Below are 55,683 nucleotides of genomic sequence, written 5' to 3'. Positions count from 1 at the left end.
GGTCTTCGCCGAGAAGATCCGCGCGAGCAGGCTGCGGCCGGACTTGCGCGGGCCGACGAGCAGCCCGGCCATCACCGGCCAGGTCGCCCAGCGTTCGAGATGCTGGACCGCGCGGACATTCGAGTCGCTGACGAGAAACTCCGTCTCGCTCGTCTCGGGAACAACGAGCGGCAGGGGAAGCTGGATCATCCGCCGCCGTTGCCGCCGCCCGCAGGCGCGGGCGATTGTCCGCCGCCGCCGTTCCCGCCGCCGGGCCGCCGGATGCGGAGCACGCCGGCGCCTTCCTGAACGCTCCAGCCGCGCGCCTCAAGCGCCGAGCGGAGCGAGCCGATCGGCCCGTCGTAGCTCACGCGCATCACCGAGATGCCGCCAAGCGCGACGCTGGTCGTGGCCGAGGAACGCACGCCGGGGATGCCGCGCAGCGCGGCTTCGGACGCATCGAACGCGGCGTTGTTCGGGGTCTCGACCTGCACGGTGTAGGTCGCCGTCGCGGCGCTGCTCGCGCTGGCTTCGGGCGTGGGGGTCGCTTCGCCCTGCTCGTCGGTCGGGGTCTCTTCGGTCGCGACCGTCGACGCGCGATAGGCGAGCAGCGGGTCGGGCTTGAGCACGCCCTGGCTCAGTGCGGCCTCGAACAGCGAATTGATCCGCTTGACCCCGGTATCGAGCAGCGAATCGAGCCCGTCGGCGCTGTCGACGCGGAGCGAGAACTGGCCGATCCTCTGCTTGTCCGGGCCATGGCTGGCGATGAACGTGCCGACGATCGGGCCGCCGGGATAGTCGCGGCGCAGCTGCACCTCGGCCATCAGCACGTCGCTCGCGCCATATTGGTGGAGGATCGCGCGCCACCAGCCCCGTCCGCGCCGCGTGCTCTGCGCGGCGTTGAGCAGCAGCGCATCGGGGCCGGTGCCGCCGAGGCGGACATAGTCGATCGTGCTGCTGCCGAGGCGGAATCGCTTCCAGGCTTCGCGCCAGGCCGTGTTGTGCTCGAACGCTGTGCCGGTGCCGCCCGACCACAGGATCGGCAGGATCAGCATCGAGGGCGAGCGCACCACCTGTCCCGAGACGCCGAGGATCGGCGCGGCGCGGCCTCGGTCGAACAGCACGCCGAGGCGGGCGATGTAGCGCGTCGGGCCGAGCTGCTCCTGCTCGACGACGATGCCCGAGACGAGCGAATCGAGCGTCGAATCGGAGATCTGCGCGACATGGCCGGTGAGCTGGCGCGACAGCTTCTCCCAGCCCTTGCGCTGCGCGAGCCGCCAGCCGCCCTGGCGCGCGGCGTCGGCATTGTTGCCGCGCACGTCGACTTCGACGCCCGAGACTTCGAAGCTGTTGCCGTCGATCGCGGGGCCGTTGCTCGCGGCGGGCGCGCCGCCCTTGCCGCCCTGCGCGAGCAGCGACGCTCCGCTGCCGGCGAGTGCGAGCGCGGCCGCCAGGCCGATGATGAGCGATTTGCGCGCCAACCCCATGGCCGCGCTTTTGGCGTGGGGAGATGCCCCTGTAAACACCGCGTTGACAGCGCCGGGGTGACGAGCCCGCCGCTTGCCGCTAAGCGCGCGCCATGAGCGACCCAGAAACTCCCGAAAGCTACACCTACGCCCGGGCCGGCGTCTCGATCGCCGCGGGCAATGCGCTGGTCCGCGCGATCGGCCCGCTCGCGCGCTCGACGCGGCGCAAGGGCGCCGACGCCGACCTCGGCGGCTTCGGCGGCGTGTTCGACCTCAAGGCGTGCGGCTACAGCGATCCGCTGCTGATCGCTGCCAACGACGGCGTCGGCACCAAGCTCAAGCTCGCGATCGAGAGCGGCCGCCACGACGGCGTCGGCATCGACCTCGTCGCGATGTGCGCCAACGACCTCATCGTCCAGGGCGCCGAGCCGCTGTTCTTCCTCGACTATTACGCCACCGCCAGGCTCGACAACGCCGTCGCCGAGCGCGTGATCGCCGGGATCGCCGAGGGCTGCCGCCAGGCCGGCTGCGCGCTGATCGGCGGCGAGACCGCGGAGATGCCGGGGATGTACGCCGAGGGCGACTATGACCTCGCCGGCTTCTGCGTCGGCGCGGTCGAGCGCGAGCGGCTGCTCGACGGCAGCCAGGTCGCGCCGGGCGACGTGATCCTCGGCCTCGCCTCGTCGGGGGTGCATTCGAACGGCTTCTCGCTCGTTCGCCGCCTCGCCTCGGACAAGGGCTGGAAGCTCGACCGCCCCGCCCTGTTCGACGCCGAGGTGCTGCTGATCGACGCGCTGATGGCGCCGACGCGCATCTATGTGAAGCCGTTGCTGCCGCTGGTGCAGGCTGGCGCCATCCACGGACTTGCCCACATCACCGGCGGCGGGCTGCTCGAGAATATCCCGCGCGTGCTGGGGCCGAATTGCCACGCCTTCGTCGACGCCGATGCCTGGGAACAGCCGCGGCTGATGGCGTTCCTCCAGGCGCAGGGCAATATCGAGCCCGAGGAGATGGCGCGGACCTTCAACTGCGGGATCGGCATGGCGGCGATCGTCGCGCCCGAAAAGGTGACTGCAGTCACCGCGGCGCTCGAGGCCGCCGGCGAGACCGTCCATCGCATCGGCGAGGTCCGTGAGGGCAAGCGCGGCTGCACCGTCTCGGGCGGGGACGAAACGTGGAGCGCGCGTGCGAGCTGGTCGGCGACGCATGACGCGTAGCAAGCTCGGAATCCTGATCTCGGGCCGCGGCTCGAACATGATGTCGCTGGTCGAGGCGTCGCGCGCGGCGGACGCTGGCTATGACGTGGTGCTCGTCGCGACCGACAAGCCGGAAGCGCCGGGACTCGCCTGGGCGAAGGAGCAAGGCGTCGCCACCTTCGCGCAATCGCCCAAGGGCATGCCCAAGGCGGAGTATGAGGCAAGGATCGACGCGGCGCTGCGCGAGGCAGAGGCCGAGGCGATCGCGCTCGCGGGGTACATGCGGCTGCTCTCGGACGAGTTCGTCGCGCGCTGGCGGGGCAAGGTGGTCAACATCCACCCCTCGCTGCTCCCCAAGTACAAGGGGCTCGATACCCATGCCCGCGCGATCGACGCGGGCGATGCCGTCGCGGGCTGCTCGGTGCATGTCGTCACCGAAGAGCTCGACGGGGGCGAGGTGCTGGGCCAGGCCGAAGTGCCGATCCTCGCGGGCGATACGCCCGAATCGCTTGCCGAACGCGTGCTGGAGGCCGAGCATCGCCTCTATCCGCAGGTCCTCTCGGAGTGGCTATGCCGATGAGCCCCGACTCCGCCGCGTTCCTCGCGAAGATCCGTGAGATCGCGCTCGCGCTTCCCGAGACCGAGGAGCGCCCGAGCCACGGCCAGGCGACCTTCTTCGCCGGCGGCAAGATGTTCGCCCAGTTCCGCGACGACCATCACGGCGACGACCGCACCGTGATCGTCGTGAAGGTCGGCGACGCCGAAACGCGGACGATGCTGATCGAGGCCGATCCCCAGCTCTACAGCCGCCCCGCCTATTTCCGCGCCGACTGGGTGTCGATCAATCTCGCCCCCCGTGCGCCCGATTGGGAGCATGTCGCCGGGCGGCTCAGGCAAAGCTGGTTGCTCGCGGCGCCGCCGAAGCTGCGCGCAACGCAGGCGTTCTGATGGGATATTCCGTGCCCTCCGCGCGTTCGGCCGGAAATCATGGAACAACAACCTCACCCGATCGAACCGTCCGAAACTGCCGGTACCGCCAGCGCCGAAGAGGGAGTCGTGATGCTCGACGGCCCCAACGGCGTCGCCGTCGCGATGACGCCCGAATGCGCAACGCAGACCGCCGAAAGCCTGCTCGCGGCCGCCGAGACGGCGCGCCGCCAGCCGCATTAGGGCGCGCGATCCCTTGACCGCCGCGCCGCGACCCCGGCATGGCTGAGGTGCGATGATCAAGGTCGCCAGCTACAACATGCGCAAGTCGATCGGCACCGACCGGCGCCGCAGCCCCGAGCGCACGCTCCAGGTGCTGAACGAGATCGGCGCCGACGTGATCGCGCTGCAGGAGGCCGACCGGCGCTTCGGCGCGCGCAGCGCGGTGCTGACCCAGCACCTCCTCGCCGAGCACAGTCCGTGGAAGCCCGTCCCCGTCGCGCTGCGGGCGGCGAGCATGGGCTGGCACGGCAATGCGCTGCTCGTGCGCAAGGACGCGCAGATCCTCGACTGCGAGGCGATCCACCTGCCCGCGCTCGAGCCGCGCGGCGCGGTGATGGCGGATCTTCGCATCGGTGGGCAGACGCTCCGCGTCGTCGGCATGCACCTCGATCTCTCGGGGTTGTGGCGGCGGCGCCAGGCGCATGCGATCATCGCGCACCTCCACGCGAGCACGCGCCAGCACCCGACCGTGCTGATGGGCGACCTCAACGACTGGAGCAACCAGTCGGGCTGCCTCAGGGATTTCGGCAATCACTTCGTCTTCGCCGCCACCGGCCGCAGCTTCCATGCCCGCCGGCCGGTGGCACGGCTCGACCGGATCATGGCGAGCCGCGACCTGCGCATCGCAGATTGCGGCGTGCATGAGTCGCCCGCCTCGCGTACGGCATCGGATCACTTGCCCGTCTGGGCCAAGATAGAACGTGCCTGAGAGGAAGAATGCCGCCCATTAGGGAGAAGGAGCTGCGGCTCGCGCTGGTCTGCTATGGGGGGATCAGCCTCGCCGTCTACATGCACGGCATCACCAAGGAGATCTGGCGGCTGGCCTGCGCGAGCCGCGCCTTCCGCGAGCATATGGCGGTGCCGAGCGGCAGCGAAGGCGTCTATCGCGCGCTGCTCGACGAGATCGAGGAGAAGACCGGCGTGCGGCTGCGCGTGCTCGTCGACATCCTCGCGGGCGCGAGCGCGGGCGGGATCAACGCGGTGTTCCTCGCCCAGGCGATCGCCACCGGCCAGTCGCTCGATCCGCTGACCAGGCTCTGGCTCGACCATGCCGATGTCGAGGCGCTGCTTGCCCCCAGCCAGGCGCCGTCGCACCGCTTTGCCAAGATCTGGGCGACGCCGATCGCCTGGATGGTCGCGCAGCGCAGCAAGACGATCGAGGAGACGGTGGAGGCAGCAGCGCGCGACGAGGTGCGCCGCAAGCTCGAGAAGTTCGTCCGCTCGCGCTGGTTCGAGCCGCCGTTCGGGGGCAAGCAGCTCACCCACACGCTGCTCGACGCGCTCGAGGCGATGGCAGCGGCGCCTGCCGGCCCGCGGCTGCTGCCCGAGGGCCAGCCGCTCGACCTGTTCGTCACCGTCACCGATTTCCGCGGCCATCCCGAGACGCTGCGGCTCAACACACCGCCGCAAGTCGTCGAGCAGGAGCATCGCCTGGTCTTCGCGTTCAACGAGAACGGCACGGGGCCGCTCGGCCACCCGGTCGAGCTCGCCTTCGCCGCGCGCTCGACCTCGAGCTTTCCCGGCGCGTTCCCGCCCGCGACGCTCGCCGAGTTCGACGAGGCGGTCACCGAGCGCAAGATGCACTGGCCGGGGCGCGATGCCTTCCTCGAGCATGTCCTCCCCCAGCAATGGGCGGACAACCGCGCCGACAAGGCGGTGCTGATCGACGGCTCGGTGCTCGCCAATGCCCCCTTCGGCCCGGCGATCGACGCGCTCAGGGAACGCCCGGCGCGCCGCCAGGTCGACCGGCGCTTCGTGTTCATCGATCCGGTGCCCAACCACCGCTTCGACTTCTACGGGCCGCAGAACGAGAAGCCGGGCTTCTTCCAGACCATCATCGGCGCGCTCTCCGAGCTGCCGCGCCAGCAGCCGATCCGCGACAATCTCGACGCGATCGCCAAGCGCTCGGACCGGATCGAGCGGATGCTGGGCATCATCGCCGAGATCCGCGCCGATGTGGAGACGCAGGTCGAATCGCTGTTCGGCTACACGCTGTTCCTCGACTATCCGACGCCGAAGCGCCTCTCCGCCTGGCGCCGCCGCGCGCAGGTCGCCGCCGCGGCCAAGGCGGGCTATGGCCACACCGCCTATGGCCTGCTCAAGGTCGGCGGCGCGATCGACCGGATCAGCGCGCTGCTCTACACGATCGGCGACCATTACAGCCCCGAGCGGCTGCGCCAGATCCGCGCGACGGTCGAGAAGACGGTGCATGCGCGCGGCTGCGACGAGTTCGGCGCGACTCAGTCGAACGGCGCGAGCCCGGCGACGCTCGAGTTCCTCCGCGCGCACGACCTGGGGTTCCGCATCCGCCGCCTCAGGATGATCGCACGGCGGCTGAGCGAGCTCGAGCAGGAGAGCGGCGCGGGCGGGCTGATGGCGATGCGCGAGGCAGTGTACGAATCGCTCGCCGCCTATCTCGAATGCAAGCGCACCGGCCCGTTCCAGGACCTGCGCGCCCGCGTTCGCGCGATGACCGACGATGCCGGCCCGCTGCTCGACGAACTGGCCCAGCGCATGGCGCTGAAGGCGCTCGACGCGCGCACCGACACGCGGCTCTCCGAGGGATTCAGCACCTTGTCCAAGGAGCATCGCCGCCCGATGCTGCTCGCGCATCTGGGCTTCCCGTTCTTCGACATCGCCACCTTGCCGATCCTCCAGGGCGAGGGCGTCGACGAGTTTGACCCGATCCGCGTCGATCGCATCGCCCCCGACGACGCCGCCTCGATCCGCGCGGGCGGACCCGAACGGACGCTGAAGGGGATCCAGTTCAACAATTTCGGCGCCTTCTTCAGCCGCGCCTATCGCGAGAACGACTATCTCTGGGGACGCCTGCACGGCGCGGAGCGGGTGATCGATATCGTGTTGTCGACGCTGGAGGAGGGTTTCCCGCCGGCGCGGGTGGCCGAGCTGAAGCGCGCGGCGTTCCGGGCAATCCTCGACGAGGAAGAGGCGCGGCTGACGGCGATCCCGGGACTGTTCGCAGAGCTGCGAGCGGAGATCGGGTGACCGGCCCTGCTCACGTGAATCGTCACCCGGGCGAAAGCCGGAACCCAGGGCCACGAGGGATTCCTGTTGCAACCCTGGGTCCCGGCGTTCGCCGGGATGACCGTTTAGGGATAGCCGGATTGAGCTTCGCCCCACATCGCCCTACAACCCCGTCCATGCGACCGCGAGCGATCCCCCCATGCGTTTCCTGAAGGTGCTGTTCTGGCTGCTGCTGGGCGGTCTCGTCGCGGCATTCGTCATTTACAATGGCGACCAGCGTGTCGCCATCCGGCTGTGGGGCGGGCTCGTCGCCGACTTCAGCCTGCCCTTCCTGCTGATCCTCGTGTTCCTCGCCGGCTTCGTGCCGATGCTGCTCGCCTATCACGCGCTGCGCTGGCGGACGCGCGAGCGTTTCTCGGGGCTCGAACGCGCGCTCGCCGACCTGCGCGCCGTCTCGCCGGTGCCCGAGCCCTCGCCCGACGCCGCGCCGATCGAGCCCTACCGCCCCTCGCCCGCTCCGCCGCTGCTGGCGGAGGGCGCATGAGCTCGCGGATCTTCGTCGCGCTCGACACGCCCGACATCGAGCGCGCCAAGGCCATCGCCACCCGGGTCCGCGCCCATGTCGGCGGGATCAAGCTGGGCCTCGAATTCTTCATGGCCAACGGCCGCCACGGCGTTCACGAGATGGCCGACATCGGCCTGCCGATCTTCCTCGACCTCAAGTTTCACGACATCCCCAACACCGTCGCCAAGGCGGTGCAGGCGCTGCGCCCGCTCGAGCCGGCGATCATCACCGTCCACGCCGCCGGCGGGCGCGCGATGCTCGAGGACGCCAAGGCCGCCGCGCCGATGGGCACCAAGGTCGTGGCAGTGACGATGCTCACCAGCCTCGACGGCGACGACATGGTTTCGATCGGCCTCGAGCCCGATCCGCACGAACAGGTGATGCGTCTGGCCGAGCTTGCCAAGTCGGCGGGCGTCGACGGCATCGTCTGCTCGGGCGAGGAAGTGAAGGCGGCGCATTCGGTGTGGAAGGAAGGCTTCTTCGTCGTCCCCGGCGTCCGTCCCGCCGACGGCCATATCGGCGACCAGAAGCGCGTCGTCACCCCGCGCGCGGCGCTCGACGCCGGCGCCTCGATCCTCGTCGTCGGCCGCCCGATCACCCAGGCGCAGGACCCCGACATGGCCGCGCGCGAGATCGAAGCGACGCTGTAAGGCCCTTCGGCATGACCCTTGCCATCCGCCCCGCCACACCCGCAGACCTGCCCGCGCTCCATCCCGTGATCGAGCGCGCCTATCGCGGCGAGAGCGCGCGGCTCGGCTGGACGCACGAGGCCGACCTGATCATCGAAGGCGAGCGCACCGACCTGGCGACGCTCCAGGGCATCGTCGCCGATCCGCAGTCGCGCCTGCTCGTCGCGCTCTACGGCGGGGCGGTGATTGGTTGCGTCCATGTCCAGGCCAAGGGCGACGGACTCGCCTATCTCGGGCTGCTCTGCATCGAGCCGACGCTCCAGGCCAATGGGCTTGGCCGCCAGCTGGTCGACGCCGCCGAGACGACCGCGCGCGACATCCTCGGCTGCGCGGAAATCGAGATGACCGTGATCGACCGCCGCAGCGAGCTGCTCGCCTGGTACGAGCGCCGCGGCTATGCCCGCACCGGCGAGCAGCGCGACTTCCCGATCGAGCTCGATCCGCCGCTGTTCATGGCGGTGCTGGCCAAGCCGCTGGTCTAGCGCCTAAGGGGCGCTCACCATGCGAGTCTCGGCCAAGATCTGCGGCATCACCACGCCCGAAGCGCTCGACGCGGCGCTGAAGGGCGGCGCGAGCCATGTCGGCTTCGTCTTCTTCCCGCCCTCGCCGCGGCATCTTTCCTTCGATCGCGCGCGGGCGCTGGCGGCGCGCGTGCCCGATCATGTCGGCAAGGTCGGCGTGTTCGTCGATCCCGACAACGCGCTGGTCGAAGCTGCCAGGGAAGCCGCGGGGCTGCGCCATCTCCAGCTCCACGGCACCGAGTTCACCCGCATCGCCGAGCTCAATGCCCGGCCGGGGAACAGCATCTGGGCCGCGGTGCCGGTGCGCCGCGCCTCGGACCTCGACGAAGGCGCGCGCTACGCCGCCATCCCGGTCGACCGCATCCTCTACGACGCCAAGACCCCCGACGGCGCGCTGCTCCCCGGCGGCATGGGGCTGCGCTTCGACTGGGAGATGCTGCGCGGCTATCGCCACCCGTGCGACTGGGCGCTCGCCGGCGGGCTCACGCCCGAGAATGTCGCGCCCGCGATCCAGGTCACCGGCGCGCGGATGGTCGACGTCTCCTCGGGCGTCGAAAGCGCGCCGGGCGTCAAGGATGTGGACAAGATCGCCGCATTCCTTAAAGCGGTCGCTCTCTCATGAACGCGCCCAATTCCTATCGCGCCCAGCCTGACGAGCGTGGGCATTTCGGCCAGTTCGGCGGCCGTTTCGTCGCCGAGACGCTGATGCCGCTGATCCTCGACCTCGAGCGCCATTACCGCGCCGCCAAGGCCGATCCGGCGTTCCAGGCCGAGTTCGACGGGCTGATGAAACACTATGTCGGCCGCCCGAGCCCGCTCTATTTCGCCGAGCGGCTGACCGAGCATTACCGACAGGGCGCCGCCTCCGGCATGGGCGCGAAGATCTATTTCAAGCGCGAGGAACTGAACCACACCGGCGCGCACAAGATCAACAATTGCATCGGCCAGATCCTGCTCGCGCGGCGCATGGGCAAGACACGGATCATCGCCGAGACCGGCGCGGGCCAGCATGGCGTCGCCACTGCCACCGTCGCGGCGCGCTTCGGCCTGCCCTGCACGATCTTCATGGGCGCGCGCGACATCGAGCGGCAGCAGCCCAACGTGTTCCGGATGAAGCTGCTCGGCGCCGAGGTCCGCCCGGTCACCTCGGGCGCGCAGACGCTCAAGGACGCAATGAACGAAGCGCTTCGCGACTGGGTCGCGACCGTTCACGACACCTTCTACATCATCGGCACCGCCGCCGGCCCGCATCCCTATCCCGAGCTGGTCCGCGACTTCCAGTCGGTGATCGGCAGCGAAGCCAAGGCGCAGCTCCACGAAGCCGAGGGGCGCCTCCCCGACCTGCTGATCGCCGCGGTCGGCGGCGGGTCGAACGCGATCGGGCTGTTCCATCCCTTCCTCGACGATCCGGGCGTGGCGATGCTCGGCATCGAAGCGGCGGGGCACGGCATCGAGACCGGCGAGCATGCCGCGAGCCTCACCGGCGGCGCGCCGGGCATCCTCCACGGCAACCGCACTTACCTGCTCCAGGACGAGGACGGCCAGATCACCGAGGCGCATTCGATCTCGGCGGGGCTCGACTATCCCGGCATCGGCCCCGAGCATAGCTGGCTGCACGAGAGCGGCCGCGTCGACTATGCGCCGGTGACCGATCGGCAGGCGCTCGATGCCTTCCAGCTCTGCTGCCGGCTCGAGGGCATCATCCCCGCGCTCGAAAGCTCGCACGCGCTCGCAGCTTTGGAGTATAAGGCCCGGGAAATGCACGCAGGCAAGATCATCATCGTCAACGTCTCGGGCCGCGGCGACAAGGACATCTATACCGTCGCCGAAGCGCTGGGAGCGACGATATGAAGCGCGACTGGTGGTGGTTCTGGGGGGCGCTGATCCCCGCCGCGATTCTCGCCATCGGTCTGGCGGCTGCCTTCCAGTCGCTCGAACTGGGCGAGACGGCGACGATGTGGGCCTTCATGCTGACGTTCGCCGTCGTTCCGTTCGCCGTCCTCTGCCTGCGCAACCGGGCGAGCGTCCGGAAGATCCGCAACGCAGGCGGCAATATCGAGATGCTGATTCGCCCCTGGGATGCGCTCAAGCGGGCGGCGGTCATGTTCCCGATGATGATTGGCCTGCATCTGCTGTTCTGGCTGGTCTTCCCGATCGCGCCGAGCGACTGGGGAAGAGTCGTGGTGCAGAGCGCCGTCATGTCGTTCGCCATCGCCATCGGCCTCACCGAATATCGGAGGACCGCATGAGCCGCCGCCCCAACGGCAACGGCTTCGACGACCCGCGGGTCGTCCCCTTTCGCCGTCCGGCGCCGAAGAAGCCCAAGCGACCGCTGGGCAGCGGGTGGCAGCGCGTCGTCGGGCTGTTCCTTGGCTCGCTCGCGCTGGCGTTCGTGCTCGGCCTGCTGCTCAACTGGAGCGACTTCTCGCTCGCCGGCCTGATCGTCCCCCTCGCCTTCGCGGTGGTGATCACGGTTACCGACATGATCCAGCGGAGGCGCGGATGAGCGACCGCCTCGCCAAGGGCTTCCCCGCCGATCGGGCGGCATTGGTCGCCTTCGTCACCGCGGGCGACGGCGACACCGCCTCGGTGCTCGACGCGCTGGTCGAGGGTGGCGCCGATGTGATCGAGCTCGGCATGCCCTTCACCGATCCGATGGCCGACGGCCCGGCGATCCAGGCCGCCAACCTGCGCAGCCTCGCCGCGGGCACGCGCACGAGGGATGTGCTCGCGATTGCCGCCGGCTTTCGCGCGCGCCACCCGCAAGTGCCGCTCGTGCTGATGGGCTATGCCAACACGATGACGCGCCCCACGCCCGAAGCCTTCGCCCGGGCGGCGGCGGAAGCCGGCGTCGACGGCGCGATCATCGTCGACATTCCGCCCGAGGAAGCCGACGAGCTCATCCCCTTCGGCAGCCACGGCATCGCCGTGATCCGCCTCGCCACCCCCACCACCGACGCGGCGCGGCTGCCCGCGGTGCTCGAGGGCGCGTCGGGGTTCCTCTATTACGTCTCGGTCGCCGGGATCACCGGCCTCCAGCAAGCCGCGCAGGGCTCGATCGAGGACGCCGTCGCGCGGCTCAAGACCGCGACCGACCTGCCCGTCGCGGTCGGCTTCGGCATCCGCACGCCCGAGCAGGCCGCCGCGGTCGCGCGCGTCGCCGACGGCGTGGTGGTCGGCTCGGCGATCGTCGACCTGGTCGGCAAGCACGGCGGGGATGCGGCGGCGCCGGTCCGCGCCTATATCGCATCGCTCAAGTCGGCCATCGCCGCCGCACGCAAGGAAGTCGTATGACCTGGCTCAGCCGCGTCCGCAACGCGCTCTCGTTCGTCACCACCAAGCCGACCGAGTCGCCCGACAATCTCTGGCACAAGTGCAAGGGCTGCGGGCAGATGGTGTTCACCAAGGAACTGCTCGAGAACCAGAGCGTCTGCCCGCATTGCGACTTCCACGAGCGGATCGGCGCCAAGGCGCGGTTCGACGCGCTGTTCGACGACGGTACCTATACGATCCTCCCCAACCCCAAGGTGACCGAGGATCCGCTCAAGTTCCGCGATTCCAAGCCCTATGCCGCGCGGATCAAGGCCGCGCGCACCGAGACCGGACAGCAGGACGCGTTCCTCAACGCCTCGGGCACGATCCTTGGCCGCAGGGCCGTGATCGGCGTGCAGGACTTCGCCTTCATGGGCGGATCGATGGGCCAGGCGGTGGGCGAGGCATTCATCGCCGGCGTCGAGGCGGCGATCGGCGCGCGGGCGCCCTACATCGTCTTCACGGCTTCGGGCGGCGCGCGGATGCAGGAGGGCGTGCTGAGCCTGATGCAGATGCCGCGCACCACCGTGGCGATCGAGATGCTCCACGATGCCGGCCTGCCCTATATCGTCGTGCTCACCGACCCCACCTCGGGCGGCGTGATGGCGGCCTATGCGATGCTGGGCGACGTCCAGATCGCCGAGCCGCGCGCGACGCTGGCCTTCACCGGCCGCCGCGTGATCGAGAACACGATCCGCGAGAAGCTGCCCGACGATTTCCAGACCAGCGAATATTATCGCGAGCATGGCCTCGTCGACATGATCACGCACCGCAAGGCGCTGCGCGAGACGCTCGGCCAGCTGATCGGGCTGCTCTGCGAAGGCAAGAAAGCCGCCTGACCGGCGCGCCCTTGCTCCACCGATGGCCGATTTCGCCCGCTCCGCCGATCCCGCGGTCCAGCGCCAGCTCGACCGGCTCGCCGCGCTCGGCCCGGGCGCGGACATCCTCGGGCTCGAGCGGATCACGCGGCTGCTCGAGCGGATCGGCAACCCGCACCTGAGCCTGCCGCCGGTGCTCCATGTCGCGGGCACCAACGGCAAGGGTTCCACCTGCGCCTTCCTGCGCGCCGCGATCGAGAGCGCGGGGATGCAGGTCCATGTCTATTCGAGCCCGCACCTCGTGCGCTTCAACGAGCGCATCCGCCTCGCCGGCAAGCTGATCGAGGACGCCCAGCTCGCGCCGCTGCTCGAGGAAGTGCTCGACGCGGGTGGCGACATCGGGGCCAGCTTCTTCGAAGTCACCACCGCCGCGGCCTTCCTCGCCTTCGCGCGGACGCCGGCGCATGCCTGCATCGTCGAGGTCGGCCTGGGCGGGCGGCTCGACGCGACCAACGTCATTCCCAGTCCCGTGGCGACCGGCATCGCCCAGCTTGGCATCGACCACCAGGCGTTCCTCGGCGATACGATCGAAGCGATCGCCGCCGAGAAGGCCGGCATCGCCAAGCGCGGCGTCTATCTGATGACGATGCGCTACCCCGAGAGCGTCGCCGCGCGCGTCGCCGAAGCGGCTGCCCAGGCCGGCGCGCCGCTGATGGCCGAAGGCAGCGCCTGGCGCTGGCTCGTCCGCGACGGCCAGCTCCGCTACACCGATGCGCGCGGCACGATCACCACGCCGCTGCCCGCGCTCGCCGGGCCGCACCAGCCGGCGAACCTCGCGCTGGCCATCGCGATGCTGCGCTTCAACCCGGTGATCCGCCTGGCGAACGAAGCGTTCACTGCCGCCGCGCTCGGCGCGCGTTGGCCCGCGCGGATGCAGCGGCTCTCACCGGGGCCGCTCACCGCCTATCTGCCCGGCGACGTCGAGCTCTGGCTCGACGGCGGCCATAATGCCGCTGCCGGGGAAGCGGTGGCGCGCGCCTTGGCGGAAATCCGCGACGGTCGCGACTGTCACCTCGTGCTGGGGATGCTCGCGAACAAGGACCCGGAGGGGCTGCTGGCGCCGCTCGCCGGGCAGCTGGCTTCGGTCACCACAGTGCCGATTCCCGATCACGAGCACCACGCGCCCGCCGATCTCGCCGCGCGCGCCTCGGCCCTGGGCGTGCCGGTCACGGGAACGGAGGTCGATGTCGAATCGGCACTGCTCGACATCGGTAATCGCGTCGCCGGCGACGGCCGCCCGCCGATCGTGCTGATCCTGGGCTCGCTCTATCTCGCCGGCGAAGTCCTCCAGGCGAACGACGAACTACCGGGCTGAGCTCCCCTCTCCCCAACGCTACGATCGTCATCCCGGCGAAAGCCGGGGACCCACGGTTATAGAGGACATCGCTCGCGGCCCTGGGTCCCGGCTTTCGCCGGGATGACGGTTGTTTGTGGGCGGCGAGGTCCTCGAAATCCCGAATCGCACTTATTGCGATTGACTATCAATAGCGAACCCACGAGGATGGTCGGACTGCGTACCAGCGGAGTCGTTCATGCCCCCCTCGCTCACTCATGCCCTGCCCGCGATCCAGCCCGAGGACGCCGGCGCGCGGCTGTTCCTGTTCGGCGTCCGTCAGATGGGCGCGCACGGCCTACAGGACGCCGCGGCGGCGCACGCCTTCATCACCGCCTTCGGCAAGTCCTTCCGCCGCCCGCTGGTGCTGATGCGGCTGCTCGTGCAGGAACTCTCCACCGCCTCCGCCCAGCCGATCCAGATCGCGCCCTGGTGCTGCCGGCGGATGACCGGCCCCGAGGCGGCGCTGCTGGGTGCCGTGGGCCATGCGCGCCACAATCGGCGCGCGGCCGCCTATCTCCTCGCGGACATGCTCGGCGTCGGCGATGCGGGCATCGCGGTCGGCCCCCTCGCCGCGGCGACGGCAGTGGCGCAAGCCTTCGCGGACTATGGGCTGCCACTGGAGGGAGCGATGTCCGGCGCGTCTGACGAGATATGGCCGGGCAACGTCAGCCCCGAGAGCTTCCAGCCCAACCCGTAGCGCCGGAAGGTCAGCGCCGCGCCGCCCGGTGCAGGATCGACGAGGCGGAACTGGTTCGGCCCCTCGTAGCGCATCCGCATCCGATCGGCCTGGATCGCCGGGCCCTTGAGCCCGATCGCCGAAGTGACCGGCGATGAGACGAACATCAGCCGCACGCCCTCGGGCCGCGCGAACACTTCGACCGCCCCGCGCGCCAGCGCACCGCGCACGATCCGCCCGACTGCGCTCGCCGGCGTGCTCCCGCGCAGCCGGATCGCGTACTGATGGCGCAGGTCATGCCGCAGCGCTGGATAGTCGACATAGGCCGAGAGCGCCTTGACGTCGGACGCCTCGGCGGCGGTCTTCATTTGCCACAGGGTCCACCAGGGCGACCCGAAATACCAGCCCGCTCCCGCCACCGCCGCGACCAGCAGGAGCGCGGCAATCATACGCTTCACGACCAATTCCTTCGTTCAGCCCGCGGGCTTCGCTTCCGCGGGTTCCTCGGTCCCCGCCGTGCCGATCGAGCGATCGACCAGGCCCGTACGCATCATCCACCAGAACAGGAATACGCCGGGCAGCGCGATCACGGTGGTGAAGAGGTAGAAGTTCACGAAGCCGAACGCTTCGACCATCGCGCCCGCGGTCGTCCCGGTGATCAGCCGCCCGACGATGCTCGCCGCCGCCGAGATCAGCGCATATTGCGCCGCGGTATAGCGCAAATTGGTGAGCGCCGAGAAATAGGCGATCACGGTCACGCCGCCGATGCCGCTCGCGAAATTCTCGAAGCCCTGCGCGCCGGCCATCGCCAGATTGTCGTGACCGATCGCCGCCAGCCCCGCGAAGCTCGCATTCGAGACCGCCATCAGCACGAGGCTGAGCAGCACCGATCGCTTCATCCCGATCCGCGCATAGAGCGCGCCGCCCGCGAAGATGCCGAGCAGATAGGCCCAGAAGCCCACGCCGATGTCGTAGAGCGCGATCTCGTCGTTCGAATAGCCGAGGTCGTTGTAGAGAAGCCGCACGGTCAACTGGCCCAGGGTGTCGCCGATCTTGTGGATCAGGATGAACAGCAGCACGAGCCAGGCGCCCTGCCGCCGGAAGAATTCGACGAAGGGCCCGACGATCGATTGGACGACTTCGCCCGCGCCGCGCCGCTCCTTGGGCTCCTGGTGCCGCTCGGGCTCGCCGAGGACCAGACCGGTGAGCATCGCCGGCAGCGCGAAGACCGCGCAGAGCGCATAGCCGACGGTCCAGCCCAGCCGCGCCGAGATCACCAGCGCGAGCGCGCCTGCCATCACCGAGCCGATGCGCCAGCCGTATTGCGTCATCCCCGAGCCGACGCCGAGCTGATAGGGCTTGAGCGTCTCGATGCGATAGGCATCGATGACGATGTCGTAGGTCGCGCCGGCGATGCCGACGAGGATCGCCGCGGTCACCGTCGCACTGAGGCTCGCCGCCGGGTCGACCAGCGCGAGGTTGAGCACAGCCGCCATCACCAGCACGCCCGCGAACAGCAGCCAGGAAACGCGCTGGCCGAGGCTGCCGATCAGCGGCAGCCGGACGCCCTCGACGATCCACGCCCAGAAGGGCTTGAGGTTGTACACGAGGAAGGCGAGCGTGAAGGCCGTGATCGTCTTCTTGTCGATCCCGCTCTGGGCGAGGCGGGTGGTGAGAGTCGCGCCGATCATGGCGTAGGGGAAGCCGGAGGAAACGCCGAGCATGAAGGCGGCGATCGTCTCCTTTTCGGTGTAGGGACGAACCGGTTCGAGCGCGCGTCGGAAGACGGGCAGCCGCGCGAGGAGCCCCAGGGCAACCACCACGGCGACGAATGCGCCGACCCACCATTCACTCATTCCGCTTGCCCCTCCTCGAAATCGCGCCGAAACTAGCGCGAAATACCAGGAAGGCCAGAGGAGAGGCATGAACGCGCGCACGCCCACCGAGGGCCAGCTCGCCCTGGCGCAGGTTCTGGCGCGGGGCGGCTCGCGGCCGGGTACGGCGATCAGCTATGTCGCGGCCAGCGCCTATACCGATCCCGAACGCTTCGCCGCCGAGCGGGACCGGATCTTCGCGCGCCGACCGCTGGTGATCGCCCCCTCCGCGCTGCTCCCCCAGCCCAACATGGCGGTGCCGCACGACGGCTTCGGCAAGCCGCTGCTCATCACGCGCGACAAGCATGGCGAAGCGCATGTCTTCCTCAACGTCTGCCGGCATCGCGGCACGCGGCTGGTGGAAGGCTGCGAGGCAGTGAAGGCGCCGCGGCTCGTCTGCCCCTATCACGCCTGGGCCTATGGCCTCGACGGGGCGCTGGCGGGCATCCCCCGCGCCGAAACCTTCCCCGGGCTCGACAAGGCAGCCTATGGCCTCAAGCGCCTCCCCACCCGCGAGGCGGGCGGGCTGATCTGGTTCGCCTTCGACGAGAGCGCGGACTTCGCCGAAGCCGAGACGCTCGCGCACGACTTCGAAGCGTTCGACCTCGGCGGCCAGCACCTCTTCCGCCGCCGCACCCACGACGTCGCGGCGAACTGGAAGCTGATCATGGACGCCTTCCTCGAGAGCTACCATGTCGCGCGGCTCCATTCGGCGACGATCGGGCCCTTCTTCAAGGACGGCGTGACCAGCGCCGACGCGATCGGCCCGCACCAGCGCTCGGCGGTGGGCCGCGCGGCTGACGATGCGACGCTCTCGTCACAGGACTGGGCGGTGCTGCGCGGGGCGATCACCTACACCTACCAGATGTTCCCGGCGACGGTGCTGATCGTCAGCCCCGACTATATCAACCTGATGGTGCTGATGCCCAAGGCGGCCGACCGCGTGCTCGTCGAGGACTTCATGCTGATCCCGGAGCCGCCCGCCACCGACAAGGCGCGCGACCATTGGGAGCGGAGCTGGACTCTGCTCGACGGCGGTGTCTTCGCGAGCGAGGACTTCCGCGCGGCGGAGCTGGGCCAGCAGGGCCTGGCGTCGGGCGCCGTGGCGCGGATCACGCTGGGGACACTCGAACAGGGCGTTCGGCATTTCCACGACGCGGTGGAGCGGGCGCTGGCTTAGCCGCACCAACCGCCGTCATCCCGGCGAAAGCCGGGACCCAGAGCCAAGCAGGACGTCGCTCGCGACCCTGGGTCCCGGCTTTCGCCGGGAGGACGACTTGTAGGTTGAAGTTGAATCAAGCCGCCTTGCGGAACAGGCTGAACCCCTGCGGCAGCTTCTTGGGCACCACCCCGTCGAGCACCGATTCGATCGCGTCGATCGCCGCGAGCAGGTCGCGCTGCGGATAGGGCTTGGCGAGGCAGCCGGCCGCCAGCGCCTGCGCTTCGCCCGGGCAGCTGCCGGTTACGAACAGCACGTGCATCTCCGCCGCATGCGCCGCGCGCGCCACGTCGATGCCGCTGCCGTCGGCCAGATGGAGGTCGAGCAGCACCAGGTCGATCCCCGGCTCGCGTGCGATGATCGCCAGGGCATCTGCGACGCGATCGAGCGTCGCGACGATGTCGAACCCCGCGTCGCGCAGGAAATGCTCGGTGTCGAACGCGACCAGCGCTTCGTCCTCGACGACCAGGACCCGCTCGATCCGCCGCTTCTTCCGCCGGAAAATCATCGCTTCGACGCTCACCCCAGGGCACGCAAACCGGGCTTTGCATCCGGCTCCAGGCCATTGTAACGCGCGGACCCTTTCTCGGGCGCAATTATTTTTTGGTGCGTCCCACACAATCGATATAGGACCGCCACGTGGCCCCGCCAGAACCCAAATCAAGCCCGGCTCCATCCGGCCAGGCGACCCAGCGCATCGCCAAGCTGCTCGCGCGCGCCGGCATCGCCTCGCGCCGCGAGATCGAGCGGATGATCGCCGAGGGCCGCGTCGCGATCGACGGCAAGGCGATCGATACCCCCGCCACCCTCCTGACCTCGCTCCGCGGCGTGACCGTCGACGGCAAGCCCGTCCAGGCGGCGGCGCCCGCGCGTCTGTTCCTCTACCACAAGCCCACCGGCCTGCTCGTCACCGAGCGCGACCCCAAGGGCCGCCCGACGATCTACGACAAGCTGCCGCGCGGCCTCCCCCGACTCGTCCCCGTCGGCCGGCTCGACCTGAACACCGAGGGGCTGTTGCTCCTCACCACCGACGGCGAGCTGAAGCGCCTGCTCGAGCTCCCCGCGACGGGTGTCGAGCGCAGCTACCGCGCGCGCACCTTCGGCAACGTCAGCCAGGAGCAGCTCGAGGCGCTGATCGAAGGCGTCGAGATCGAAGGCATCCGCTACGGCGCGATCGACGCCAATCTCGAGCGGCGCACGGGCGCTAACGCCTGGATCGAACTGACCCTCAAGGAAGGCAAGAACCGCGAAGTCCGCCGCGTGCTCGAGCATCTGGGGCTCCAGGTGAGCCGCTTGATCCGAACGCGCTACGGCCCCTTCGTGCTCGCCGACCTGCCGCCCGGGGCGATCGGTGAGGTCCGCCAGGCCGACGTCATCAACTTCCGCAAGGCACCGACGCGCGCCGACCGGCTGCTCGGGGTCGAACCGATTGGCGCGGAGAAGCCCAGGCCCGCGCCGGCTCCCGCTCCGACGGGCCGTCCCGCACGTCCGGCGGGGCCGGGCAAGGCCCGTCCTCCCCGCGCCGGCGTCGCCAAGCCGGCGCGTGCCGCGCGCGCCAAGGCATTCCGCGAACGGCAGGGCGAGGAAGCGGCGCCGGCGCAGCCCAAGCGCCCCGCGCGTCCCGCCGGCAAGCCCGCTCCGCGCGCGCGCTCGGCCGAGGACACGCCGCGCACCGACGCGCCTCGCCCGCGCAAGCCTGCGGGTCCGCGCTCGGGTCCCCGCCCCGGCTCGCGTCCGCCGCGCAAGGGCCCGCGTTCGTGAGGATCATCGCCGGCGACTGGCGCGGCCGCCCGCTCGCCGCGCCCAAGGGCGATGCCACTCGCCCCACTGCCGACCGCACCCGCGAGGCGCTGTTCTCGATGCTCGCCAGCCGGATCGGCAGCTTCGAGGGGCTGGCGGTCGCCGATCTCTTCGCCGGTTCGGGCGCGCTGGGGCTCGAGGCGCTGTCGCGCGGCGCGGCCTCGTGCCTGTTCGTCGAGCAGGACCGCGCGGCACTCGATGCGCTCAAGGCGAACATCGCCAAGCTGGGGGCCAAGGGGGCGGAGGTCCGCGCCGGCTCGGTGCTCGCACTCGGGCCCGCGGCCAAGCCGCTCGACCTGATCCTGATGGACCCGCCCTATGGCACCGGCGCCGGCTCGGTTGCGCTCGACAAGCTCGGGCGGCTCGGCTGGGCCGGCCCGGCGACCTGGGTCAGCGTCGAGACCGCCAAGGGCGAGGCCGTCGAGGTGCAGGGCTTCGAGGCCGAGGCGGTGCGCGTCCACGGCAAGGCGCAGCTCACGCTGCTGCGCGCTTCGCCTTCGCCAGCGTGAGCCCCAGCGCGCTGAGCACGCCCGCGGCGACGAGGTAATAGCCGACCGCGCTGATCCCGCCCTCGCGCACCAGGATCTCGGCGATGTAGGGCGTCAGCCCGCCGCCGATGATCCCGGCGACGTTGAACGTCACCGATACGCCGGTGTAGCGCACCCGCGCCGGAAACAGGCTCGGCAGCCAGCCGCCGATCGGGCCGTAGACGAAGCCCATCACGAACAGCCCCATCGCCAGCCAGGCGAAGAGCAGCGCAAGCGAGCCCGAATCGACGAAGGCGGGCATCGCGAGGCCGGTCGCGATCAGCGCCGCGAAGCCCCAGCCCAGCATCGTCCCGCCGCTCGTCCGGTCGGCGAGCTTGCCCGCGACGAGGATCCCCGCCGCCATGAACAGGATCGCGCCGAGCTCGACCGCGAGCAGCGTCTCGCGGTCGTATTTCAGCACCTTGGCGCCATAACCCATCATCCACACGGTGGTGATGTAGAAGAGCGCGAAGCACGCGACCGCGCCGGCGATGCCCGCAAGCGTGGGCTTGAGGTGGCCGCTGAGCAGCTCGCCCATCGGCACCTTGGGCGGCGGCTCCTTGGCAAGCGCTTCCTTGAATTCTGGCGTCTCGGTGATGCTCAGCCGCACCCACAGGCCGAAGCCGACCAGCACCGCGCTCAGCAGGAAGGGGATGCGCCAGCCCCAGTCGTGGAAGGCCTGGTCGCTCATCGAGGCGCCGAGGATCAGGAACAGGCCGTTCGCTGCGATGAACCCCACCGGCGCGCCGAGCGGCGGGAAGCTGCCGTACCAATAGGCCTTGCCCGGCGGCGCGTTCTCGACCGCGAGCAGGCTCGCCCCGCCCCATTCGCCGCCGAGGCCGAAGCCCTGGCCGAAGCGCAGCAGGCTCAGCAGCAGCGGCGCCATGACCCCCGCCATCGCATAGCCGGGGAGCAGGCCGATCAGCACGGTCGAGATGCCCATCAGCATCAGCGAGGCGACGAGTGTGGACTTGCGCCCCAGCCGGTCGCCGAAATGGCCGAAGGCGAGCCCGCCCAGCGGCCGCGCGAAGAAGGCGATGCTGAAGCTGCCATAGGAGGCCAGCAGCCGCAGCGCCGGGTCGGCCGCGGGGAAGAAGAGGTCGGGGAAGACCAGCGCCGCGGCGGTGCCGTAGATGTAGAAATCGTAGAATTCGACCGAGGTGCCCGTGAGGCTCGCGAAGAGGATGCGGCGGTGGCTCGCCGGATTCGTGCCAGTCATCATCCTGTCCCCTCGACCCGTCCCATTTTCATTTCGGCTACGCCGCCGTTCATCCGCGCGCAAGCTCGGCGCGATTAACGGCAGTTCATCCAGGGCCGCAACAAAGGGAGGCGGTGATGCAACGGGATTCGCGCGAGCGCATCGGCATCGCGGTGATGCTCGCGCTGGCGATCGGCCTGGCGATCGCCTGGTCCAATCCGGTCGCGCGCTTCAAGGCCGACTTGCGCGCCGACGCCAAGGGCTTCGCGTTCAGCCTCGAATATGCCGCGCGCCAGCTGGAGAATGTCCGGCACTGAGCGCCGGCGCTTACCCGATCGCGACCGGTAGAATGGGAACGAGAGAGGGGCGCGTCCGAACCTGACCGACGCGCCCTTCCCTGACCCTCTACCTTACCAGATGCGGACGCGCTTCTCGGGCGTCAGGAACAGCTTGGTGGCGGGATCCGGCGCATAGGCCGAATACCAGGGGTCGAGGTTGCGCACGACCCACGTGCGCTGCTCCGACGGGCTGTGCGGATCCGTGAGCAGACGCTGGCGCAGGTTCGCCTCGCGATAGTTGCGCCGCCACACCTGCGCCCAGCCGAGGTAGAAGCGCTGGTCGCCCGAATAGCCGTCGATCACCGGCGCCGGCTGGCCGCCGAGCGAGGTCTTGTACGCGTCATAGGCCACGGTCAGGCCGGCGAGGTCGGCGACATTCTCGCCGAGCGTCAGCGCGCCCTTCACATGCATGCCGGGCAGCGGCTCGTACTGGTCGTACTCGGCGACGAGCGCATCGGTGCGCGCCTTGAACGCCGCGACGTCCGCAGGGGTCCACCAGGCGGTGAGGCGTCCGCTACCGTCGTACTTGGCGCCCTGATCGTCGAAATGGTGGCTGAGCTCATGCCCGATCACCGCGCCGATGCCGCCGTAGTTCACCGCCGGATCGGCGTTGGGATCGAAGAACGGCGGCTGCAGGATCGCGGCGGGGAAGACGATCTCGACCATGCCGAAATTGGCATAGGCGTTCACCGTCATCGGGGTCATGCCCCATTCCCAGCGCTGGAGCGGCTTGCCGAGGTGCGCGAGATTGTCGCGGACGCCCCATTGGTTGGAACGCAGGTTGTTGCCGAAGGCGTCGCCCGCGACGATCTGGAGGTCCGAATAGTCCTTCCACTGGTCGGGATAGCCGATCTTCGGGCGGAACGAGGCGAGCTTGGCGTGCGCCTTCACCTTGGTCTCGGGCGACATCCAGTCGAGCTTGTCGATCCGGCGGTCCATCGCGGCGATGATGTTGCGCACCATCTCGTCCGCGGCCTTCTTGGTCTCGGGCGGGAAGAAGCGCGCGACATAGACCTTGGAGACTTCGTCCGACAGCGCATCGGTGGTGAAGTTCACCGCGCGCTTCCAGCGCACTTCCTGCTCCGGCGTGCCCGAGAGCGTGGTGCCGTAGAAGGCGAACTGCTCCTTGTCGAAGGCGCTCGGCAGCACATCGGCGAAATTGTCGAGGCTGCGGACCAGCAACTGGTCCTTGAGCACCGCGAGCGGCGTCGTCGCGACCAGCTTGGCGATCCCGGTCACCGCGCTCGGCTGCGCGACGATCACGCTGTCGACCGGGGCACCCATCGCCTTGAAATAACCCGCGAAGTCGAAGCCCGGCGCCTTCTTCTGCAATTCGGCGACGGTCATCTTGTTGTAGGTCTTGTCGGCGTCGCGGCTGTCGATCCGCGTCCAGCTGACCTGGGCGATCCTGGTCTCGAACGCAACGATCGCCTTGGCGCGCGCCGCGGCATTGGGCTCGCCGGCAAGCGTCAGCACCCTGGCGAGGTGCGCCTCATAGGCGACCTTGGTCTGGGCGAGCTTCTCGTCCTTCGACAGATAATAGTCGCGGTCGGGCATGCCGAGGCCCGACTGGCCGAGCCCCATCGCATAGACTTCGGGCTCCTTGTCGTCCTGGCCGACATAGGCGCCGAAGGGGCCGCCGACGCCGTTCATCCGCGCCTGGGCGATCAGCGCCGGATAGCCCGCCTTGCCCTTCAGCGCCTTGACCTGGTCGAGCCAGGGCTTGATCGGGGCGAGACCCTTGGCCTCGATCGCAGCGGTGTCGAGATAGGTCGCATAAGCGGTGCCGATCTTCGAGGCAGGATCGCCCTTGGCTTCCTCGAGGATCTGGTGGGTGCGGTCCTTCGACAGATCGTCGAGCAGGTTGAACGAACCATAGTTCGACTTGTCGGACGGAATGGCCGTGGTCTTGGCCCAGGTTCCGTTGGCGAAGGCATAAAAGTCGTCGCCCGGGGCGACGCCCTTGTCCATGCCGCTCTCGTCGAAGCCGAAGTTGCCATATTGCGGCCTGGGCTTGGGAGGCGGCGGCGGCGGAGTTGGCTCGGCGGCGACCGGCGTGGTTTCGACGACGGTGACCGGCGGGGGCGTGTCGTGGCTGGCGCACGAGGCGAGCAGCACGGGCACGAGGAAAGTCGAAGCAAGAAGCGGCAGGCGCATGAGTGTTCCTCGTAAGGAAGGCGAAGCGCGCGGTATTAACCCGGCGAGGGAACCCGTCAATCGAAGCGGCCGGCAAGGGACGAACCGCCCCGGCGGCGGGACGAGCTGGGGGGTGCTAGCCGCGCGCCCTGCGCCGCCGCTTCCACTTCGACGCGATCCACCAGCGCCAGGCGAGCGCGGTCACGGCATAGCCGAGCACGGTGAGCGCGAAGGTGATGGTGACGAGCCCCGTCGCCGTCGCCGGCCCGGCGTCGTTGAACAGCCACTCGCCCCAGCCGCGCTCAGCGGTCGCCTCGGACCCGCCGGGGTCGATGCCGAGCATCCAGCAACCGAGCCAATAGGCCGCGACCCAGAGCGGCGGGGTGGTGAAGGGATTGGTGACGAAGGTCGTCGCCGCCGCGGCGGGGATGTTGGCGCGCAGGGGGAGCGCGAGGATCGCGGAGGCGGGGATCTGCCCCATCGGCACGAGGATCCCCGTCACCATTCCCAGCGCGACTCCGCGCGGGACCGAGCGACGCGTGAAACGCCAAAGCGACGAATGGAGCACGCGGTCCGCGACGGGCCTCAGCCAGCGGTTCCCGGCGACGGAGTCGCGCGAAGGGATCGCCTTGTCGAGCCAGCGGCGGAAACGCCCCACGCTCTCAGCCCCGCTCGCGCATGATGCGCTGCTGGTCGCGCTTCCAGTCGCGCTCCTTGATCGTCTCGCGCTTGTCGTGCGTCTTCTTGCCCTTGGCGAGCGCAAGCTCGACCTTGGCGCGGCCGCGGCCGTTGAAATAGATGCTGAGCGGGACGAGCGTCATGCCCTCGCGCGCCACCGCGCCGTGGAGCTTGTTGATCTCACGCTCGTGGAGCAAGAGCTTTCGGGCGCGCTTGGGATCGTGGTTGAAGCGGTTGCCGTGGCTGAACTCGGGGATGTTGGCGTTGATCAGCCACACTTCCTCGTTCGACACGTCGGCATAGGCTTCGGCGATCGAGCCCTCGCCGAAGCGCAGCGATTTCACTTCGGTGCCGGTAAGCGCGATGCCCGCTTCGTACACCGTCTCGATGAAATAATCGAAACGCGCGCGCCGGTTCTCGGCGACGGTCTTCTTCTTGTCGAAGGTGGAGGGGCGTGGACGAGCCATGGGACGCGCGACATAGGCGTGCGGAGGCCAAAGGGGAAGGCGCTTGTCTGCGCCTGTGCTAGGAGCTTGTCGGGAAATGCGCCTCACGACGCATGGCACCGTCTCGAAACGCGCTCTTCCGCGCGTTTCCGAACAGGCTCTGACAAGTCGCCGAGGCGAGGACAGGAACGGGCATATGGACGAAGTCGATCGCGAGGCGGACCTGTTGCCGGTCGTGCAGCCGAGTGGCGCACCCGGCGGCGACGCGCTGTCCGAGATGGCGCCCGCCGATCTCGCGCGGATGTGGGAGCTGGTGCGGATCGCGGTGGGGGCGCTGGCGCTGCTCGCGGCGCTGCTGCTCACCAACGCCCAGCGCACGCGGACCGAAGTCCAGTCAGCGAGCGCGATCCAGACCGTGCTCGACGCACGCGCGATCCAGGCCGAGCGCGACCAGGCGCTGCTGGAACGCAACCAGGCGATCGCCGAGCTCGAGGAGCTGCGCGCCGCCTCGCCGACGAGCGGCGCCGATGCCGTGACGCTGCGGCTCTCGGGCTATCTCGGCACGATCGACCAGCAGGCGGGCCAGGCGCGCTCACTGCTCTCGGGAATCGCCGACCCCCAGGCGCAGCAGGCCGGCGTGCAGCTCGACAACCTGCGCGAGACGCTCTCCCAGGCGCAGCAATATCTCTCGGCCGGCGTCGCGCCGCCGCCCGCCGACGGCGCGACGCCTGCGGCCAGGCCGTCGCCCTCGGCCTATTTCCCCGACGAGGCACCTGCCGTGAAGCTGATCCCGGCGAGCCTCACCGGCCCGGCCCGAGCAGCCGCAGCGCCGCCGGCTCTGCCCAAGCCGCCAAGCCAGACCCGCTTCACCGCGATGCTGGCGCTGCTCGGGCTGATGGGGCTGGCGTTCCTCATCGCGACGGGGACGGTCTTCGTCTCGCGCGACGAACGGGCCCAGCGCTGGGCGTCGGAGGCGAACAAGATCCTCTGCGGACTGTTCGTCGGGATCGCGCTGACGCTGTTCGTGGCGGGTTGAGCCGAGTCAGATAAGCCCGGCATGCGCCAGCGCCGCGTCGACCTGCGCGCGGCAGGCGTCGTGCGGCTCGACCATCGGCAGGCGCAGTTCGGCCGGGAAACCCGCGCGGACGCGCGAGACAGCGTATTTCACCGGCCCCGGCGACGCATCGGCGAACAGCGCGCAGTGCAGCGGGAACAGCTTGTCCTGCAACGCCAGCGCCTTGGCATAGTCGCCGCCGAGGCACGCCGCCTGGAAGTCGGCGCACAGCCGCGGCGCGACGTTGGCGGTCACCGAGATGCAGCCCACTCCGCCCATCGCCATGAAGCCGAGACAGAGGTCGTCGTTGCCGCTGATCTGCGCAAAATCCGCCCCGCACGCCGCGCGCTGCATCGAGACGCGCGCGAGGTTGCCCGTCGCGTCCTTCACGCCGACGAACTTGCCCGGGAACGCCTCGACCAATCGCGCCATCGTCTCGGTGGCGATGTCGGTCACCGTGCGCGCGGGGACATTATACAGCACGATCGGCAGCTCGCACTGTTCCGCCACCGCCGCGAAATGCTGGAAGATGCCTTCCTGGCCGGGACGGTTGTAATAGGGCGGGACCATCAGCACCGCATCGGCGCCGGCGGCCTTCGAGGCCTGGACGTTGCCGATCGCGACGCGCGTGTCGTTCGAGCCCGCGCCCGCGATCACCGGCACACGGCCAGCGACCTGGTCGACGCAGACGCGGACCGCCTCGAAATGCTCGTCTTTGGTCAGCGTCGCCGATTCGCCGGTGGTGCCGCAGGGAACGACCGCCGACGATCCTTCGGTCAGCTGCCATTCAACGAAGTCGCGATAATCCTCTTCGGCGAAATCGCCGCCTCGGAAGGGCGTGACGAGCGCAGGGATAGAGCCCGAGAACATGGTCCCGAAAAAGTCCTTAATCCGTGAAAATCGGGACTGGCAGATAGGGGGCGAATCCGTATCATGTCCAGCATGATGGCCTCTGGATTCAAGAGCGCTGTGCTTTTTGTCGGCGTGGCCGGGATCGCCGCCACGTCGCAAATGGCGCAGCAGCAGGTCCAATGGTATCGCAGCGCCATCGAGCAGGGGCTGCCGCAGTCGGCGCCGGGCTATATCCAGCAGGACCAATTGCAGGGCGCGCTCACCGAATGGAAGCGGCTCCAGCAGTCGGACAACCTGCCCTTCTCCGACTATGCCAATTTCCTGCTGCTCCATCCCGGCTGGCCGGGCGAGATCAGCCGCCGCGCCGCCGCCGAGACGGGGCTCGAGAGCGGCACCTGGGCGCCGGGGCTCACCATCCGCTATTTCGAGCGCTTCCCGCCGCTGACCCCCGCGGGCAACCTCCGCTATGCCGAGGCGCTCGCCGCCGCGGGGCGGATGGGCGACGCGGGCGAGCAGGCGCGGCAGGCGTGGCGCGCCGGGCTGCTGCGGCCGGCCGACGAGACCAAGCTGATCGGCGCCTTCTCGGGCTCGCTCTCGGCCGACGACCATGACGCGCGAATGGACATGCTGTTGTGGCAGAACGCCATCTCGACCGCGCAGCGCCAGCTCTCCTTCGTCTCGGCCGCGCGCCGCCCGGTGTTCGAGGCGCGGCTCGCGTTCCGTACCAAGGCGGCCGACGCCGCCGAGAAGGGCGCCGCGGTACTCGCCGAGGGGCGCAGCGACCCCGGCTTCATCGCCGACCGCGCAATGTGGCTGCGCGACAGCGGACAGAGCCCCGCGGCGCGTGCCTATCTCGCTCAGGCGCGCCAGCTCGCGCGGCGGCCGGCAAGCGTCGAGAAATGGTATGAAGCGCTGCTCGCGGGCGCGCGCGGCGCCGCGGCGGACGGGCAGTACGACCTCGCCTACCGCATCGCGAGCCAAGTCGACGACGCCTATCCCGCCGGCACCGACGTCAGCGACCGCCCCTATGGGGAGCGCGACGACTATACGAGCCTCGTCTGGCTCGCCGGCCAGGCGGCGCTCAACCAGCTCGGCCGCGCGCGCGACGCGGCGGGGATGTTCGACCGCTATGCGCATGGCTCGAAGACTCCGCAGACCCAGTCGAAGGGCTTCTACTGGGCCGGCCGCGCGATGGAGCGCGCCGGGCTCACCGCCGATGCCAACGCCTATTTCGAGAAGGCGGCGGGCTATCCCGACCTCTACTACGGCCAGCTCGCCGTCGAGCACCTCGGCCGCTCGCTGCGCCGTCCGCCGGACTTCAACGCGCGGGTGAGCGACCCCGCGGTGCGCGACGCCTTCTACAAGCGCGAGGTGGTCCGCGCGGCGCAGCTGCTGGGCACGCTCGGGCAATATGACGACCAGGGCCTGTTCATCCGCCAGGTCGCCAAGGACGCGACCAGCGACACCGACCATATCCTCGCCGCTGAGCTGAGCCGCGTGATCGGCCGACCCGACCTGGGGGTGATGGTCGGCCGCAGCGCGCTCGAGAACGGCCTCTCGGACTATACCGCGGCGGGCTACCCTTCGGTGCGCGTGCCCGCGGAACAGCAGGATTACTGGACGATGATCCACGCGATCGCGCGCCAGGAGAGCATGTTCGACCGGTCGGCGGTGAGCCATGCCGGCGCGCGTGGGCTGATGCAGCTGATGCCGGGCACCGCGCGCGAAGTCTCGGGCAGGCTCGGCCTCGCCTATGACCGGGACTCGCTGACGCGCGACACCGACTACAACATCCAGCTCGGCTCGAGCTATTTCAAGCGGATGTTCGGGCTCTACGGCAGCTACCCGCTGGCGATCGCGGCGTACAACGCGGGCCCTGGCAATGTGAACAAATGGCTCGCCGCCTATGGCGATCCGCGCACCGGCGGGACCGACGTGGTCCAGTGGGTCGAGAACATCCCGATCTTCGAGACCAAGAACTACGTCCAGCGCGTGCTGGAGAACGCCGTGGTCTACGACCTGCTCAACCCCGAGCATGCGCGCAGCCGCGGGCCGGCGAACCTGAGCTGGTACCTGGGCAAGGGACGGCCGGGCTGAGCAAGCCGGCTGCCGCGACCCGGCGAATCGCGTTCGACGCGGCCGGCTGGGAATCCGAGGACGATTTCTACGGCGCATTCCTCTCGGCGCTCGGCGCACCGGACTGGCATGGACGGAGCGTCGACGCCCTCATCGACTCGATCGTCTTCGGTGGGATCAACGCCGTCGAGCCGCCGTTCGCACTGGTGGTCCGCAACGGCGCGGCGTTGGAGCCGGGGCTTCGGCGAGGGATCGAAAGCATCCTGGCATATCTCGTCGAGGCCGCGCGGGAGGAGAGGCGTGGCGCCGAGTGGCTCGGGGTCATTTTCAAATAACCATCCCCGTCATCCCCGCGAAAGCCGGGACCCAGGGCATCGAGCGACGACCTTCGTAACCCTGGGTCCCGGCTTTCGCCGGGATGACGGCTGAAAGGGGAAGGCTTGCCACCCCAAAACGAAACGGGCCCGCGGTTTCCCGCGGGCCCGTCACCCTGCCTGTTATCCCATCAGAAGCGGAAACGCCCCGTGATGCCATAGGTTCTCGGCTCGGCGAGATATTGCGAGAAAAGCTGGCGCCCGCCCGGATATTGCGGGTCGGTGAAGGGCGCCGCGGTGGTGCCCGCCTGGAAGGGCGTGTTGAACGCCACCTGGGCATAATCCTTGTTGAACAGGTTCTGCGCCCAGAACTCCACCGCCCATTTCTGATCGGGCCCGCGGATGCCGATGCGGCCGTTGACCAGCACATAGCTGTCCTGCTCCTTCTGCGGGAACAGGTCCGAGCCGGTGTTATAGTCGTCGGTCAGGCGGCTATCGACGTAGAACAGCCCCGAGAGCCCCGAGCTGCCGAGCTCGGGCGTCCACGCCGCCGACGCGGTCACCACCACTTCGGGCGCGTTCGACAGATTGTCGCCCGGCAGCTTGCGCAGCGCCGGATCGAGCGCGGCGCCCGACTTGTTGCCGACGAGATCGTCGCGGTAGCGCGTGTTCGAATAGGTCAGGCCCAGGTTCACGCGGAAGTCGCGCGCGGGGACCAGGCTCGCCTCGACCTCGACGCCGCGCGAGCGCACGCCCCAGCCGACGTCGCCCGCCGCGCACGCGCCGGTGGCCGCGCTGGTGTCGCGGTCGGCGCCGTTCAGGCTCGACGTGCAGCCGTTGATCGTCTGGACGATGAACACGCTGCCGTTGAAGGTGTTGAGCTGGAAGTTACGGAAATCCTCCTGGAACGCCGCGACCGAGATGTTGAGCGGCCCGCGCGAATATTTGGCGCCGAACTCGATCGAGGTGACGATCTCCGGATCGAACTGGAGGTTCTTCACCACCGCCTGCGCTCCGCCCACCGACGCGAACGAGACCAGCGGCGACTTGAGCGCCGAGCGATCGAGGTTGAACCCGCCCGCCTTGTAGCCGCGCGACCAGCTGCCGTAGAGCATCAGGTCGTCGGTCGGCTTGAACGAGAGGATGCCGGTGCCGGTGAACTTGTGCTCGCTGCGCTGGTCGTGGATCGAGACGCCGTTGAGCTCCGAGGTGGCGTTGCCCTGGCAGCCCAGGCCGATCAGGCCGCCGGCCACCGCCCCGAGTTGCGCGTTGGTGAGGAAGCTGCCCAGCGAATTCTGCAGCGCGACGCAGGCGGTGTTGTCGTTGCCGAAGGTCGCGTTGAACTTCTTGCGCTCGTTGGTGTAGCGCACGCCCACGGTAAGATCGACGTTGCTCGTCACATGGAAGATGTTGTGCGTGAAGAACGCATAGTTGCGGCTGTTCTGCTTGTAGACGTCGAGCGTCGAGCCCTTGTCGTTGACGCCGTCGAGCGTGTCGAAGCCGTTATAGACCAGCGCCGTCGCCGCGCCGAACAGCGCCGGTCGCGCCGCGAGGCAGCCTGCCGAGGTCGGTGAATAGAGCGCCGCGAGGCCGCCGCCCGAGACGATGCGGCACGTCGCGAACCGGCCATATTGCGTGCCGAAGCGCAAATTGTCGGTGACCGTCAGGTCCTCGTTGGCGTAATAGGCGCCGACCAGCCAGTCGAGCTTGTCGCCGAAGGTCGTGCCCTGGAGGCGGAGTTCCTGGCTGAACGTCTTGAAGCGCCGCGCCGAATTGCCGTCGGCCTTGCGGTAGAGGATGTCGACCGCAGAATAGTCGGTGTCCGATCCCTGGTCGCTGTCATAGTCGCGGTAGGCGGTGATCGACGTCAGGTTCGCGCCGCCGATGTTCCAGTCGACCTCGGCCGAGATCCCCTTGTCCTCGGTCACGCCGTCGTAGCTGCGGCCCTTCGACACGTAGAGCGTGCGGTCATAGCCCTGGTGCAGCGCGGCAAGCGGCTGGCCGAGGTCGCGCAGCACGTTGACGATGTTGTTGCCCGTCGTCGACGAGATCGGCGAGGCGACCTCGTTGAGGTTGCCGATATAGGGGTTGACCGAATTGTCGACGAAGGTCGCGCCGCAGCAGGTCTCGTCGCGGTGCGTATAGTCGCCGATGATCCGCACGCTCAGGTCGCTGTTCGGCTCGAACAGCAATTGCGCGCGGACGAAATAGCGGTTGCGGTCGTTGATGTCGGTGTCGTTGGTGACGTCGTGGTAGAAGCCGTCGCGGCGCACGAAGGTGGCGTCGACGCGGCCCGCGACCGTCTCCCCCAGCGGCACGTTCACCGCGCCGGCCAGGCGGATATAGTCGTAATTGCCATAGGTCGCCTCGACGTTGCCGCCGAACTCGAACGACGGCTTCTTCGAAACGATGTTGAGGATGCCCGCCGAGGCGTTGCGGCCGAACAGCGTGCCCTGCGGCCCGCGCAGCACTTCGACGCGCTCGATCTCGCCCAGTTCGCTCAGCCCAATGCCCGAGCGCGAGCGGTAGACGCCGTCGATGAACACCGCGACCGAGCTTTCGAGGCCGGGGTTGTCGCCCACCGTGCCGATGCCGCGGATGCGGGCGGAGCCATTGGCTTCGCTGCCGGTCGAGGAGACGAGCAGCGACGGCGCGAGCTGGTTGAGCTGGCGGATGTCGCTCGCGCCGGTGAGCGAGAGCTGTTGCTCGCTTACTGCCGAGACCGCGAGCGGCACGTCGGCGAGCACCTGCGCGCGGCCCTGCGCGGTCACCACGATCTCGTCGTTGCTGGGGGCCTGGTCGTCCTGCGCCGAAGCGTCAGGGGCAGTGCCTTGCGCATGCGCGGGCACCGCCAGCGCGATCACGAGCGCCGGTGCCGCGACTGCGGCCAGCATCATAGAGGCTTTCATCCATCCGTCTCCCACCATGGCTGGAACGCTTGTCGGTTCCATACCCTATCCTCGAATAACTCAAATTCCCGGGCGCCCGTCAAGCAGAAGGCGCAGGAAACCACGAGGAAAGCTGCGGGTGTTGCGCAAAAGTCATAGGACCGCGGCGGCCAGACGCGATTTTCGAAACAGGTCCATTGTCGATGGTAGCGCTACCATCATCGAACCGATTTGGTGCTGCATTGCGGTATTTGTTCGCTTTCGCGCGTAACCCCATAATTCGTCATCCCGGCGAAAACCGGGACCCAGGGCAGCAAAGTCATTGCCCGTGGCCCTGGGTCCCGGCTTTCGCCGGGATGACGGTGTTTGGTCCTGGAGTTAGGCGGGTCGCCTCAATAGCCGCTCAACCGCGCGAAACGCTCGCGGTGCCAGGCGGCACTGCCCCACAGCGTCTCGAGCACACGCGCGCGCTTGAGGTAGAAGCCCGCGTCATGCTCGTCGGTCATGCCGATGCCGCCGTGGAGCTGGACCATCTCGCCCGAGACGAGCTTGAGCGTCTCGCCCGCCACGGCCTTGGCGAGGCTCGCCGCGACGCTGGCGTCGGGCCGCCCCGCATCGATCGCCTCGAACGCGCCTTCCACCGCCGAGCGCATCAGCTCGAGCTCGGTGAGCATCTTCGCCATGCGGTGCTGGAGTGCCTGGAAGCTCGCGAGCAGCTGGCCGAACTGGACGCGCGTCTTGAGATAGTCGTTGGTCTGCGCAAACGCCGCTTCCGCCATGCCGAGCATCTCGGCGCCGGCCAGCGCCGCGGCGCGATCGGTGATGCGCGTGAGCAGGTCGGCGGGGCCCGCGCCCAGCTTCTCGCCCGCCGCGCCCTCGAAGCTGACTTGCGCGTGGCTGCGCGCATCGGCGAGGTGGCGCTGCGAGACGGTCACGCCGTCGCCCGCGGCCACCAGCCAGAGCCCGTCGGTGGTCGCCACCACGAACAGCCCGGCGCTGTCGCCCTCGGCGACGAACGCCTTGGTGCCGGTGACGCGGGTGCCCGTGACGGCGGTGGCGATATTGTCGGGGGCGAAGCGCGAGCCTTCGTCGATCGCCAGCGTCGCGACCAGCTCGCCGCTCGCGATCCTGGGGAGCCATTCGGCCTGCTGCGCCTCGGAGCCGCCCATCAGGATCGCGCTCGCGGCGAGCGAGCTGGCGGCGAGCGGCGTCGCGGTCAGCGTCCGGCCGAGCTGCTCGAGCACGACGCCGAGCGACTGGAAGTCGAGCCCCGCGCCGCCATGCGTCTCGGGGACGAGGATCCCCGCCCAGCCGAGCGCGGCCTGCGCCTGCCAGCTGTCGGCGTCATAGCCCGCGGCGGCGCCCGCGTCGCGCATGCGCCGGAAGGCGGTGACCGGAGATTCATGGTCCGCCCATTCGCGCGCCATGTCGCGCAGCATCGTCTGTTCTTCGGTGAGGACTGCCATTCTTCTGTCTTTCGTCATCCCGGCGAAAGCCGGGATCCAGAGTCCCGGGCGACGCCGCTTGTGGCCCTGGGCCCCGGCTTTCGCCGGGGTGGCGCCTGGCTATTGGGGTCGGCTATTGGTGATCCAGCATCCCCAGGATGCGCTTGGCGATCACATTGTTCTGGATCTCGCTCGATCCGCCGTAGATCGTCACGGCCTTGCCGAAGAGCCAGGCGCGCGTGTCGGCGAGCTCGGCTTCGCTGAAGCCCTCGCCTTCCCAGCCTAGCCCGGCCATGCCGCGGATCTCGAGGATCAGCTCGGAGCGCTCCTGGATGATCCGCGAGCCGACGTTCTTCATGATCGACGTCGCCGCCGAGGGCCCCTGGTTCGACCTGGCCTCCGCGGCCGCGCGGCGCAGCGTCAGCATGAAGGCGCGAATGTCCATGTCGTGGCGGATGATCCGCGTGCGCAGGTCGGCATCGGCGATCCGCCCCTCCGCGTCGACGCCGACATAGGCCTTGGCGATCTCCGACACCGGCTTGCCCGCCGCGAACAGCCGCCCCGCCGCCGAGCCGCCGCCCGAGAGGCTGTTGCGCTCGTGCTGGAGCAGCCGCTTGCCGATCGTCCAGCCCTGCCCCTCGGCGCCCACGCGATTGGCCTTGGGCACCTTCACGTCGGTGAAGAAGGTCTCGCAGAAGGGCGAGCTGCCCGAGATCAGCCGGATCGGCTTCACTTCGACGCCGGGCGTGTCCATGTCGATCAGCACGAAGGTGATGCCTTCATGCTTCTTCGTCTTGTCGGTACGCACCAGCGCGAAGCATTTGTCGGCCCATTGACCGCCGCTGGTCCAGGTCTTCTGGCCGTTGACGATGTAATGATCCCCATGGTCCTCGGCGAAGGTCTGGAGGCTCGCGAGGTCCGATCCCGCGCCCGGCTCCGAATAGCCCTGGCACCAGCGAACCTCGCCGCGGGCGATCGCGGGGATGTGCTCGCGCTTCTGTTCCTCGCTGCCATATTCGAGCAGCGTCGGGCCGAACATCATCACGCCCATCCCGCCGATCGGGTTCCAGGCGCCGGCGCGCGCCATCTCCTCCTGCAGCACGCGCACTTCCGCGCGATTGAGCCCGCCGCCGCCATACTCCCTGGGCCAGCTCGGCACGCCCCAGCCCTTCGCGCCCATCGCCGCTTTCCAGGCCTGTTCCTCGTCGCTGAGCGGCTTGGGCGCCTCGACCGCGGACATCGGGTCGTCCTTGCCCTTGAGCGACGGCGGGAAATTGGCGACGAGCCAGGCGCGGACCTCGGTCCGGAAGGCGTCGAGCGTCTCCTTGGGGGCGTCGATCTCGGGTGCGGTGGCCATGGCCTCTCCTGCGTGCATCTGTTCTGATTGGATTCGAAACTGCGGTATGGCGCGTCGCGCGTCAAGCGGGATGGGTACTGTGGAAATGGACGGAAAGGGGCTGTCCTAATCTGCATCCGCGTGCAATGTTCCCGAATCGTTCCGATTCGCCGCAAGGGGGTGCGATGACTGGGCAAGTCCTGGAGAGATGTGGGTGCAGCCGCGTGACGGCGACGGGTCGTGACTCTTGTGACGTTTGGGGTCGCGCGCGCGCGAAGGGTCGTGACTCTTGTGACTCTTCGCAGGTGGCGGGCGCATGAAATTCCACCATCGCGCCGTCCCGATCGTGCTCGCCGCGGTGCTGATCGATTCGATCGGCTTCGGCATCGTGCTGCCGGTGCTCCCCAAGCTGATCCAGACGCTGACGCACGAGAGCCTGCCCGACGTCACCCGGATGGGCACCTATATGCTAACCGCCTTCTCGCTCGCGCAGTTCGTCGCGGCGCCGGTGCTCGGCAGCCTGGGCGACAGCGTCGGGCGGCGGCCGGTGCTGCTCTTCTCGATGCTCGCCTTCGCCGCCGACTATGCCTTCCAGGCCGCCGCGCCGACGATCGCCTGGCTGTTCGTCGGCCGCGTGATCGCCGGGATCGCCGGCGCGACCTACGGCCCGGCCAACGCCGTGCTGGCCGACGTGACCCCGCCCGAGAAACGCGGCGAGGTCTTCGGGCTGATGGGCGCGGCGTTCGGGGTAGGCTTCGTGCTCGGGCCGGCGCTGGGCGGGCTGCTTTCCTTCCTCGGCCCGCGCGCGCCCTTCGCAGCGGCGGCAGCGCTCGCGCTGCTCAACGCGGCGTGGATCTTCTTCCTGCTGCCCGAGACGATGAAGGCAGAGACGCGCCGCCCGTTCGAGTGGCGCAAGGCCAACCTCTTCGGCGCGTTCGAGCCGTTGCGCCACGCCGGCCAGGCGAAGTGGCTGCTCGCCGCGGCGTTCCTCTGGCAGTTCGCGCACATGGTCTATCCCGCCACCTGGGCCTATTGGGCCGAGATCGCGCTCCATTGGGACGAGCGGATGATCGCCGGGTCGCTCGCGGCCTCGGGCGCGGCGATGGCGCTGGCGCAGATGCTCGTCACCGGCCGCGCGATCAAGCGCTGGGGCGAGGAGCGCACCGTGGTGATCGGCATGCTCGCGGGCGGGCTCGCCTTCCTCGCCTATGTCTTCGCGCGCGAGACTTGGATGATCTTCACGATCATCGTCCTCGCCGCGCTCCAGGGACTGGTCTTCCCGTCGATGAACGCGCTGCTCTCCAAGCTCACCGACGCGTCGCACCAGGGCGCGCTGATGGGCGGCATGCAGAGCCTGTCGAGCATCGCCTGGATCCTCTCGCCGCTGGCGATGGGCCAGGCGCTCGCCGGCGGCGCGGAACATGGCTTCACCGGCGGCAACTTCGCGCTGGCGGCGGTGCTGGTGTTCGTCGCCCTGCTGCTGGTCGCGCTCAAGGTCGTACCGCGCGTCCACGCGGTCGAGGCGGAGGCGCAGCCCGCCGGCTGAAGTCCGTTCCGCCTGCGACAAATTGCGACATAGTCGCCGGAACGATGACACACGCCTGCGACAGCGCGGGTGCAGAAGGCTTCCAGCGGCGGGCCAGGCCCTGGTCCGCCGCACCAGGGAGCCTGGAAGCCCATGAGGAAGACGATCCTGTCCGCCGCGCTCGCGGCCACGCTGCTCGCCGGAGGCATCGCCTTCGCGCAGACGGCGCCCGAGGACGGCCCGCCGCCGCCGGGCGGTCCCGGCCATATGATGCGCGACCCGCTGCTGCGCGCTGACGCCAACAAGGACGGCGTCGTCACCCGGGACGAACTGCTCGCCGACGTCGCGCGCCGCTTCGCGAAGATGGACACCAACCACGACGGCAAGATCTCGCCCGAGGAGCGCCAGGCGGCGTTCCAGGCGATGCGCGCCGAGCGCGTAAGGGCCGCCGTGGGCGATCGCGGGATGCGCGACGGCGACGTCACGCTCGACGCGATGGAGGCCCGTGCCCTCAAGCTCTTCGACTTCGTCGACCGCAACGGCGACGGCAAGGTGGACAAGGCCGAGCGCGACCTCGTCCGCGAGAATATGATGGCCATGCGCGGCCCCGGCGGACCTGGCGGTCCTGGGGGCTTCGGCGGCCGACGCCATGGACCGCCCCCGCCGCCGCCGCCGGGCGACGAGGATGGTCCCCCTCCCCCTCCGGCCGGCTCCCCCAACCAATAGCCGGCTGGAATGCCGGGCGGCTTGGCCTCCTCAGCCGCCCGGCACTTCCTTAAGCTGATCAAATCGCTACCCTTGTCCCCCATGTCCGATACCCCCCACCTCCTGCTCGTCGACGACGAGCGCTCGATCCGCGAGCCGCTGGCCCAATATCTGACGCGCCAGGGCTTTCGCGTGACTCAGGCCGGCGACGCCGAGGGCGCCCGCGCGCGCCTCACCGCCTATGCGATCGACCTGGTGGTGCTCGACATCATGATGCCCGGCGAGGACGGGCTCAGCCTCTGCCGCCACATCCGCGAGACCAGCGAGACGCCGGTCATCCTGCTCACCGCGCGCAGCGAGGAGACCGACCGGATCGTCGGGCTCGAGATGGGCGCCGACGATTATGTCGTGAAGCCGTTCAGCCCGCGCGAGCTCGCCGCGCGGATCAAGGTGGTGCTGCGCCGCATGTCGGCGGGCGGCGGCTCGCGCCAGCACGCGCCCGAGAGCGGCAGCTTCGCCTTCTCCGGCTGGGTGCTCAAGACCGGCGAGCGCGCGCTGGTCGACCGTGACGGCGTCTCGCTCCCGCTCTCGACCGGCGAGTACAACCTGCTCCACGCGCTGGTGACGCGCCCGCGCCAGGTGCTCACCCGCGACCAGCTGCTCGACCTCACTCAGGGCCGCGAGGCCGCCGCGTTCGACCGCGCGATCGATAACCAGGTCAGCCGGCTCCGCAAGAAGATCGAGCCGGATCCCAAGAACCCGGCGATCATCAAGACCGTGTGGGGCGGCGGCTATACGCTCGCCACCGAGGTGACTCGCCTTTGAAGCTTCGCCGCCTCGCTCCGCAGAGCCTGCCCGGCCAGATCGCGCTGCTCGTCGCGGCGGCGCTGTTCGTCGCGCAGGCGATCAACTTCGCGCTGCTGCTCAACGAACGGCGCGCCGCGCGCTCGGCACAGGTGATCGTGCCGACGGTGACGCGGCTCGTCGACGCCTCGGAGCGGCTCGCGCAGGGCGGCGATCCGGCCGACGGCGGGTTCATGCGCGGCGGCTTCGACCGGCCGTTCTGGGGCAGCCCTCCGCCGGACGCGGACAATACGCCCGCGGCGGCACGCCCCGGTCCGCCGTCTTCGCGCGATGGCGCCCGTGGACCGCGTCCGCGAGGTCCGGGGCTGTTCGATCCGCGCATGCGCGTCCAGCTCATGCCGACCAATCCGATCGCCGCGACGGCGCTGCGGCGCGCCGACGTCGAGCAGGAGATCGCCGACGGCCTCCGCGAGGCGGGCTTTCCCGCCAAGCAGGTCGTCGCGAGCATCCGCGAGATCTCGCCCGACGAGCCGATGCTCAAGAAGATGCCGCAGCTGCGCGCCGACCGGTTGCGCCGCTTCGGCGCCGAGCTGCAGGTCGCCGCGCAGCTGCAGGACGGCCGCTGGCTGATGCTCCGCGCCGCCTGGCCGCGCGCCGAGCGCGTGCTGATCTTCCAGCTGCTCGCGCAGACGCTGATCCTCTACATCGTCGTGCTGCTGCCGGTGCTCTGGGCGGGGCGGCGCATCTCGCGGCCGCTGCGCCAGCTCGCCCAGGCGGCGGGCCAGTTCACGCCGGGCGACGGCGGCCAGCCGGTCGAGGAGCGCGGGCCCGGCGACGTCCGTGCGGTGATCGCGGCGTATAATGCGCTTGGCCTCCGCGTGAACGCGATGCTCGACGAGAAGGACCGGATGCTCGGCGCGATCGGCCACGACCTGCGCACGCCGCTGGCGGCGCTGCGCGTGCGGATCGAGTCGGTCGAGGACGATGAGGACCGCAACCGGATGGCGGACACGATCGACGAGATGAACCGCACGCTCGACGACATCCTGTCGCTCGCCCGGCTGGGCCGCCCGAGCGAACCGCCGACCGACGTCGACCTGTCGTCGCTGATCGACGCGGTGGTCGAGGATTTTCGCGACCTCGAGGCGAATGTCGAGTTCGAAGAAGCGCCGCGGCTGACGATGCGGCTGCGCCCGTCGCTGATGCGCCGGGCGGTGCGCAACCTGATCGAGAACGCCGTGAAATACGGCGGCGGCGCCGAGGTGCGGCTGGTCCCGGGCGATCAGCTGGTGGCGATCGAAGTCGCCGACCGCGGCCCGGGCATTCCGCCCGAGAAATACGAGGCGGTGTTCGATCCGTTCACGCGGCTCGAGACCTCGCGCAACCGCGAGACCGGGGGCACCGGGCTGGGCCTGGCGCTGGCCCGCGCGATCGTCCGCGATGCGCGGGGCGACATCCGACTGGCGCCGCGCGAAGGCGGCGGGCTGGTGGCGACGATCACGCTGCCGCGTCACGCCTGAGCCCGTCCCCCATCCGCCCAAAACGCCGTCATCCCGGCGAAAGCCGGGACCCAGGAGTCACAAGCGACACGGCTCGCTGCCCTGGGTCCCGGCGTTCGCCGGGATGACGGTTGATTGGTTGAGCTAAAGCGCGGCCGGCCTCAGCCGACCAGCTCTTCCGGCTTGAAGAAGAAGGCGATCTCGATCGCCGCATTCTCGTCCGAGTCCGAGCCGTGGACCGAGTTCGCTTCGATCGATTCAGCCAGTTCCTTGCGGATCGTGCCGGGCTCGGCGTTGGCCGGGTTGGTCGCGCCCATGATGTCGCGGTTGCGCTGCACGGCGTTCTCGCCCTCGAGCACCTGGACCACGACCGGGCCCGAGGTCATGAACGACACGAGGTCGTTGAAGAAGGGGCGCTCCTTGTGGACGCCGTAGAAGCCCTCGGCCTGCTCCTTGCTCATCAGGATGCGCTTCGAGGCGACGACGCGCAGGCCGGCCTCCTCCAGCATCTTGGTGACCGCGCCGGTCAGGTTGCGGCGCGTGGCGTCGGGCTTGATGATCGAAAAGGTCCGGGTCGCGGCCATGGCCGTGCGGCTCCTGTTTTTTGCGTTGCGGAAAGTCGCGGCCTCCTAGTCGCGCCGCCTTTTCTTTGCAAGCACCCAGGGAGGTCCTAAGCGGCCTGTTCCCAGCGGCCCGCGTCGTTCTGCTTCCAATAGCGCCGCTCGACCCCTTCGCGACCGGCAAGCGCCTTCCACGCAGCACGCGCCTCGACGACACGCTCCTCGCCGAAAAAGTGGAAGGCGCGGTCGAATCCCAGGGCCTCCTCGCGCCACACCCCATCCGCCAGCGCGACGTTGCGCGCCCCGTTCGCCGCCGCTGCGTCGCCTGCGATCAGCACCGGCTGGAGCGCATCCGCGGCGCCGCCGGCCTGGCCGTGCGGCAGGAAGCTCTCGGGCGCGTAGCTCCAGAGCAGTTGGTCGAGCCGCGCCCGCGCTTCGGCCTCGCCGGCGACGACCAGCAGCCGCCCACCGCTCGCCAGCACCTTTTCGGCGATTTGCGGCAGCACGCGATCGAGCGGGCGCAGCGTCAGATGGTAGAAGTCGACCTGCATTGCACCCTGTTAGCGCGCCCGTGCGTTGCCGCAACCACGCGGCGTTGCGATGGGGCGCCATGAGTGCGATAGGGCGGCGTTCGGCGGCCATGTGCGCAGGGTGGAAAACGAGTGGGACTGGTAACGACGCGCAAGGCTCTGCTGCTCACGAGCGCCCTCGCGCTCCTGGTCGCAGCCGAAGCGCGCGCGCAGGAAGGCACCGCTGCGCCCGACTCGCCCGCGGCCGCCCAGACCACTTCTCCGCCCGAATCGCCGATCGGCACCGATGCGTTGCGCGACCGCGGTACCCCGCTGCCGCCACCCAATCCCAATGCCGTCGACGCATCCGCGCCCGAGGATGCCGACGCCGACCAGATCGACTTCACCGCCGACCAGCTCGACTATGACTATGACCATGACGTGGTCATCGCGACGGGCAATGTCCGCCTCTATCGCCGCAGCGACAAGCTGCGCGCCGACAAGGTCACCTGGGACCGCAAGACCGGCCAGGTTGTCGCCGAGGGCAACATCGTCATCGTCAATCCGGGCGGCGACGCGGCCTATGGCGACCGGATCGAGCTGACCGACACGCTGCGCGACGGTGTGGTGCAGAACATGCTGGTGGTGCTCGACGCAGGCGGGCGCATCGCGGCAAAGCGCGGCTATCGCCAGGACGGGGTGATCACCGTCTACGACGCCGCCTACACGCCCTGCTCGGTGACGGGTTCGGACGGCTGCCCCAAGGAGCCATCGTGGAAGATCACCGCCAACAAGGTGGTCTACAACCCCAACATCCACCGCATCCGCTACACCGGCGCGCGCATCTCGGTGTTCGGCTTCGCGACCGTGCCGATGCCCGCGCTCTCGCACCCGGTCGGCGGGGTGAGCGGCAGCGGCCTGCTGCTCCCCGACCTGCGCTACAACCGCACCAACGGCGTGCAGTTCGCGCTGCCCTATTTCTTCAGCTTCGCGCCCAATCGCGACCTCACCGTCACGCCCCACATCTATTCCTCGGTGCTGCCGATGATGGAGGCGCAATATCGCGAGCTGAACAGCCTCGGCGCCTTCCAGGTGACCGCCTACGGCACCTACAGCCGCCGCTCGGACGACCTGCTCGCGCCGATCACCGCGGCCAATTCGAACGAGGCCTTCCGCGGCTATATCGACGCGGTCGGGCGCTACCAGCTCGACCCTTATTGGAGCGTCAGCGGCTCGATCCGCGTCGCGAGCGACCGCACCTTCCTGCGCCGCTACGACATTTCGCGCGACGATCGGCTGCGCAACAACCTCCGCGTCGAGCGGATCGACGAGGACAGCTACCTCAGCATCAACGGCTGGGCGGTGCAGACGCTGCGGCTCGGCGAGAGCCAGGGCGCGCAGCCGATCGCGCTGCCCGAGATCGACTATCGCCGCCGCCTCAACGAAGGGCTGATCGGCGGCCGCATCGAGCTCGAGGTCAACACGCTCGCGATCGGCCGCACCAACGGCGAGGATTCGCAGCGCGCCTTCGCCTCGTTCAAATGGGACCTGCGCAAGCTGACGTCCTGGGGCCAGGAGATCACGCTCACGGCCTATGGCCGCGGCGACCTCTATCATGCGTCGGACGTCGCCTCGACGACGGTGGTGAGCTATCGCGGCGATCCCGGCTTCCACGCCCGCGCGATCGGCGCGCTGGCGCTCGACATGAAATGGCCGCTGGTCGGTCCCGCGTTCGGCGGCATCCAGCGGATCACGCCGCGCTTCCAGATCGTCGCCTCGCCGCGGATCGCCAATCTCGACGTGCCCAACGAGGATGCCCGCGCGGTCGACCTCGAGGATTCGAACCTCTTCGCGCTCAATCGCTTCCCCGGCTACGACCGCTGGGAGGATTCGACGCGCTTCACCTGGGGGCTCGACTATTCGCTCTACCTCTCGGGCTTCACCGTCGATGCGAACGTCGGGCAGAGCTATCGCCTGTCGTCGCGCCCCTCGATCCTGCCCGCGGGCACCGGGCTCGACGGGCGCGTGTCGGACATCGTCGGGCGTACCGTCATCCGCTTCCGCGACTTCGTCTCGCTGACCCACCGCTATCGGCTCGACAAGGACAGCCTGGCGGTACGGCGCAACGAGATCGACATGACGCTCGGCTCGCGCAGCACCTATGTCTCGATGGGCTATCTCAGGCTCGACCGGAACATCGCTCCCGCGCTCGAGGACCTGCGCGATCGCGAGGAGGCACGCATCGCCGGCCGCGTCCAGATCGCGCGCTTCTGGTCGGTCTCGGGCTCGATGCTGATCGACCTGACCGACAGGAAGGAAGACCCGCTGTCGACCGCCGACGGCTTCACGCCCGTGCGTCACCGGCTCGGCATCGCCTATGAGGACGACTGCCTCCGCCTCGGTCTCACCTGGAAGCAGGATTACGAGACCACGGGCGACGCGAAGCGCGGCTCCAGCTTCATCCTGAGCCTGGCATTCAAGAACCTCGGCTTCTGAGCGGCACCGATCTCAGGTGATTTGCGACGGTTCCCAAAGGCGTCCGGCTTGTGCTAGCAGGGCCCCACTGGGGGAGTGGAGGGCCGGAGACGCGCGCATCCCGTGGGGAATGGGGATCACCGCCGAACAGCCTTGGTTCAGGCACATTTGGCGGTTAAGCGGCGCAGTCACAGCCAGGATGAGGGTAGAAGTTCAGGTGAACATCGGTGTTGCGAAGGCGGCTCGCATGGGCCGCAAGACGTTGCTGGCGCTTGGCTTGGCCGCGTTGACCACTGCTTCGGTTGCACAGACGGTGCCCGACGACACGACGCCCACCGCCGGGCTCGACCTGCCGGCGAACCTCCAGATCTTCGGCAAGCAGGATCCCAACATCCGCAAGCCCACCGCGATCGTGAACGACGTGGTGATTACCGGCACCGACGTCGACCAGCGCGTCGCGATGGTGATCGCGCTCAACAACATCCCGAACCTCCAGGCCGACGAGAAGGATCGTCTGCGCCTCCAGGTGCTGCGTTCGCTGATCGACGAGACGCTGCAGATCCAGGAAGCCAAGGCCGACAAGATCGACGTCACCAAGGAAGACATCGACAACAGCTTCGCGCGCGTCTCGCGCAGCTTCCAGCGCACGCCCGAGCAGATGCGCACCTGGCTGCGCCAGATCGGCTCGTCTGAGCGCTCGATCAAGCGCCAGATCGAAGGCGAGCTCGCCTGGAGCCGCCTGCTCCGCCGCCGCGTCTCGATCGAAGTGAGCGACGAGGAAGTGAACGCGATCCTCAAGCGCCTGCAGGAATCGAAGGGCACCGACGAGTATCGCTTCTACGAGATCTACATGAACGCGACGTCCGATCGCGCTTCCGAGGTCTTCGCCGCCGAGCAGCGGATGCTCGAGCAGCTCAAGCAGGGCACGCCGTTCGAATATCTCGCGCGCACCTATTCGGAAGCCTCGACCAAGGCGACCGGCGGCGATCTGGGCTGGGTGCGCATCGCGATGCTGCCCGACCAGCTCTCGGTCGTCGGCCAGAAGATGAACGTTGGCGAAGTCGCCGGGCCGATCGAGCTGCCCACGGGCTTCTCGATCCTGTATCTGGCCGACAAGCGCCAGGTGCTGATGGCCGATCCGCGCGACGCCAAGCTGGCGCTCAAGCAGCTTACCATCCACTTCGCCAAAGGCACGACCGAGGCACAGGCGCAGACGCTCGCGGCGAACTTCGCCGAATCGACCAAGACGATGCAGGGCTGCGGCGATGCCGCGCGCGTCGCCGGGACGCTGGGTGCCGAAGTCGTCGACAATGATTCGATCAGGGTCCGCGAGCTGCCGGGGCCGCTCCAGCAGATGGTGCTGGGCCTCCAGGTCGGCCAGTCGACCCAGCCCTTCGGTTCGGTGGAGGATGGCGTGCGCGTGCTCGTGCTCTGCGGCCGCGACGATCCCACCGCGGCGAACCTGCCCTCGGCCGAGCAGCTGGGCGAGCAGATCGCCGAGCAGCGCACCAATTTGCGCGCGCAGCGCATGCTCCGCGACCTGCGCCGCGACGCGATTGTGGAATATCGTTGAACCGGGCATAGCGGCCGGCACATGATCCTGCCGCTCGCCGTCGCCATGGGGGACCCCGCCGGGGTCGGTCCCGAGATTGCCGCCAAGGCGTGGAAGGCCCGCGAGCTCCATTCGCTCGCGCCCTTCTTCGCGGTCGGCGATCCGCGCGCGATCGAAGCAGTGTGGGACGGGCCGGTCCAGCGGATCGACGACCCTTCCGAAGCCGGCCAGGTCTTCGCCAGGGCATTGCCGGTGGTCGCCGTCGCCGACGCAGGCGAGATCGTGCCGGGCAAGCCCGACATCGACGGCGCGCGCAACGCGCTCCAGTCGCTCGAGCTCGCCGCCGGGCTGGCGCGGTCGGACGCGGCGGGCGCGCTGGTGACCGGGCCGGTCTCCAAGGCGCAGCTCTACAGTATCGGCTTCACCTACCCCGGCCAGACCGAGTTCGTCGCCGAGCGCTGCGGCGTCGCGCGCGAGAATACGGTGATGATGCTCGCGGGCCCGACGCTGCGCGTGGTGCCCGTCACCGTCCATGTCGCGCTCGCCGAGGTGGCGGCCTTGCTCTCGGTCGAGCTGATCCTCGCCAAGGCGCGCGTGACGGCGCGCGGGCTCTACCGCAACTTCGGGATCGAGAAGCCGCGGCTCGCCTTCGCCGGGCTCAACCCGCACGCGGGCGAAGGCGGGGCGATCGGGCGCGAGGAGATCGAGCTGCTCGAGCCGGCGATCGCCCAGCTGCGCGAGGAAGGGATCGACGCGGTCGGCCCCTATGCCGCCGACGGCATGTTCCACCCCCGCGCACGCGCCACCTACGACGCGGCAGTGTGCCTCTACCACGACCAGGCGCTGATCCCGCTCAAGACGCTCCATTTCGACGACGGCGTGAACATCACGCTCGGCCTGCCGATCGTACGCACCTCGCCCGACCATGGTACCGCCTTCGGCATCGCCGGGCGCGACGAGGCCAATCCCGGCGCGATGATCGCCGCGATCCGCATGGCGGCGAGCGCCGCGCAGCACCGCGCCGAACTGGCGCTCGCCGGGCATTCGTGACCGAGCTTCCGCCACTCCGCGACGTCATCCGGAAATACGGCCTCTCCGCCAGCAAGGCGCTGGGGCAGAATTTCCTGTTCGATACGCAACTGCTCGCGCGCATCGCCGCGGTGCCGGGGAAGCTGGGCGACGCCGAAGTGTTCGAAGTCGGCCCCGGCCCGGGCGGGCTCACGCGGGCGTTGCTGGGCGCGGGCGCGAAGGTGACCGCGGTCGAGCGCGACCGGCGCTGCATCCCGGCGCTCGAGGAAGTCGCCGAGGCCTATCCCGGACAGCTCCGGGTGATCGAGGGCGATGCGCTGGAAGTGGATGCGCCCTCGCTCTTCGCCGGGCGGCCGCACATCGTCGCCAACCTGCCCTATAATGTCGGCACGGCGCTGCTCGTCGGCTGGCTCACCGGCGGCTGGCAGCCCTGGTGGGCGAGCCTCACCTTGATGTTCCAGAAGGAAGTCGCCGAGCGGATCGTCGCCGCGCCGGGGACCGAGGCCTATGGCCGGCTCGCGGTGCTGGCGCAGTGGCGCTCGGAGGCGCGCATCGCGATGACCGTCCACCGCTCGGCCTTCACCCCGCCGCCCAAGGTGATGTCGGCGATCGTCCACATCACGCCCGGCGAGGCGCCCCAAGGCATGCGCGTCGAGCGGATCGAGGCGCTCACCGGCGCGGCGTTCGGCCAGCGCCGCAAGATGCTGCGGCAGAGCCTGAAGGGCGTGCCGGGCGCTGTCGAAGCGGCCGAGCGGCTCGGCATCGACACCAGCCGGCGTGCCGAGACGGTCAGCGTCGCCGAGTTCGTCGCGCTCGCCCGCGAGCTGGGCTGAACGGCCTCAGGGCTTGGCGGGGGTCGCCGTCTCAGGCGTCTCGGGCGGCGTCGCCTGGGCGGTCGCGGTAACCGGCGGGCCCTTGGCGATCGCGGCGGCGAGGACGGTCGCGTCCTGGCAGGTGCTGCGGCACAGGCCCTGGATCTTCGCGAGATTCTCCTTGGCCTTCTCGACGGCGCCCTTGGCCATCATCGCTTCGCCCTGGCCGCGCAGCGTGCTCACGTCGTTGGGCTCGAGCAGCAGCGCTTCCTGGTAGAAGCGGATCGCCTTGCCCGGCAGCCCCTTGGCGCGCGCGACTTCGGCGAGCGCGACAAAGGCCTGGCGGTTGCGCGGATCGACGGCGAGCGCCGTCTCGTAGAGGTCGGTCGCACCGTCGAGGTTGCCCGCGGTCTGTGCGGCGCGGCCCTGCTGGAGCAGCGCGATCGACTTGGCGTCGATCTGGTCGTCGGGCCGCTGTGCGTTCAACGCCGAGGAAACCGTGAGCACCATCAGCGCGACGGCGGCCGAAATCGCAGTGAACCGCATCAACATCTCCGAGACTGGAACCCGCGTCGCTACCATGGCCGGACCATCTTCGCGACAAAAAAGCCGTCGGTCGAGTCTCGGAACGGGGTGAGCCGAAGCCCGGCACCGCGCGGGCTGCCAGCGCCGAGCGACAGCGGCTCGGCGACCCAGCCCGGATGCGCGGCGAGGAAGGCGTCGACCTGATCGGCGCCCTCGGCCTCGAGCAGCGAGCAGACGATATGGACCAGTGCCCCGCCCGGCCGCACCAGCCCGGCGGCGACGCGGAGGATATGCGCCTGCGTCTCGGCATAGCGCGCGATCCGCGCCGGAGTGATCCGCCAGCGCGCCTCGGGGTTGCGCCGCCAGGTGCCGGTGCCCGAGCAGGGTGCGTCGACCAGCACGACGTCGGCGCGGCCCATCTGGTCGGCGAGCATCGCGGCCTCGCGATTGGGATCGAGCAGCCGCGTCTCGACGATGCCCACCCCCGCCCGCTCGGCACGCGGCATGAGGCGGGAAAGCCGCGCGCGGTCGACGTCGCAGGCGAGGATCGAGCCGTGCCCCGCCATCGCCGCGGCGAGCGCGAGCGTCTTGCCGCCGCCGCCGGCGCAGAGGTCGATCACATGCTGGCCGCGCTCGACCGGTGCGGCACGCGTGACGATCTGGCTGCCCGCGTCCTGCACCTCGATCGCACCTTCGGTCCAGAGCGGGTGCTTCTCCACCGCGGTGTCGGGCGCGAGCCGCAGCGCCTGGGGCGCGCCGGGCACCGTCTGCGCGTCGGGGAATTGCGCGGCGACCGCGGCGGGGTCGGCCTTGAGCCGGTTGACCCGGATGTCGAGCGGCGCGCGGTCGAGCAGCGCCCTCGCCTCCTCGCCCGCGATCCCCGAAGCGGCAAGCGCCTCGACCAGCCACGCCGGCGCGACGCCGGGGACGGCGATGTCCTCGCCCGGCGAAATCGGTGCCGGGCCATAGGGCGATCCGTCGAAGCTCTCGCGCACGGCTTCGCGCTGGGCCGCCAGCGCGAGCATCGCCGCACGCCCGCTCGAGGGCCGGTCGCCGCACAGCCGGATGGTGTCATAGACGAGGTCGCGGATCGCGCGCCGGTCCTTCGAGCCCGCATAGCGCCGCGCCGCGAACCCGCGCGCGAGGATCACATCGGCGGCCGGTCCCTGGTCGCGGGCAGCGGCGACGATCTCGTCGAGCAGGTCGATCGCGGCCTGGGTACGCGCGGCGGGTGTCATGCGCGGACGTGGAGCAGATGGCGCCCGATTTTGCTAGGGGCGGGATATCGCCGAGGCTAGGATTTGCGGCATGACGATCACGATCACCGCGTTCGAACGCTCGCCCGACGGCGGCAAGGGCCTCGCGCGCGACACGCGGGTGCGCTGGGCGCTCGAGGAAGCTGGCCTGCCCTATGATGTCCGGCTCGTCTCCTTCCAGGCGATGAAGCAGCCCCCGCACCTCGCGTTTCATCCCTTCGGCCAGATCCCGACCTATGAGGAAGGCCACCTCGCGCTCTTCGAGACCGGCGCGATCATCCTCCACGTCGCAGAGCAGCATCCGGGGCTGCTGCCGGAGGGGGGAGACGCACGGGCGCGTGCGATCAGCTGGATGTTCGCGGCAGTCAACACCGTCGAGCCGCCGATCCTCGATCTCACGATCGCGAAGTTCGTCGAAGGCGACAAGCCCTGGACCGCCGAACGCCTGCCCCTGGTCATGGACCGGATCCGCGACCGGCTGAAGCAGCTCGCCGCGCGGCTGGGCGACGCCGAATGGCTCGATGGCGACTTCAGCGCAGGCGACCTGATGATGGTTTCGGTACTGCTGCGGCTCCGCCTCTCGGGCCTGCTCGACGAATTTCCTACCCTCGCCGCCTATGTCGCTCGCGGCGAGGCGCGCCCGGCGTACCAGCGCGCCTTCGCCGACCAGCTCGCGGTCAACACGCGCTGATCTCCGATTAAACCGTCATCCCGGCGAAAGCCGGGACCCAGGGTCAAGCAGGACGTCGCTCGTGACTCCTGGGTCCCGGCTTTCGCCGGGATGACGAAGATTGGGGCGGTGAAGATTGGAGCGGTTGGCATTGGACAATGACCGTGGGCCTCTGCTCTAACCCGCGCATGCGCTTCGCCCTGACCGTCCTCGCCGCCTTCGCCCTCCCCGCCCAGGCCGTCGCCCAGACGCTGCCGGAACCGATCGCCGCCGCCGACCCGATGATCGGCACCGGCGGCGAAGGCCATACCTATCCCGGCGCCACCGCGCCCTTCGGCATGGTCCAGCTCTCGCCCGACACCGATGCGACCTGCGAGATCCGCGCCTGCTACAGCCATGCCGCGGGCTATCGCTACGAGGATCCGACGATCCAGGGCTTCAGCCACACCCATTTCAGCGGCGCCGGCCATTCGGACCTGGGCGACGTGCTCGTCATGCCCCAGGCGGGTGACGCGGTGCAGCTGGACCCGGGCGATCCCAAGGTTCCCGGCTCGGGCTATCGCTCGCGCTTCGACCATGCCAGCGAGACCGCGCACCCCGGCTATTATGCCGTGACGCTCGCCGACAGCGGCATCCGCGCCGAGCTGACCGCGGGCACGCGCGTCGGCATCCATCGCTATGCCTTCCCCGCGGGCAAGCCGGCGCATCTGCTGATCGACCTGCGCTCGTCGCTCTACGACTATCCCGGCAAGATCCTCTGGTCGGGCCTGCACCTGCTCCCCGACGGCACCCTCACCGGCTTCCGCGAGACGCGCGGCTGGGCGCCGGGGCGCAAGCTCTATTTCGCGATGCGCTTCTCGGCGCCGCTCGCCGGCCACGGCTTCGTCGATCGCGACACCGCAGTGAAGTACAAGGGCTTCCAGGCCCCGGGCCGCGACGACGCGGTGGCCGAGAAGCTCGGCCGCGCGCTCGAGGCGAGGCTCGACTTCGGCGCGCTGGCGGGCCCGCTCGAAGTGAAGGTCGCGCTCTCGGGCGTCGACGAGGCCGGCGCGGTCGCCAATCTCGACGCCGAGGCGGGCGGGTTCGACGCAATCCGTGCAAAGACCGAGGCGGCGTGGCGCGACGCGCTCGGCGCGGTCGAGATCGACGCCCCGGCGCCGATGCGCCGGACGCTCTACACCGCGCTCTACCACACGCTCCTTGCTCCCAGCGTGTGGGGCGACGCCGACGGCCGCTACCGCGGGCCCGACGATCAGGTGCACAAGGCCGAGGGTTTCACCTTCCGCTCGACCTTCTCGCTCTGGGATACGTTCCGCGCCGAGCATCCACTGCTCACGCTGATCCAGCCCGAGCAGACCACCAGCGACGTCGTCCAGTCGCTCGTCGCGAGCCAGCGCTACGGCCCCTATGGCATCCTGCCTGTCTGGCAGTTCGCCGGGCGCGAGACCTGGACGATGATCGGCTACCACGCCGCCCCGGTGATCGCCGACGCCTATCTCAAGGGCATCCGCGGCTTCGATGCCGAAGCGGCGCTCCAGGCGATGCTCTCGAGCGCGACCTATCCGCCCTATGGCGGCCTCGGCGATTACATGGCGCTCGGCTATGTCCCGATCGACCGCGAGCCCGAGGCGGCGTCGAAGACGGTCGAATATGCCTATGACGACTGGGCGATCGCGCGGATGGCGCGGGCGATGGGCAAGGCCGATATCGCCGCGGCGTTCGAGAAGCGCGCCGGCTATTGGCGCAACAGCTTCGACGCGAAGAGCGGCTGGCTGCGCGCGCGCAAGGCCGACGGCAGCTTCCGCGAGCCTTTCGATCCCACCGCGATCAACTATGGCTCGGACTATACCGAGGGCAATGCGTGGCAATATTCCTGGTTCGTGCCGCAGGACCAGGCCGGGCTGTTCAAGCTGCTCGGCGGCGATGCCAGGGCGGTGGCGAAGCTCGACGCGATGTTCGATTACGACGTGTCGAAGCTCGACTACAGCCACGCCGAGGACATCGCCGGACTGATCGGCCAGTACATCCACGGCAACGAGCCCAGCCACCACGTCGCCTATCTCTACGCCTATGCCGGCGCCCCCTGGCGGACCCAGGCACGGCTCAAGCAGATCGTCGAGAGCCAGTACAAGCCAACCCCCGATGGCCTCTCGGGCAACGACGACCTCGGCCAGATGTCGGCGTGGCTCGTCTTCACGTCGCTCGGCTTCTATCCGGTGGCGCCGGGATCGAACCAATATGTCATCGGCCGCCCCTTCGTGAACCGCGCGACGATCCATCTGCCCGGCGGCAAGGCATTCACCGTGGTGGCCGAGAAGCTCTCCGACGCGAATGCCTATGTCGGCCGCGTCACGCTCAACGGCAGGCCGCTGGCGCGCAGCTACGTCACCGACGCCGAGATTCGCGCGGGGGGCGAGCTGCGTTTCACCATGCAAGCGCTTCCAAACCGAACCTGGGGCAGCAGCAGGGAAGCACGTCCCTTCTCGATGTCGACGGCCCGCAACTAGCAGCCCCACCCAATCCGCGCCTCGGGGACAACGCTATCCCGAAGGCGGCGGCGTTGCTGAAGGTCCTCGCAGGTCATCCCGCACGAAAATCGGCTTGCTCCAAGGACGCGAAATGCAAGCGCTTGCAAAAGACATTCGGGTTCACGATGACGCCTACAATAAGCGATGTCGTATAACTGTTATTGACAATAACATAATGTCGAGTGACTATCCCCCCGGACATTAAGCGCCGCCCGAGCGGCAACTGTCATCAGGGGAGGATATGCGATGAGGTACCGTGGAGGGACTCTATTCGGTCGCGTCAGCTTGCTGGGCATCACCGCGACATTGGCGGCGCTGACGCCGGCCCAAGCCCGGCCATCACAAGACGATAGTCAGACGCCCGCTGCCGAAGAGGCGACGAGCGAGGAAATCATCGTCACTGCGCGCCGGCGCGAGGAATCGATCCAGGATACGCCGATCGCCGTCTCCGCCTTCAGCGCGGACACGCTCGAGACTCGCCAGATCGCCCAGACTTCGGATCTCGAGCGAATCACGCCCAGCCTCCAGTTCAAGCCCGCCGGCCAGCTTTCGGGCAACTCCGCTTCGACCGTGGTGTTCATCCGCGGCGTCGGCCAGCTGGATCCCACCGCGGCGGTGGATCCGGGCGTCGGCATCTATATCGACGAAGTCTATGTCGGCCGCGCGGTCGGCGGCGCGATCGACTTCGGCGACATCGCAGGCGTCGAAGTGCTGCGGGGCCCCCAGGGGACGTTGTTCGGCCGCAACACGATCGGCGGCGCCATCCTCGTGCGCACCCGGCAGCCCGAGCTGGGCAAGCTGGGCGGCAGCGCGCGCTTCCGCGTCGGCTCGGACAATCTCTACGAAGGATTCGCCGCGCTCAACGTGCCGATCGGCGATACCGCCGCCGCGCGCGTTTCGGGTGGTTTCCGCAAGCGCGACGGCTATGTCATCCGAGCGTTCGACGGCCTGGACCTCGGCGACGACAACAGCTTCACGCTGAACGGCGCGCTCTATTGGGAAGCCAGCCCGGACCTCCGGGTCAACCTGCGGGCGGATTATACCAAGCGCGACGAGCATGGCGCGCCGTTCGTGTTCGCCGGCATCAACGAGCAGGCGCCCGTCGCCGCGATCGTCAGCGTCGCCGCGGGCTGTCCCGGCGCAAAGATCCCCTTCGCGCCCATCGCGGCCGGCGATCCGCGCTTCGGGGCCCCCAACGTGCCGCTGATCAACGATTCACGCTGCGCCAATGATTTCCAGGCGAAGGGCGATTTCGTCAACGGCGGCACCGCCCCGGTGATGAGCACGTCCGAGGTCTGGGGCGTGTCCGGCACGGTCGAGGCCAACCTGGCCAAGAGCCTGACGCTCAAGTCGATCACGGCCTATCGCTCCACGCAGTCGCGCGGCATTCGCGATGCGGACAACACCCCGTTCGTGATGATCACCACCGATGTCGGCGCCGCGTCGGACCAGTTCAGCCAGGAGCTCCAGCTCCAATATGAATCCGGGATCGTCAGCGGAATCGTCGGGGCCTATTATTTCACCGAGTCGACCACCGAACGCGCCACGGTCCCGCTTGCCTTCCCGCCGTCGCCGCCGGTCATCACGTCGCTGCTGAACGGCGGGCCGGGGTCGCGCGACCTGCAGATCTCCGACCTCAAGACCGATTCGATCGCGGGGTTCGGCGAGTTGTCGGTAACGCCGTTCGACGGGTTCGAAGTGAGCGGCGGCCTGCGGTACACGCGGGACAAGAAGCGGTTCATCGGGACGGTGATGAACCTCTTTCCGTCGACCCTCCCCGACCCGAACCCGCTGCCCACGCTCGCGATCCCGGAGGGCGGGCCGCTGTACCTCTATCATCGCCCCTACCGCGACAGCTTCTCCGCGCTCACCGGATCGGCGAGCGTCCGCTATTCCTGGTCGGACGCGGTGAGCACCTATGTCTCGTACGCGCGGAGCTTCAAGTCGGGCGGGTTCAACACCCGCTACAATGCCGCGCCGCCGGGCAACGTGCCGCTTCCCTTCGACGAGGAACGCGTCGACAGCTACGAGATCGGCGCCAAGTTCAGCTGGGGCGATTTCCGCTTCAACACCGCCGCCTTCATCGCTGATTACGACAACATCCAGCTGATCTTCCGCCAGGGCGTGGTGCCGCTGCTGTTCAACGCCGGCAAGGCGAGGATCAAGGGCCTCGAAGCGGAGCTGAGCTATCATTCGCCTTCGGGCTTTCAGTTCGATGCCTCGATGAGCACGCTCGACGACACCATCAAGAGCGTGACCGCGGTTCCCGGCGCGACGGCGACCGTCACCCCGAGCGACGACCTGCCGTTCACGCCGGCGTTCCAGGGCAGCTTCGGGATCGGTTACGAGATTCCGGTGAGCGATGATTACACGCTCACGCCGCGGTTCGACGGCAGCTACACCTCGAAGATCACCTTCATCACCGGAAGCATCCCCGACATCGAGGAGAACGGCTATTTCGTCGGCAACGCCTCGCTGACCCTCGCCGACACGCGGCGCGGACTGAAGCTTTCGGCGGGCGTGATGAACCTGTTCGACGAGCGCTATCTCATCCAGGGCAACGCCTCGCTCGGCACGCTCGGCTACGCCGAGAAAATGTATGCGCGCCCGCGCAACTGGTACGTGCAGATTTCGGGCAAGTTCTGAAGCGCCAGTCTCGGCCCGGGCCGGATCGCGGCCCGGGCCGAACGGCTACCGCGTCGGATAGTTCGGCGCCTCGCGGGTGATCGTCACGTCGTGGACATGGCTCTCGCGCAGCCCGGCGTTGGTGATCCGCACGAAGCGTGCCTTCTTCTGCAGCTCGGGGATCGTCCCCGCGCCGACATAGCCCATCGCCGCCTTCACGCCGCCGACCAGCTGGTGGATCACGTCGCGCGCCGGGCCCTTGAACGGTACCTGGCCCTCGATCCCCTCGGGAACGAGCTTCAACTGGTCCTTGACGTCCTGCTGGAAATAGCGGTCGGCCGAGCCGCGCGCCATCGCGCCGACCGAGCCCATGCCGCGGTACGACTTGTACGCCCGGCCCTGGTAGAGGAACGTCTCGCCCGGCGCTTCCTCGGTACCCGCGAGCAGCGAGCCGATCATCGCGGTCGACGCGCCCGCGGCCAGCGCCTTGGCGACGTCGCCCGAAGTGCGGATGCCACCGTCCGCCACCACCGGCACGCCCGACTTGGCGGCTTCGTTGGCGGCTTCCATGACCGCCGTCAGCTGCGGCACGCCGACGCCCGCGACCACGCGCGTGGTGCAGATCGAGCCCGGGCCGATGCCGACCTTGACCCCGTCCGCGCCCGCGCCGATCAGCGCCTTGGCGGCTTCGGCGGTGGCGATGTTGCCGGCGATCACCTGGACGCGGTTCGACAGCTTCTTCACCCGCTCGACCGCGCGGCTGACGTCCTTGTTGTGGCCGTGCGCGGTGTCGATCACGATCAGGTCGACTTCGGCGTCGACCAGCGCCTCGGTGCGCGCGAAGCCCTTGTCGCCCACCGTGCTCGCCGCGGCGACGCACAGGCGGCCGGCGCCGTCCTTGGTGGCGTGCGGATAGTTCACCGCCTTCTCGATGTCCTTCACCGTGATCAGCCCGACGCAGTGGAAGGCGTCGTCGACCACGAGCAGCTTCTCGATCCGGCGCTGGTGGAGCAGGCGGCGCGCTTCGTCCTGGTTCACGCCCACTCGCACCGTCGCGAGATTCTCGTGGGTCATCAGCTCGGAGACCGGCTGGCCGGGATGCTCGGCGAAGCGCACGTCGCGGTTGGTGAGGATGCCGACGAGCTTGCCCGAGCCTTCCACGATCGGGATGCCGCTGATCCTGTGCTGCGCCATCAGCGCCTGCGCCTCGCCCAGCGTGCCGTTCGGCGCCATCGTGATCGGGTTGACGACCATGCCGCTCTCGAAGCGCTTGACCTGCTTCACCGCCTCGACCTGCTCCTCGATGTCGAGGTTGCGGTGGAGCACGCCGATGCCGCCCAGCTGCGCCATCACGATCGCCATGTCGGCCTCGGTGACGGTGTCCATCGCCGAGGAGAGGATCGGGATGTTGAGGCTCAGCCCGCGCGTCACCTGGGTCCGGGTGTCCGCCATGCTGGGCAGGATCTCGGATTCGCCCGGGTACAGGAGGACGTCGTCGAAGGTGAGGCCGAGGGAGATTTCCATGGGGAGCGCCAAGTCCTGAGTCGGAAGTTGGCGGCCCATGTAACCGCGAGGGTGCGAAAGCGCTAGTGGGCCGTCAACACTTCGATCGCCTC

53 protein-coding genes (2 of these 53 only partly in view) are annotated in these 55,683 nt (G+C 69.2%); 34 read left to right on the top strand and 19 right to left on the bottom strand.

The genetic code is table 11. From position 1 onward, the window contains the following. A protein-coding gene (locus J7495_RS03095; RefSeq protein WP_294054612.1) for a chromosomal replication initiator DnaA crosses the window boundary here: on the bottom strand, nt 1-189 show its start. 432 nt of this gene lie to the left of the window's left edge; the window shows 189 of its 621 coding nt (coding positions 1-189); it begins with the start codon at nt 187-189; the stop codon falls past the left edge of the window. Beyond that, nucleotides 186-1,466, bottom strand: coding sequence for a heavy-metal-associated domain-containing protein (locus J7495_RS03090; RefSeq protein WP_294054611.1), 1,281 nt, complete (start codon nt 1,464-1,466; stop codon nt 186-188). The genes J7495_RS03095 and J7495_RS03090 overlap by 4 nt, the downstream gene beginning before the upstream one ends. 92 nt (nt 1,467-1,558) lie before the next feature. Here J7495_RS03090 and purM point away from each other — a divergent pair, with 92 nt between their 5' ends. The 16 genes from purM (at nt 1,559) to J7495_RS03005 (ending at nt 14,833) form a co-directional block, all read left to right on the top strand. Continuing rightward, entirely contained in the window at nt 1,559-2,662 is a 1,104-nt protein-coding gene (gene purM, locus J7495_RS03085) for a phosphoribosylformylglycinamidine cyclo-ligase (RefSeq protein ID WP_294054610.1), read from the top strand. Further along, complete coding sequence (gene purN, locus J7495_RS03080) at nt 2,652-3,221, top strand: phosphoribosylglycinamide formyltransferase (protein ID WP_294054609.1); 570 nt, start codon at nt 2,652-2,654, stop codon at nt 3,219-3,221. Before purM ends, purN begins: the two co-directional genes overlap by 11 nt. Then, nucleotides 3,218-3,589 carry an MmcQ/YjbR family DNA-binding protein gene (locus J7495_RS03075; protein ID WP_294054608.1) on the top strand — a complete coding sequence of 124 codons (372 nt, stop codon included), beginning with the start codon at nt 3,218-3,220 and terminating at the stop codon, nt 3,587-3,589. The genes purN and J7495_RS03075 overlap by 4 nt, the downstream gene beginning before the upstream one ends. Nucleotides 3,590-3,863: 274 nt before the next feature. Further along, a complete protein-coding gene (locus J7495_RS03065) occupies nt 3,864-4,559 on the top strand; it encodes an endonuclease/exonuclease/phosphatase family protein (RefSeq protein ID WP_294054606.1) in 696 nt (231 codons plus the stop codon). Nucleotides 4,560-4,567: 8 nt separating this feature from the next. After that, the gene (locus J7495_RS03060; RefSeq protein WP_294054605.1) at nt 4,568-6,856 is read left to right on the top strand and encodes a patatin-like protein; all 2,289 of its coding nucleotides are present in this window, start codon (nt 4,568-4,570) and stop codon (nt 6,854-6,856) included. Nucleotides 6,857-7,034: 178 nt separating this feature from the next. Further along, nucleotides 7,035-7,379 (top strand): LapA family protein, encoded by a 345-nt coding sequence (locus J7495_RS03055; RefSeq protein WP_294054604.1) that lies wholly within the window; start codon nt 7,035-7,037, stop codon nt 7,377-7,379. Further along, on the top strand, nt 7,376-8,050 hold the full coding sequence (gene pyrF / locus J7495_RS03050; RefSeq protein ID WP_294054603.1) for an orotidine-5'-phosphate decarboxylase: 675 nt from the start codon (nt 7,376-7,378) through the stop codon (nt 8,048-8,050). The genes J7495_RS03055 and pyrF overlap by 4 nt, the downstream gene beginning before the upstream one ends. A gap of 11 nt (nt 8,051-8,061) precedes the next feature. Then, nucleotides 8,062-8,571 carry a GNAT family N-acetyltransferase gene (locus J7495_RS03045; protein WP_294054602.1) on the top strand — a complete coding sequence of 170 codons (510 nt, stop codon included), beginning with the start codon at nt 8,062-8,064 and terminating at the stop codon, nt 8,569-8,571. A gap of 19 nt (nt 8,572-8,590) precedes the next feature. Further along, a complete protein-coding gene (locus tag J7495_RS03040) occupies nt 8,591-9,232 on the top strand; it encodes a phosphoribosylanthranilate isomerase (RefSeq protein ID WP_294054601.1) in 642 nt (213 codons plus the stop codon). Further along, entirely contained in the window at nt 9,229-10,461 is a 1,233-nt protein-coding gene (trpB, locus tag J7495_RS03035) for a tryptophan synthase subunit beta (RefSeq protein WP_294054600.1), read from the top strand. Before J7495_RS03040 ends, trpB begins: the two co-directional genes overlap by 4 nt. Further along, nucleotides 10,458-10,859 carry a hypothetical protein gene (locus tag J7495_RS03030; RefSeq protein ID WP_294054599.1) on the top strand — a complete coding sequence of 134 codons (402 nt, stop codon included), beginning with the start codon at nt 10,458-10,460 and terminating at the stop codon, nt 10,857-10,859. The genes trpB and J7495_RS03030 overlap by 4 nt, the downstream gene beginning before the upstream one ends. Further along, complete coding sequence (locus J7495_RS03025) at nt 10,856-11,116, top strand: hypothetical protein (protein ID WP_294054598.1); 261 nt, start codon at nt 10,856-10,858, stop codon at nt 11,114-11,116. The genes J7495_RS03030 and J7495_RS03025 overlap by 4 nt, the downstream gene beginning before the upstream one ends. Beyond that, complete coding sequence (trpA, locus tag J7495_RS03020) at nt 11,113-11,904, top strand: tryptophan synthase subunit alpha (RefSeq protein ID WP_294054597.1); 792 nt, start codon at nt 11,113-11,115, stop codon at nt 11,902-11,904. The genes J7495_RS03025 and trpA overlap by 4 nt, the downstream gene beginning before the upstream one ends. Beyond that, complete coding sequence (accD, locus tag J7495_RS03015; protein ID WP_294054596.1) at nt 11,901-12,761, top strand: acetyl-CoA carboxylase, carboxyltransferase subunit beta; 861 nt, start codon at nt 11,901-11,903, stop codon at nt 12,759-12,761. Before trpA ends, accD begins: the two co-directional genes overlap by 4 nt. Nucleotides 12,762-12,783: 22 nt before the next feature. Continuing rightward, on the top strand, nt 12,784-14,115 hold the full coding sequence (locus tag J7495_RS03010; protein ID WP_294054595.1) for a folylpolyglutamate synthase/dihydrofolate synthase family protein: 1,332 nt from the start codon (nt 12,784-12,786) through the stop codon (nt 14,113-14,115). Nucleotides 14,116-14,332: 217 nt separating this feature from the next. Further along, nucleotides 14,333-14,833 (top strand): DUF6628 family protein, encoded by a 501-nt coding sequence (locus tag J7495_RS03005; protein ID WP_294054594.1) that lies wholly within the window; start codon nt 14,333-14,335, stop codon nt 14,831-14,833. Here J7495_RS03005 and J7495_RS03000 read toward each other — a convergent pair. Beyond that, nucleotides 14,740-15,261 carry a DUF2939 domain-containing protein gene (locus J7495_RS03000; RefSeq protein WP_294054773.1) on the bottom strand — a complete coding sequence of 174 codons (522 nt, stop codon included), beginning with the start codon at nt 15,259-15,261 and terminating at the stop codon, nt 14,740-14,742. The genes J7495_RS03005 and J7495_RS03000 overlap by 94 nt on opposite strands. Nucleotides 15,262-15,285: 24 nt before the next feature. Beyond that, nucleotides 15,286-16,668, bottom strand: coding sequence for an MFS transporter (locus J7495_RS02995; RefSeq protein WP_294054593.1), 1,383 nt, complete (start codon nt 16,666-16,668; stop codon nt 15,286-15,288). Between the two features lie 67 nt (nt 16,669-16,735). Between J7495_RS02995 and J7495_RS02990 the strand changes: the two genes are divergently transcribed. Further along, the gene (locus J7495_RS02990) at nt 16,736-17,866 is read left to right on the top strand and encodes an aromatic ring-hydroxylating dioxygenase subunit alpha (protein ID WP_294054592.1); all 1,131 of its coding nucleotides are present in this window, start codon (nt 16,736-16,738) and stop codon (nt 17,864-17,866) included. Between the two features lie 115 nt (nt 17,867-17,981). Here J7495_RS02990 and J7495_RS02985 read toward each other — a convergent pair whose 3' ends face one another. Then, nucleotides 17,982-18,413: a response regulator gene (locus J7495_RS02985; protein ID WP_294054591.1), complete on the bottom strand. Its 432-nt coding sequence runs from the start codon at nt 18,411-18,413 to the stop codon at nt 17,982-17,984. Nucleotides 18,414-18,544: 131 nt separating this feature from the next. Here J7495_RS02985 and J7495_RS02980 point away from each other — a divergent pair, with 131 nt between their 5' ends. Together J7495_RS02980 and rsmD are read left to right on the top strand one after the other, a co-directional pair. Then, entirely contained in the window at nt 18,545-19,666 is a 1,122-nt protein-coding gene (locus J7495_RS02980) for a pseudouridine synthase (protein ID WP_294054590.1), read from the top strand. Further along, nucleotides 19,663-20,214, top strand: a complete 552-nt coding sequence (gene rsmD / locus J7495_RS02975) for a 16S rRNA (guanine(966)-N(2))-methyltransferase RsmD (RefSeq protein ID WP_294054589.1) — start codon at nt 19,663-19,665, stop codon at nt 20,212-20,214. The genes J7495_RS02980 and rsmD overlap by 4 nt, the downstream gene beginning before the upstream one ends. Here the strand turns inward: rsmD and J7495_RS02970 are convergent. Then, nucleotides 20,180-21,451: an MFS transporter gene (locus tag J7495_RS02970; protein ID WP_294054772.1), complete on the bottom strand. Its 1,272-nt coding sequence runs from the start codon at nt 21,449-21,451 to the stop codon at nt 20,180-20,182. The two genes, rsmD and J7495_RS02970, sit on opposite strands and share 35 nt — an antisense overlap. A gap of 116 nt (nt 21,452-21,567) precedes the next feature. On the opposite strand from J7495_RS02970, the gene J7495_RS02965 reads away from it, so the two are divergent. Continuing rightward, the gene (locus J7495_RS02965) at nt 21,568-21,747 is read left to right on the top strand and encodes a hypothetical protein (RefSeq protein WP_294054588.1); all 180 of its coding nucleotides are present in this window, start codon (nt 21,568-21,570) and stop codon (nt 21,745-21,747) included. Nucleotides 21,748-21,840: 93 nt separating this feature from the next. Here the strand turns inward: J7495_RS02965 and J7495_RS02960 are convergent, their stop codons facing one another. The 3 genes from J7495_RS02960 to smpB form a co-directional block, all read right to left on the bottom strand. Further along, nucleotides 21,841-23,925 carry a M13 family metallopeptidase gene (locus tag J7495_RS02960; protein WP_294054587.1) on the bottom strand — a complete coding sequence of 695 codons (2,085 nt, stop codon included), beginning with the start codon at nt 23,923-23,925 and terminating at the stop codon, nt 21,841-21,843. Between the two features lie 115 nt (nt 23,926-24,040). Next, nucleotides 24,041-24,562: a DUF2062 domain-containing protein gene (locus J7495_RS02955; RefSeq protein WP_294054586.1), complete on the bottom strand. Its 522-nt coding sequence runs from the start codon at nt 24,560-24,562 to the stop codon at nt 24,041-24,043. A gap of 4 nt (nt 24,563-24,566) precedes the next feature. Beyond that, nucleotides 24,567-25,049 (bottom strand): SsrA-binding protein SmpB, encoded by a 483-nt coding sequence (gene smpB / locus J7495_RS02950; RefSeq protein ID WP_294054585.1) that lies wholly within the window; start codon nt 25,047-25,049, stop codon nt 24,567-24,569. Nucleotides 25,050-25,224: 175 nt separating this feature from the next. On the opposite strand from smpB, the gene J7495_RS02945 reads away from it, so the two are divergent. Next, on the top strand, nt 25,225-26,064 hold the full coding sequence (locus J7495_RS02945) for a hypothetical protein (protein WP_294054584.1): 840 nt from the start codon (nt 25,225-25,227) through the stop codon (nt 26,062-26,064). A gap of 6 nt (nt 26,065-26,070) precedes the next feature. Here the strand turns inward: J7495_RS02945 and dapA are convergent, their stop codons facing one another. After that, a complete protein-coding gene (dapA, locus tag J7495_RS02940; protein ID WP_294054583.1) occupies nt 26,071-26,952 on the bottom strand; it encodes a 4-hydroxy-tetrahydrodipicolinate synthase in 882 nt (293 codons plus the stop codon). 72 nt (nt 26,953-27,024) lie between these two features. Here dapA and J7495_RS02935 point away from each other — a divergent pair, with 72 nt between their 5' ends. Together J7495_RS02935 and J7495_RS20205 are read left to right on the top strand one after the other, a co-directional pair. Further along, complete coding sequence (locus J7495_RS02935; RefSeq protein ID WP_294054582.1) at nt 27,025-29,031, top strand: lytic transglycosylase domain-containing protein; 2,007 nt, start codon at nt 27,025-27,027, stop codon at nt 29,029-29,031. Beyond that, nucleotides 29,001-29,345: a barstar family protein gene (locus tag J7495_RS20205; RefSeq protein ID WP_366810733.1), complete on the top strand. Its 345-nt coding sequence runs from the start codon at nt 29,001-29,003 to the stop codon at nt 29,343-29,345. The genes J7495_RS02935 and J7495_RS20205 overlap by 31 nt, the downstream gene beginning before the upstream one ends. 170 nt (nt 29,346-29,515) lie before the next feature. Here the strand turns inward: J7495_RS20205 and J7495_RS02930 are convergent, their stop codons facing one another. The 3 genes from J7495_RS02930 to J7495_RS02920 form a co-directional block, all read right to left on the bottom strand. After that, complete coding sequence (locus J7495_RS02930) at nt 29,516-32,221, bottom strand: TonB-dependent receptor (protein WP_294054581.1); 2,706 nt, start codon at nt 32,219-32,221, stop codon at nt 29,516-29,518. Nucleotides 32,222-32,604: 383 nt separating this feature from the next. Next, nucleotides 32,605-33,678 carry an acyl-CoA dehydrogenase family protein gene (locus tag J7495_RS02925; RefSeq protein WP_294054580.1) on the bottom strand — a complete coding sequence of 358 codons (1,074 nt, stop codon included), beginning with the start codon at nt 33,676-33,678 and terminating at the stop codon, nt 32,605-32,607. 112 nt (nt 33,679-33,790) lie between these two features. Then, on the bottom strand, nt 33,791-35,014 hold the full coding sequence (locus J7495_RS02920) for an acyl-CoA dehydrogenase family protein (RefSeq protein ID WP_294054579.1): 1,224 nt from the start codon (nt 35,012-35,014) through the stop codon (nt 33,791-33,793). 295 nt (nt 35,015-35,309) lie between these two features. On the opposite strand from J7495_RS02920, the gene J7495_RS02915 reads away from it, so the two are divergent. The 4 genes from J7495_RS02915 to J7495_RS02900 all read left to right on the top strand — a co-directional run bounded on the left by J7495_RS02915 (nt 35,310) and on the right by J7495_RS02900 (nt 39,547). Further along, complete coding sequence (locus tag J7495_RS02915) at nt 35,310-36,539, top strand: MFS transporter (protein WP_294054578.1); 1,230 nt, start codon at nt 35,310-35,312, stop codon at nt 36,537-36,539. Nucleotides 36,540-36,671: 132 nt separating this feature from the next. Continuing rightward, the gene (locus J7495_RS02910; RefSeq protein WP_294054577.1) at nt 36,672-37,244 is read left to right on the top strand and encodes a ca2+ sensor protein; all 573 of its coding nucleotides are present in this window, start codon (nt 36,672-36,674) and stop codon (nt 37,242-37,244) included. An 81-nt stretch (nt 37,245-37,325) separates the two neighbouring features. Further along, the gene (locus tag J7495_RS02905) at nt 37,326-38,048 is read left to right on the top strand and encodes a response regulator (RefSeq protein ID WP_294054576.1); all 723 of its coding nucleotides are present in this window, start codon (nt 37,326-37,328) and stop codon (nt 38,046-38,048) included. Further along, nucleotides 38,045-39,547 carry a HAMP domain-containing sensor histidine kinase gene (locus J7495_RS02900; protein WP_294054575.1) on the top strand — a complete coding sequence of 501 codons (1,503 nt, stop codon included), beginning with the start codon at nt 38,045-38,047 and terminating at the stop codon, nt 39,545-39,547. The genes J7495_RS02905 and J7495_RS02900 overlap by 4 nt, the downstream gene beginning before the upstream one ends. 140 nt (nt 39,548-39,687) lie before the next feature. On the opposite strand, the gene ndk is transcribed toward J7495_RS02900, so the two are convergent. Next, nucleotides 39,688-40,110, bottom strand: coding sequence for a nucleoside-diphosphate kinase (gene ndk, locus J7495_RS02895; RefSeq protein ID WP_294054574.1), 423 nt, complete (start codon nt 40,108-40,110; stop codon nt 39,688-39,690). Between the two features lie 86 nt (nt 40,111-40,196). Further along, a complete protein-coding gene (locus J7495_RS02890; RefSeq protein WP_294054573.1) occupies nt 40,197-40,637 on the bottom strand; it encodes a DNA polymerase III subunit chi in 441 nt (146 codons plus the stop codon). 291 nt (nt 40,638-40,928) lie between these two features. On the opposite strand from J7495_RS02890, the gene lptD reads away from it, so the two are divergent. From lptD to rsmA, 4 genes are all read left to right on the top strand, one after another. Further along, nucleotides 40,929-43,091, top strand: coding sequence for an LPS assembly protein LptD (lptD, locus tag J7495_RS02885; protein WP_294054771.1), 2,163 nt, complete (start codon nt 40,929-40,931; stop codon nt 43,089-43,091). Nucleotides 43,092-43,317: 226 nt separating this feature from the next. Continuing rightward, nucleotides 43,318-44,643 carry a peptidylprolyl isomerase gene (locus tag J7495_RS02880; protein WP_294054572.1) on the top strand — a complete coding sequence of 442 codons (1,326 nt, stop codon included), beginning with the start codon at nt 43,318-43,320 and terminating at the stop codon, nt 44,641-44,643. A gap of 21 nt (nt 44,644-44,664) precedes the next feature. Next, nucleotides 44,665-45,672, top strand: a complete 1,008-nt coding sequence (gene pdxA, locus J7495_RS02875) for a 4-hydroxythreonine-4-phosphate dehydrogenase PdxA (RefSeq protein WP_294054571.1) — start codon at nt 44,665-44,667, stop codon at nt 45,670-45,672. Further along, entirely contained in the window at nt 45,669-46,484 is an 816-nt protein-coding gene (rsmA, locus tag J7495_RS02870) for a 16S rRNA (adenine(1518)-N(6)/adenine(1519)-N(6))-dimethyltransferase RsmA (protein WP_294054570.1), read from the top strand. The genes pdxA and rsmA overlap by 4 nt, the downstream gene beginning before the upstream one ends. 6 nt (nt 46,485-46,490) lie before the next feature. Here rsmA and J7495_RS02865 read toward each other — a convergent pair whose 3' ends face one another. Together J7495_RS02865 and J7495_RS02860 are read right to left on the bottom strand one after the other, a co-directional pair. Next, nucleotides 46,491-47,009 carry a tetratricopeptide repeat protein gene (locus J7495_RS02865; RefSeq protein ID WP_294054569.1) on the bottom strand — a complete coding sequence of 173 codons (519 nt, stop codon included), beginning with the start codon at nt 47,007-47,009 and terminating at the stop codon, nt 46,491-46,493. 29 nt (nt 47,010-47,038) lie between these two features. Then, a complete protein-coding gene (locus J7495_RS02860; protein WP_294054568.1) occupies nt 47,039-48,226 on the bottom strand; it encodes an RsmB/NOP family class I SAM-dependent RNA methyltransferase in 1,188 nt (395 codons plus the stop codon). Nucleotides 48,227-48,296: 70 nt separating this feature from the next. On the opposite strand from J7495_RS02860, the gene J7495_RS02855 reads away from it, so the two are divergent. The 3 genes from J7495_RS02855 (at nt 48,297) to J7495_RS02845 (ending at nt 54,088) form a co-directional block, all read left to right on the top strand. After that, complete coding sequence (locus J7495_RS02855; RefSeq protein WP_294054567.1) at nt 48,297-48,935, top strand: glutathione S-transferase family protein; 639 nt, start codon at nt 48,297-48,299, stop codon at nt 48,933-48,935. Between the two features lie 167 nt (nt 48,936-49,102). After that, nucleotides 49,103-51,421, top strand: coding sequence for a GH92 family glycosyl hydrolase (locus tag J7495_RS02850; protein ID WP_294054566.1), 2,319 nt, complete (start codon nt 49,103-49,105; stop codon nt 51,419-51,421). A 267-nt stretch (nt 51,422-51,688) separates the two neighbouring features. Further along, on the top strand, nt 51,689-54,088 hold the full coding sequence (locus tag J7495_RS02845; protein ID WP_294054565.1) for a TonB-dependent receptor: 2,400 nt from the start codon (nt 51,689-51,691) through the stop codon (nt 54,086-54,088). Between the two features lie 45 nt (nt 54,089-54,133). Here J7495_RS02845 and guaB read toward each other — a convergent pair whose 3' ends face one another. Together guaB and J7495_RS02835 are read right to left on the bottom strand one after the other, a co-directional pair. Next, complete coding sequence (gene guaB, locus J7495_RS02840) at nt 54,134-55,591, bottom strand: IMP dehydrogenase (protein ID WP_294054564.1); 1,458 nt, start codon at nt 55,589-55,591, stop codon at nt 54,134-54,136. Nucleotides 55,592-55,653: 62 nt separating this feature from the next. Further along, on the bottom strand, nt 55,654-55,683 hold the end of the coding sequence (locus J7495_RS02835) for an adenosylmethionine--8-amino-7-oxononanoate transaminase (protein WP_294054563.1). It continues 1,215 nt past the right edge of the window; 30 of the gene's 1,245 nt are visible here — the last part of the coding sequence; its start codon lies off the right edge, out of view; it ends in the stop codon at nt 55,654-55,656.

This window comes from Sphingomonas sp. (assembly GCF_017745215.1).
Lineage (GTDB): Bacteria > Pseudomonadota > Alphaproteobacteria > Sphingomonadales > Sphingomonadaceae > Sphingomonas.
Note: the sequence above shows the minus strand (reverse complement) of the source record. Positions and strands in the feature narration are given on the sequence as shown.

Excerpts from the sequence above, each read along its gene's own strand:
- J7495_RS03090 (WP_294054611.1), bottom strand. The coding sequence starts at position 1,466 with ATGGGGTTGGCGCGCAAATCGCTCATCATCGGCCTGGCGGCCGCGCTC.
- purM (WP_294054610.1), top strand. The coding sequence starts at position 1,559 with ATGAGCGACCCAGAAACTCCCGAAAGCTACACCTACGCCCGGGCCGGC.
- purN (WP_294054609.1), top strand. The coding sequence starts at position 2,652 with ATGACGCGTAGCAAGCTCGGAATCCTGATCTCGGGCCGCGGCTCGAAC.
- J7495_RS03075 (WP_294054608.1), top strand. The coding sequence starts at position 3,218 with ATGAGCCCCGACTCCGCCGCGTTCCTCGCGAAGATCCGTGAGATCGCG.
- J7495_RS03065 (WP_294054606.1), top strand. The coding sequence starts at position 3,864 with ATGATCAAGGTCGCCAGCTACAACATGCGCAAGTCGATCGGCACCGAC.
- J7495_RS03060 (WP_294054605.1), top strand. The coding sequence starts at position 4,568 with ATGCCGCCCATTAGGGAGAAGGAGCTGCGGCTCGCGCTGGTCTGCTAT.
- J7495_RS03055 (WP_294054604.1), top strand. The coding sequence starts at position 7,035 with ATGCGTTTCCTGAAGGTGCTGTTCTGGCTGCTGCTGGGCGGTCTCGTC.
- pyrF (WP_294054603.1), top strand. The coding sequence starts at position 7,376 with ATGAGCTCGCGGATCTTCGTCGCGCTCGACACGCCCGACATCGAGCGC.
- J7495_RS03045 (WP_294054602.1), top strand. The coding sequence starts at position 8,062 with ATGACCCTTGCCATCCGCCCCGCCACACCCGCAGACCTGCCCGCGCTC.
- J7495_RS03040 (WP_294054601.1), top strand. The coding sequence starts at position 8,591 with ATGCGAGTCTCGGCCAAGATCTGCGGCATCACCACGCCCGAAGCGCTC.
- trpB (WP_294054600.1), top strand. The coding sequence starts at position 9,229 with ATGAACGCGCCCAATTCCTATCGCGCCCAGCCTGACGAGCGTGGGCAT.
- J7495_RS03030 (WP_294054599.1), top strand. The coding sequence starts at position 10,458 with ATGAAGCGCGACTGGTGGTGGTTCTGGGGGGCGCTGATCCCCGCCGCG.
- J7495_RS03025 (WP_294054598.1), top strand. The coding sequence starts at position 10,856 with ATGAGCCGCCGCCCCAACGGCAACGGCTTCGACGACCCGCGGGTCGTC.
- trpA (WP_294054597.1), top strand. The coding sequence starts at position 11,113 with ATGAGCGACCGCCTCGCCAAGGGCTTCCCCGCCGATCGGGCGGCATTG.
- accD (WP_294054596.1), top strand. The coding sequence starts at position 11,901 with ATGACCTGGCTCAGCCGCGTCCGCAACGCGCTCTCGTTCGTCACCACC.
- J7495_RS03010 (WP_294054595.1), top strand. The coding sequence starts at position 12,784 with ATGGCCGATTTCGCCCGCTCCGCCGATCCCGCGGTCCAGCGCCAGCTC.
- J7495_RS03005 (WP_294054594.1), top strand. The coding sequence starts at position 14,333 with ATGCCCCCCTCGCTCACTCATGCCCTGCCCGCGATCCAGCCCGAGGAC.
- J7495_RS03000 (WP_294054773.1), bottom strand. The coding sequence starts at position 15,261 with ATGATTGCCGCGCTCCTGCTGGTCGCGGCGGTGGCGGGAGCGGGCTGG.
- J7495_RS02995 (WP_294054593.1), bottom strand. The coding sequence starts at position 16,668 with ATGAGTGAATGGTGGGTCGGCGCATTCGTCGCCGTGGTGGTTGCCCTG.
- J7495_RS02990 (WP_294054592.1), top strand. The coding sequence starts at position 16,736 with ATGAACGCGCGCACGCCCACCGAGGGCCAGCTCGCCCTGGCGCAGGTT.
- J7495_RS02985 (WP_294054591.1), bottom strand. The coding sequence starts at position 18,413 with ATGATTTTCCGGCGGAAGAAGCGGCGGATCGAGCGGGTCCTGGTCGTC.
- J7495_RS02970 (WP_294054772.1), bottom strand. The coding sequence starts at position 21,451 with ATGACTGGCACGAATCCGGCGAGCCACCGCCGCATCCTCTTCGCGAGC.
- J7495_RS02965 (WP_294054588.1), top strand. The coding sequence starts at position 21,568 with ATGCAACGGGATTCGCGCGAGCGCATCGGCATCGCGGTGATGCTCGCG.
- J7495_RS02960 (WP_294054587.1), bottom strand. The coding sequence starts at position 23,925 with ATGCGCCTGCCGCTTCTTGCTTCGACTTTCCTCGTGCCCGTGCTGCTC.
- smpB (WP_294054585.1), bottom strand. The coding sequence starts at position 25,049 with ATGGCTCGTCCACGCCCCTCCACCTTCGACAAGAAGAAGACCGTCGCC.
- J7495_RS02945 (WP_294054584.1), top strand. The coding sequence starts at position 25,225 with ATGGACGAAGTCGATCGCGAGGCGGACCTGTTGCCGGTCGTGCAGCCG.
- dapA (WP_294054583.1), bottom strand. The coding sequence starts at position 26,952 with ATGTTCTCGGGCTCTATCCCTGCGCTCGTCACGCCCTTCCGAGGCGGC.
- J7495_RS02935 (WP_294054582.1), top strand. The coding sequence starts at position 27,025 with ATGATGGCCTCTGGATTCAAGAGCGCTGTGCTTTTTGTCGGCGTGGCC.
- J7495_RS02930 (WP_294054581.1), bottom strand. The coding sequence starts at position 32,221 with ATGATGCTGGCCGCAGTCGCGGCACCGGCGCTCGTGATCGCGCTGGCG.
- J7495_RS02925 (WP_294054580.1), bottom strand. The coding sequence starts at position 33,678 with ATGGCAGTCCTCACCGAAGAACAGACGATGCTGCGCGACATGGCGCGC.
- J7495_RS02920 (WP_294054579.1), bottom strand. The coding sequence starts at position 35,014 with ATGGCCACCGCACCCGAGATCGACGCCCCCAAGGAGACGCTCGACGCC.
- J7495_RS02915 (WP_294054578.1), top strand. The coding sequence starts at position 35,310 with ATGAAATTCCACCATCGCGCCGTCCCGATCGTGCTCGCCGCGGTGCTG.
- J7495_RS02910 (WP_294054577.1), top strand. The coding sequence starts at position 36,672 with ATGAGGAAGACGATCCTGTCCGCCGCGCTCGCGGCCACGCTGCTCGCC.
- J7495_RS02905 (WP_294054576.1), top strand. The coding sequence starts at position 37,326 with ATGTCCGATACCCCCCACCTCCTGCTCGTCGACGACGAGCGCTCGATC.
- ndk (WP_294054574.1), bottom strand. The coding sequence starts at position 40,110 with ATGGCCGCGACCCGGACCTTTTCGATCATCAAGCCCGACGCCACGCGC.
- J7495_RS02890 (WP_294054573.1), bottom strand. The coding sequence starts at position 40,637 with ATGCAGGTCGACTTCTACCATCTGACGCTGCGCCCGCTCGATCGCGTG.
- J7495_RS02880 (WP_294054572.1), top strand. The coding sequence starts at position 43,318 with ATGGGCCGCAAGACGTTGCTGGCGCTTGGCTTGGCCGCGTTGACCACT.
- pdxA (WP_294054571.1), top strand. The coding sequence starts at position 44,665 with ATGATCCTGCCGCTCGCCGTCGCCATGGGGGACCCCGCCGGGGTCGGT.
- J7495_RS02865 (WP_294054569.1), bottom strand. The coding sequence starts at position 47,009 with ATGCGGTTCACTGCGATTTCGGCCGCCGTCGCGCTGATGGTGCTCACG.
- J7495_RS02860 (WP_294054568.1), bottom strand. The coding sequence starts at position 48,226 with ATGACACCCGCCGCGCGTACCCAGGCCGCGATCGACCTGCTCGACGAG.
- J7495_RS02855 (WP_294054567.1), top strand. The coding sequence starts at position 48,297 with ATGACGATCACGATCACCGCGTTCGAACGCTCGCCCGACGGCGGCAAG.
- J7495_RS02850 (WP_294054566.1), top strand. The coding sequence starts at position 49,103 with ATGCGCTTCGCCCTGACCGTCCTCGCCGCCTTCGCCCTCCCCGCCCAG.
- J7495_RS02845 (WP_294054565.1), top strand. The coding sequence starts at position 51,689 with ATGAGGTACCGTGGAGGGACTCTATTCGGTCGCGTCAGCTTGCTGGGC.
- guaB (WP_294054564.1), bottom strand. The coding sequence starts at position 55,591 with ATGGAAATCTCCCTCGGCCTCACCTTCGACGACGTCCTCCTGTACCCG.